Here is a 57,671-nt window from a genome sequence, read left to right as displayed (position 1 = left end):
CGTGTCGCGCCCCTTGTCGTAGGCAGCGAGATCGAGGCAGTTGGCGGTGACCGGGTTGTACAGGCGTGTGGTGCCGTGGGTGTCGTACTGCCACTGCTGCGCGGGGCTACCGTTGCACGTCCAGATCCTCAACGCGGTGCCGTTCGCGGAGTCGGCTCTGGGCACGTCCAGGCACTTGCCGGAGTTGTCGTGGACCAGGGCGTTGTCGCTGTCGCTGATCCGCCACTTCTGCCCGGCACTGCCGTTGCAGGTGTAGATCTGGACCGGCGTGCCGTTGTCCGTCTTGTTGTTCCCGACTTCGAGGCACATGTCGGCCGCGCCGTGGGCGTGGACGACCATGGGGCTGTTGCCGATCCAGCCGGGTCCGCCGGCCGACCAGTAGTCCTGCCAGCGGACCAGATGGTCGGCGCGCCAGGACAGCCCGAGCAGCTCGCCGAGCGCCTTGGAGCCGGCGGCGAGGGCCTTGGTGGCGGTCTTGTTGGCGGTCAGGATCTGGTTGCGCGGGGTGGCCTGCGCGGCGATCTCCTGCTGCCACTCGGCGGAGGCCGCGGCGACCTCCTTGCCGAGCACCTTGTTCGGGTCGACCGGGGTGCTCCAGGCGCAGGAGGCGAACCGGCTCTTCAGGTCCTCGACCGCGATGCGGTACTCGACGCTGCCCGGCTCGGGCGCGGAGCGCGGGAAACCGCCGTACGACAGGAAGAGCCGGGCGTTGTCGGCGGCCATCGGCTCCGGGGACCAGTTCAGCAGGCGGTCGTAGGCCTTGTGCTCCTCGTACTCCTGAGTCCAGTCGGGCGCGTTCGGGTCGGGGTCGCCGCCGTACAGCGGGTCGCCCAGGTCCTTGACCGCCTTGACGGTGGCCTCGTCGGCCTTCGGGGGCAGGTCGCGGTAGAAGTCGCCCTCGTCCTTCCAGAACTGCTCCCAGATCCACCTGTAGATGCCGGTTTGCTGAAAGAAGTTGAGGCCGTCGTCACCGCTCGTCCCGGGCGGCCACTCGAAGTCGGCGACCGACTTGAAGCCGCCGGGTGTGGGCAGACCGGAGATCTCGAAATCACGCATGTGCTCGAAGAGCGCCGAGCCCTCTTTGTCAGCGGCGTTCCTGTCCTGCTCGTACGCCGTCGACAGCGGAGTGTCGTTCCAGTACTCCCGGTTCGCCGCGGTGTGCAGTTTGTCCGGCGTCTGGTTCAGTCCGTCCTGGGCGACGCCGAACATGGCCGGGCCGCCCATCCGCAACACCTCGCCCAGCCGGCACTGGTCCTCCCGGAGCTGTTCGGCGGCCTTCGCGTCGAAGCCGTCGTAGCTGTCTCCGGCGTCGGCCACGGAAGCCATGTCCTCGGCCGCGTACCGGCTGATCAGTTCGGGCTGTACAGCGACTGAGCCGATGAGGCCCACGGCGACCGCGGACGTCAGCAGCGGTGTCAGGAGCTTGGATCGCGTGCGGGCACGCGTGAAGAGCCGATATCTCGGCATGGTGGTTGTCCTCCCCGTGGCGACGGTGTTCCCCCGGTCGCCGGTGTACGCGCCCCATGGCGGAGTGGTCGGCTCCGTCCGGCGCGGCGCTCACCTTAGACATACGTGTCGGGTGCAGGACAAGAGTTTTGTGGGTTACATGTGGGAAACATGTGAAGCTCGGGACGGTCCGGACAGCCCAGGACAGGGCATGACGAAGGCCCCGCAGCCGTGAAGCTGCGGGGCCTTCGCCCACATGGGGGTTGTCCCCGGAGGGACGAGTGGAGATGGCGGGAATCGAACCCGCGTCCAACGGTGCAGAACCAGGGCTTCTCCGTGTGCAGTTCGCTGCGATTTTCTCGGCCCCGGCGATCACGCGAACAAGTCGCCGACGGGCCCAGTCACTGTTTGGTTTCCCATCGAACCCCGTGACCGGGCTCGATGGTTTAGTCCCCTAAATTATGCCAGGATCCGGGTCGGGAACACTCCCGGGCTGACACCCGTTAGGGCCTTCGCTCACTGCTTATTAGGCAGCGAGGGCGAAGACGCGGGAATCGCTCTTGGAATTGGCGATTATTGGTTGCGACATATGGTTTACGAGATCATTGCCGCTTCCTCGACACGCTTCCCCTGCCTCAACAGCCGCTGTCGAAACCGATCATCCCCATGTTGTGTTGTCAATCAGCACACCGACCGCGGCCGGTGTTGACTCCATCGTACGTGACCAACGCACGTCGATGCCACCGTATTCCCGGCGCGTCCAGGGCCCCTGACCTACTGGCCCCGCTCCTTGCGCTTCACCGCCGCGATCGCTCGGTCCGACTCCCGCCGGTCCTGCTTCTCCCGCAGGGTCTGCCGCTTGTCGTACTCCTTCTTGCCTCGCGCGAGGGCGATCTCGGCCTTGGCCCGGCCATTGGTGAAGTACAGGGCGAGGGGCACGATCGTGTGACCCGTCTCCTGGGCCTTCGTCTCCAGCTTGTCGATCTCCTCGCGGTGCAGCAGCAGCTTGCGCTTGCGGCGCGCGGAGTGGTTGGTCCAGCTGCCCTGGCTGTACTCGGGGATGTGGGCGTTGTGCAGCCACGCCTCACCGCCGTCGATCTGGACGAACCCGTCGGCCAGCGAGGTCCGCCCCTGGCGCAGCGACTTCACCTCGGTGCCGGTGAGCACGATCCCGGCCTCGTAGGTGTCGATGATCGCGTAGTCGTGCCGGGCCTTCTTGTTCTGGGCGACCAGCTTGCGCTTGCCCCCCTTCTCCCCGTCCTGCGCCTTGCCGCCCCCGCCACCCTGCTTCGGCTGGGACTCCTTCGGTACGTACATTCCCTTGCTCATAGTGCTGACCATTTTCGCACTAGGGAGGGGGGCCGGGGCCAGCCCTTAATCGAGCGGTGCGCAGACCACCGACACCGGGGACGACCGTCTAGGCGCCGAGCCCCGCGATCACCGTCTCCGCCTGCTGAAGGGCCTGATCGTCCGCCTCCAGGTCAGGTGTGATCCCGCGCCCGTCGACGCCTCGCCCCGACGGAGTCCTGTAGTGCCCCACCGTCAGCTCGGCCACGGAGCCGCCCGGCAGCGCGCTGGGCATCTGCACCGAGCCCTTGCCGAACGTCCGCGACCCCACGACCACCGCCCGCCCCCGGTCCTGGAGGGCCCCGGTGAGAAGCTCGGCCGCGCTCATCGTCCCGCCGTCGACCAGCGCGACCAACGCCCTGCCGGTGTCCCCACCGGGCTCGGCGTGCAGGGCCTGCTGCGATCCGTCGACGTCGTAGGTCGCCACCAGTCCCCCGTCGAGGAAGGCGGACGCCGTGGTGACGGCCTCAGTGACCAGCCCGCCGGAGTTCCCGCGCAGGTCGAGAATGATCCCGCCGCCGGCCGGGGCCTGCCGTACGGCGTTCCGGACCTCGTCCCCGACGCCCTTGGTGAACGAGTCGATCCTGATGACGGTGATCCCGCCGGCGAGCTCTCGAACGGCGACCGAGTCCGTGGACAGACGGGCACGCCGGACGGTCTGCGTCCACGCGCGTGTGCCGCGCTCGAGGCCGAGCCGGACCGCCGTACCGGCGGCCGCGTCCGTGGCGTCGCCGCGCAGTAAGGAGACCACCTCGGTGACCGGATGCCCGTCCACCCGCTCCCCGTCGACACTGCGCAGCCGGTCGCCCTCGCGGATCCCGGCGGCGGCCGCGGGCGAGTGGGAGCTCACCCTGGTCACCTCGATACGGCCGTCCCGCTCGCGCCGCGCCCGCAGGCCGACGCCGGTGTACCGGCCGTCGAGGGCCTCCTCGAACTCCTCGTACTCGCCCCGGGAGTAGACGGCCCCCCAGCGGTCTCCGCTGCGGCTGACGGCACGCGCGGCGGCCTCCACGGGGGACGCGCCGTCGGCCATGGCCTCCTCGGCCGCCTCGGTCACGTCCTCGTGGTGACCCGCGGGGGCGACCGAACGGGCCGCGTCCGACGAGGACTTGGGGTCGCCGCCGTCGGCCTCGGGGAAGGAGCCGGTCGCCGCGCCGGCCACCAGCACGCTCGCGAACACCAATGTCAGGGCGGCCCCCCGGCGGATGCGGCGGGGCTGACAGAACAGATCTCGGCCCGACATGCCGGTGAGTCTAGGACAACGCAAGAGGGCCGCACGGCCGGTTGACCGTACGGCCCTCTTGGCATGCGTCACACCTTCAGGTACTTGCGCAACGCGAAGAACGCGGCCAACGCGGGCATCAGCACGCTCGCGGCGAGGATGAGTGGCAGCTTCGTCAGAACGGCGTCCCAGCCCACGAAGTTGATCAGGTTGAGCTTGGAGGCCAGGGCCATGCCGTGATCGACGGTGAAGTACCGGCCGACGACCAGGAAGACACAGGCGAGCCCGCCGCCGATCGCGCCGGCGACGGCGGCCTCCATGATGAACGGCGCCTGGATGTAGAAGCCGGACGCGCCCACGAGCCGCATGATCCCGGTCTCCCGCCGACGGCTGAACGCCGAGACACGCACCGTGTTGACGATCAGCAGCAGGGCGACGATCAGCATGAGCGCCATGACGCCCAGCGCGGCCCGGTTCATCAGGTTCAGCATCGTGAAGAGGTTGTCCAGGATGCCCTTCTGGTCCTGCACGGACTGCACGCCGTCCCGGCCGTTGAACGCGGTCGCGATGACCTGGTACTTCTCCGGGTCCTTCAGCTTGATCCGGTACGACTCCTGCATCTGGTCCGGGGTGAGGGACGCGGCCAGCGGGGAGTCGCCGAACTGCTCCTTGTAGTGCTTGTACGCCTCGTCCTGCGTCTCGTGGATGACCGTCTCGACGACCGACATCTTCTTCAGGTCGGCAAGGACGCCCTTCTTCTGGTCCTCGGTCACCGCGCCCTTGGCGCAGTTGGGGTCCGACTCGGCGTCGCTCTTGTTGCAGAGGAAGATCGAGACGTTGACCTTGTCGTACCAGTAGCCCTTCATGGCGCCGACCTGGTCGCTCATCAGGAGCGATCCGCCGAACAGGGCGAGCGACAGGGCGACGGAGACGATGACCGCGAACGTCATCGTCAGGTTGCGACGGAGACCGACACCGATCTCGGAGAGTACGAACTGGGCGCGCATGGCGTCTTCTTCAGGCCTTTCCGGGGACTCTTCGAACGGCGGTCAGTGCTGGTATCCGTAGACGCCGCGTGCCTGGTCGCGGACGAGACGGCCCTTCTCCAGCTCGATGACGCGCTTGCGCATCTGGTCCACGATGTTCTGGTCGTGGGTGGCCATCAGGACGGTCGTGCCGGTCCGGTTGATCCGGTCCAGCAGCTTCATGATGCCGACGGAGGTCTGCGGGTCGAGGTTGCCGGTGGGCTCGTCGGCGATCAGCAGCTTGGGCCGGTTCACGAAGGCCCGGGCGATCGCCACGCGCTGCTGCTCACCACCGGAGAGCTCACCGGGCATCCGCTCCTCCTTGCCGCCGAGCCCGACGAGGTCGAGCACCTGCGGCACGGACTTGCGGATCTCGCCCTTCGACTTGCCGATGACCTCCTGCGCGAAGGCCACGTTCTCGGCGACCGTCTTGTTGGGCAGGAGCCGGAAGTCCTGGAACACCGTCCCCAACTGGCGCCGCATCTGCGGCACCTTCCAGTTGGACAGACGGGCGAGGTCCTTGCCCAGCACGTGCACCTGTCCCTGGCTGCACCGCTCCTCGCGGAGGATCAGCCGCAGGAAGGTGGACTTTCCGGAGCCGGAGGACCCGACGAGGAACACGAACTCGCCCTTCTCCACTTCCAGGGAGACATCCCTGAGTGCGGGGCGGGTCTGCTTGGGGTAGACCTTGGATACGTTGTCGAATCGGATCACGGATGCACCACGGTAGGCCGGGGGTAGATGAGCGTGACCATACGCGAACCGGGTGCGCGAGCGCAGGCGCCGGTTCGGGTTGCGTATTGCTTGGGCGGTTTTGTGCCCACCTGGGAACCCCGGCTCCGGCAGCGCACAGGCGACCCCTGGTGGAACCTGGCACAGTAGGGAGGGGAACGTTCTGGGACCCGGAACCGTTCTCCCTGTGGAACACATTCGCAAGAAGGGTGACGCGCATGACGTACGACCGCCTGGTGTGCGCAAACTGCGCGGCACCCGTGAGCGAGGGCCGGTGCCCGGTGTGCCGCGCGAACCGCGACCGGCTGCAGCAGGACAATCCCTTCGCGGGTCTGAACCCGACGGCCCTGATCGCCCTGCTCGCGATCCTGATCGCGACGGTGGCACTGCTGGCGCACCAGACCGCGTAGGCGGCGGTCGAGGGCATACGGGCCGAGGACTACGGGCCGAGGACATACGAAGGGCCCGGAGCGGACTCGCTCCGGGCCCTTCGCCGTTCAGCATGCCCACGCTAGGCAGGCGTGCGACTACCTGGGGTCACCGTCAGGCGGCAGCGCCACCACGGCCGCCCGCCAGACGCGGCAGCAGGCGGAAGCCGACACCGCCGGCGATCATCGTGGCGGCACCGATGACCAGGAAGGCGGTCTGACCGGCACCGGTCTCGGCGAGCTCCTGCCCGTTGCCCTGGGCCGACGTGTTGGACGTGGTGTCCGCGCCGGTGTCGGTGAGGGCCGAGGAGCCCTCTTCCTGGACGGAGGTGTTGGAGCCGCCGTCGGGGTCGGTGTTGCTGTTGCCGCCCCCGGCGTTGCCGTTGCCGTTTCCGTTGCCGTTTCCGTTGCCATTCCCGTTACCGTTGCCGTTCCCGTTACCCGGGTCGGTCGGGTCCTCGGTGGGCTCGGTGGGCTCCTCGGTCGGGTCCGTGGGCTCCTCGGTGACCGGCGGCGTCACCGGGTCCGTCGGAAGATCGGTCGCCGGGTCCGTGGGGAGTTCGGTGACCGGGTCGGTCGGAATCTCCGTGACCGGGTCGGTCGGGTCGTCGCCGAGGCCGGAGTCGACGTTCACGCCGACCCCGCTGTCGCCCACGCCCACGTTGATCTCCAGCGCGGAAGCAGCGCCGGCAGCAGTCAGCGAGGCACCGGCCGCGATCACGGCACCGGCGGCTATGCGCGCGATCCGGATCCGCGTCTTCTTCGTCATGTGGTTGCTACCCCCAGTAGCTCATCGTCAATGAGGCGGCGCTCGGGGCCGTGATCGACGGGAGAAGGTAGCGGTTGCTCAAGTCCCCCGGTTCACATGCGCCCCAGAGATACGCATGCCACGCTTTACCCTTCCCATTTTTCAAAGCAACGTCAAGGCCGTTGCGGGCGCGATGTCCCGGTAAGGGCCCAATGCCGGGGAAAGCGGTCTGTGAGTGTGATGTAAAACCCAGACATAAAGCAAACTGCCGCCCGGCGGGCGGCAGTTGCAGAACGGTGGTCAAGTCGACAAAGTTACTTCTCCTGCTGCTTGCGCCAGCGAATTCCGGCTTCGAGGAAGCCGTCGATCTCGCCGTTGAACACAGCCTCGGGATTGCCGACCTCGAAGTCGGTGCGCAGGTCCTTGACCATCTGGTACGGGTGCAGGACGTACGAACGCATCTGGTTGCCCCAGGAGTTGCCGCCGTCGCCCTTGAGGGCGTCCATCGCGGCCTGCTCCTCCTGGCGGCGCCGCTCCAGCAGCTTGGCCTGGAGGACGTTCATCGCGCTCGCCTTGTTCTGGATCTGCGAGCGCTCGTTCTGGCAGGAGACGACGATGCCGGTGGGCAGGTGGGTCAACCGGACCGCGGAGTCGGTGGTGTTGACGCCCTGTCCGCCGGGACCGGACGACCGGTAGACGTCCACGCGCAGTTCGGACTCGTCGATCTCGATGTGGTCGGTCTGCTCGACCACGGGGAGGATCTCGACGCCCGCGAAGGAGGTCTGGCGGCGGCCCTGGTTGTCGAACGGCGAGATCCGCACGAGCCGGTGCGTGCCCTGCTCGACCGAGAGCGTCCCGTAGGCGTACGGCACCTGCACGGCGAAGGTGGTCGACTTGATGCCGGCCTCTTCGGCGTACGAGGTCTCGTAGATCTCGGTCTTGTAGCCCTTCTGTTCCGCCCAGCGCAGGTACATCCGCTGCAGTTTCTCGGCGAAGTCGGCGGCGTCGACGCCACCGGCCTCGGCGCGGATGTTGACGAGCGCCTCGCGGGAGTCGTACTCGCCGGACAGGAGGGTCCGGACCTCCATCTCGTCGAGCGCCTTCTTGACGGAGACGAGCTCGGTCTCGGCCTCGGCACGGGTGTCCGGGTCGTCCTCCTCCTCGGCCATCTGGAACAGCACGGAGAGGTCGTCGATGCGGCCGCGCAGCGCGTCCGCCTTCCTGACCTCCGCCTGGAGGTGGGACAACTTGCTGGTGATCTTCTGCGCCTCGTCCGGGTTGTCCCACAGGGACGGCGCGGCCGCCTGCTCCTCGAGCACGGCGATGTCTGCCCTCAGCTTGTCGAGGTCCAGAACGGCCTCGATCGACTCCATGGTCGAGGAGAGGGACTTGAGCTCTTCGGATACATCGACGACTGCCACGCCCTCCAGCCTAACGGCTGTGGCAACCGACCTCGCCCGTGCGCCCGCCGTCACCCAGGGCCACGCCCCTCAGGGGGAGGCGGGCGCCGAGTTCTTCGTGTCCTGCGGTGACGCTCCCGCGTCGTCGCCGGATGTGGCCGCCCATATCCCGGCGCCCGCCGCCGCGACCAGCACCAGTCCCGCGATCCCCACGACCAGCCTCCGCCGCCGTGTGGTCGCCCGGTGCCGCGCGGATCCCGGCCGCGGCGCCCCGGCGGGCCTCGGCACCCGGGCGGTCCCCCGCGCGCCGCCGGCCAGCTCGTCAGGGCCCGGCACCCTCATCGAGGTGTGCGTGTCCCGGTTGGAGTCGGCGGGCTTGGCGCCCGGCACCAGCGGCACGGCTCCCCGGCGCGCCGGCCGCCCGGAGGACACCGGTTCCCCGTCGGAGGCCGCCGTCGGCGCTTCCCCGTCCGGCTCCTCCTCCTGCTCCGTGTCCGGTTCGTCCACGTCCAGCGGGGGCATCCCGGCCAGCAACGGCAGCAGTTCCCGCAACCGCGTCCCCAGCTCGGACGCCCGCAGGCGGGAGGCCGGTGCCTTGGCCAGACACTGCACGATCAGCTGCCACAGCTCGTCGGGGATGCCCGGAAGCGGAACCACCGTCTCCGTCACATGCCGCCGCAGCACCGCCCCGGGATGCCCGCCCCCGAACGGTGTGAACCCGGCCAGCAGCTCGTACAGGACGGTCGCCAGGGCGTAGATGTCCACGGACGCCCGCGGCGGCAGGCCCTCGACGATCTCCGGTGCCAGATAGTCCGGCGTCCCGATGATCTTCGTGGCCCGGGTGCGCCGCGGCGAGTCGATGAGCTTGGCCACACCGAAGTCCGTCAGCAGGGCGGGATGCGCGCCCCCGGGGCCCAGCGGCCCCTGCATGTCCAGCAGGATGTTCTCCGGCTTCACGTCCCGGTGCACGACCCCCTTGGCGTGCGCGGCGGCCAGCCCGTCCGCGACATCCGCCACGATCGCCACCGCCGCCTCGGGGGCGAGCCGCTTCTCCCGGTCGAGCCGGGTGCGCAGATCGGTGCCCCGGACCAGGTCCATGACGAGCGCGAGGTCGTTGCCGTCGACCACGAGGTCGCGTACGGAGACCACGTGGGGGTGCTCCAGGCCCAGCAGAGCCGTGCGCTCCTGGACGAAGCGTCCGACGAGTTCCTGGTCGGACGCGAGATCCTCACGCAGCAGCTTGACGGCGACGGGACCCTCGGGGCCCTCGCCCAGCCACACCGTGCCGGCGCTGCCCCGCCCCAGGATCTGGTTGGCGGTGTACCGGCTGCCGATCTTCCGTGCCAAGGCTGCTCCTACAGACGCGTGTTGTCGCTAAAACTACGCGCCGGAAGAGCCAACCTTCACCGCGGAGACGGAAATCACCCGCTGGGTGTCGACAAATCCCCAGAGTTACTGCTGACCTGAGGAGTTTCCGCCCAGATCCCCGATCCACTTGCTGACGGTGTCGATGATGTCCCCGATCTGCTGCCAGTAGCCCTTGCCGGTGCCGATCCAGTCCTGCAGCGGGCTCAGCTCCCAGATCAGCCAGCTCGCGACGAAGAGGATGACGATCGTGAACAGACAGCCCTTGAGGCAGCCCAGACCGGGGATCCTCATCCGGTTGGCACTGCGCTGCCGCGGCTGCCGGGGCTCGCGCACGGGGCGCTCGGGCTGCGGCGGGGGCGCGTACCGCTGCGGCTGCTGCTGCGGGGCGTACTGCTGGGGCTGTTGGGGCTGTTGGGGCTGCTGCGGCTGACGGCCGTAACCGCCCTGCGGCGGCCGTTGCGGGGGCCGCTGCTGCCGCTGGGGCGGCTGCTGCTGCGGCCTGGCGACCTGCCGCTGGGGGCGGCGGCGCAGCGGGTCCTCGTTGGGGTCGAGGTACTGCACCTGGGTCTGTTCGTTGCGGTCACGGGCCGCGCGCAGCTGGTTCTGCCAGGGGTGCGGGTCCTCGGGCCCGCCGGGCTGCTGTCCCTGCTGCCCGTACTGGCCCTGTCCGGGCTGTCCGGGCGGCACCGGCGGCATGACGGCCGTCGGATCGGCCGCGCCGCGGTGCGGGAGTACGGCGGTGGGGTCGGCGGCGCCGACGGGGTTCCCCGGACCGGTGTGCGGCAGGAAGCTGGTCGCGGCGTTCGGGTCGTAGGCGCCCGCGCCGTGCGGCAGCACCTGCGTCGGGTCGGCGGCGCCCGGGGTGTCCGGCACGGCGGCCGGGTCGGGGTCGGGGAGCAGCAGCGCGCCGACGTTCTCCGCCGCGGCGATCTGCGCGGAGTTCGCGTGCACGCCGATGCCCTCGGCGACGACGCGCAGCCCGCGCGCGAGGTTCTCGGCGCTGGGGCGGCGCTCCGGGTTCTTGCTCAGACAGCGCTCTATGACCGTCCACAGCGGGTCGGGGACCGTGGAGGGGCGGCGCGGCTCGGCGCTCAGGTGCTGGTGCAGGACTTCGAGTGCGGAACCGCCGGCGAACGGCGGACGGCCGGTGACCAGCTCGTACAGCAGGATGCCGGCGCCGTAGATGTCGACGGCGGAGGTCTGCGGGCGGCCCTCGGCGGACTCGGGCGCGACGTACGCGGGCGTGCCGACGAATTCCTGGGTCCGGGTCAGGCCCGGGGAGTCCGCGAGACGCGCGATGCCGAAGTCGGTCAGGAGGGGGTGCATCTGGCCGCCGTGCTGCCTCAGCAGGACGTTGGCGGGCTTGAGGTCGCGGTGGACCACGCCGTCGGCGTGGCTGGCGGCGAGCGCGTCGGCGATCTGGGCGGTGATCAGGGCGGCGCCGACGGGGCTGAAGGGGCCGTTCTCGCGCAGATAGCGGTGCAGGTCGGGGCCCTCGACGAGGTCCATGACCAGGGCGAGCAGATCGCCTTCGACGACCAGGTCGCGCACCCGCACGATGTTGGGATGGGTCAGCCGCAGCAGGACGGAGCGCTCGCGCAGGAACCGCATCACGATGTCCGGGTCGCTCGCGAGCTCCTCCTTGAGGACCTTGATCGCGACGGTCTCGCCGGGCTGTCCCGGTACGGCGGCCTCGGCGCCCGCGGTCTCCCGCTGGCGGGCACGCCACACGGTCCCCGTGGCACCGCGTCCGAGCGGCTCCTCGAGGAAGTACTTGCTGCCTACCGGCCGCACGTCATGCACTCCCTGCTGCTGGCTGTCGTTCCGACCCACTGTAGTGCCGCTCCTCACGGCACTACGTAAGCGCTGCCAAGCACGTTCGAAGGAAAGACGCTCCGTCCGGGTCCCTGGTTGCCGGACGTGGACGTGACCGATCTCAAGTGATCACCGGCGCAGCAGTGGTCAGGCACTTTTGGGGGCAGAGCTGACCAATCAAGATCACTTGCCCTCGGGCGACGGGCGCGTTGTCAGTGTCAGGTGCGAGGATGCGTGCAGTACTGGCCGATGGTGCTCGTGCGGGGTGGGGATGTCCGCGTCCGAGCAGAAGGGACCGCTGACGGCGATGCAGATCCGGCTGACCGTCGTAGACCCGCTGGGCCCGCCCGACCGGACCCGGGGCCGCGCCGCGAGCCGCGACGTGCTGGTCACCGCTCCCGTCGGCACGGCACTGGCCGCGGTGGCCACGGCACTCGCCTCGGCGGTCCCGGGGGAGGGCGCCTCCCGCGCGGGCGAGGCCGAGCGCGGCGGCGGTCCGGTCGTGCTGTACGCGGACGGTGAGCGGCTGGACGCCCAGCGCGCCACCCTGGGCGAGCCCCCGCTGATCGACGGCGCCGTGCTGTCCCTGGGCGGCCCGGCGGCCCCCGAGCCCCACCCGGAGCTCGACGAGGCCCCCACCCAGCTCCATGTGGTCGCCGGCCCCGACGCCGGCGGCGTCCATCTGCTGCATGGCGGCCAGATCCACATCGGCCGCTCCGCCGACGCCGACGTGCCCCTGGACGACCCCGACGTCTCCCGCCTGCACTGCGCGGTCACGGTCGCGCCCGACGGCCGCGTCTCGGTAACCGATCTCGGCTCCACCAACGGCACGACCCTGGACGGCTCCCGCGTGGGCACCCGCCCGGTCCGGTTCACCCCGGGAGCACTCCTGAGGATCGGCGAGTCGGTGCTCCGGCTGTCGCCGAGCGGGGGGCGACGGCTCGGGACGGAACCGGACGGCGAGGGACATGTACGAGTGACCCCGGGCGAGGCCGGCCCGGTACCGGGCGGGAGCCGGGCACACGGAGCTTCGGGCGCGGCCGGTGAAGCGAACGGCAGTGGTCATGGACCGACCGTGAACGGGGCGCGCCCGCCGGGCCCTGCCCAGGGGCGCGGGACGGCAGGAGCTCGCGAGGACGGCACAAGTGCGTCCGGTTCGGTCCCCGCACAGGCGGAGCGGTCGCCCCGCGCGCGGGGCAGGGTGTCGGCAGGCCTGGAGGAGGGTCGCGCCGGCGGCGACTCCTCGCCCCGGCCGCCCACCGACCGGACCCGTCACGCCTACGGCTCCGCGAGCTGGGGCGCGTCCGGCGGCGGCCCCGAAACCCCGGGAGCGCAGGGGCACGGCCCCGCCGAGCCGCCGGTCGTCGTGCCGGGCCAGGGCGGCGCGCCTCGGATCGAGCACCGGGACGACACCGACACCAACCCCGGGGACACTCATGGCGGCCGCTCCGGGCTCGGCTCCTTCGAAGTGACGCGCACCACCGCCGTCCCCCCGCCTCCCCCAACCGAGCAGGCACTGCCCTCGGCTCCCGATCCGGCAGACGCCCCCGCGACGGGTCGCCGCAAGGGCACCCCCCTGCGCGGGACCGACGTACCGCAGGGTGTGCGGCGGCGCGGCGGGCTGTCCGCGTGGGCCCGGCGACTGGCCGGGGGACGGGGTGAGCAGGAGACATCCGAGCAGGACGAGGCGTACGGCGAGACGAGCCGGCCCGTCACCGCCGTGCCCTCGGCCACCGCGTCCCAGCTGCCCGAGGTCTGGCCCGACCCGGCCGCCCTGCTGCTGACCGCACTGGGTCCCGGCGCGCGCCTGTGGGAGCGCGGGCCCGGGCATGCGGAGGCCCTCACCGTGCGGCTCGGCACCGCCGACCGGGCGGCCCCCGACGGCTCGGGGCTGCTGCCGGCCGTTCCGGTCACCGCGGATCTGCGCGAGGTCGGTGCGCTGGGCCTGGCCGGTCCCCGCGCGCGGCTCGCCGGGCTGGCCCGCGCGGTGGTCGCCCAGCTCGCCGCCCTGCACGCCCCCGAGACCCTGGAGATCGTCCTGATCAGCGCGGACCGCTCCCGGCCCGCGCAGGAGCGCACCGCCGAGTGGTCCTGGCTCGGCTGGCTCCCCCATGTCCGCCCGGGACACGGCCAGGACTGCCGTCTCCTTCTCGCCCACGACCGCGAACAGGCCGCGGCCCGCACCGACGAACTTCTGCGGCGCCTCGACGACCACCTGGCCGACTCCGAGCTCGCCCCGGCCCGCGGAACCGTGCCGGCCGCCCGCTCCGCCACCCCGCAGGACCACCCCCGGAACACCACCCGACGGCCCTCCTGGGCCCGGGACGACACGGAGGACGGGACGAGCGGCGGCTTCCCCGGGCCGTACACCGTGGTGGTCGTGGACGGCGATCCCGGCGGCGCAGGCCTGCGCAAGGCGGTGGCGCGGCTGGCGGCGGAGGGTCCCCGCGCCGGCATCCACGTCGTGTGCCTGGCCGAGACGGCCCCGGCCTCGCCCGCCTCTCCGGTGACGGACACCTACGAGGCGGCGTGCGCGGCGGCCCCCACGTTCCGCGAGTGCGGGGCGGTCGGCCTGCTCAGCGGGGACGTGGCGACGGCACTGCGGCTGATGCGGGTGGCCCGAGCAGGGGTCCCCGCGGAGGCGGGCCGTGAGAGCGACGGCACCGGCGCCACTCCCGGCCGCTCCGAGAGCGACCGCACCCGCCCCGGTGCCGAGATCCCCTCCACCGGCCCAGGTCCGCGCACCGACGCCGACACCGTCCACCTCAGCGCAGTCGCCACGGCCACCCCCACCCCCGTCGGCCACGGCACGGTCGCCGCCGTGGACGCCGTCTCCGCGGCCTGGGCCGAGCGGTTCGCGCGGGCGCTGGCGCCGCTGCGGACGGACGGCACCGCCGGTGCGGGGCACACGCGCGTGTCCTCGCCGTTGCCCCAGTCGGCGCGCCTGCTGGACGAGTTGGGGCTGGCCCGGGCCACCCCGCCGTCGCTGATGACCCGCTGGGCGGACGCGGCCGACGACCCGGAGTCGCTCGGCGGCCGGGCGTGGGCGGTGCTGGGGGCCGGGCCGCGCGGCCCGGTCTGCGCCGACCTCGTGGCCGAGGGCCCGCACCTGCTGATCGAGGGCCCCGCGGGCAGCGGCCGTACGGAACTGCTGCGGGCGGCCGTCGCCTCGCTGGCCGCGGCCGAGCGCCCCGACCGTCTCAGCATCGTCCTGATGGACGGCCGGGACACCGTGGGCGCCGGTGGCCACGGCGAGGGCCTGCGCGTGTGCACCGACGTACCGCATGTGACCACCCACCTCATCGCCAACGACCCGGTCCGTATGCGGGAGTTCGCCCAGTCCCTGAGCGCCGAGCTGAAGCGGCGCGCGGAGTTGCTGGGCCGCTCCGACTTCGCAGAGTGGCACACCGGCCGGGAGCTGTCGGGCCGTATGGTCGCCCAGCGCACGGCGTCCCCCCGCAGCGCCACAGGCACCGCGGGTACGCCCGGCGACCCGGCGGCCGCCGACCTCGACTCGCCGCCCAGCTCCACGATCCGCCTGCGTCCGGCCGCGGCCCGGCGCCGGACGGAGACGGCACCCCCGCTGCCCCGTCTGGTCGTGATCGTGGACGACCTGGACGCCCTGGTCTCGCCGCCCCTCGGCTCCCCGGGCCGGCCGGCCGCCGGCTCGGTCATACGCGCGCTGGAGGCGGTGTCCCGTGAGGGCGAGCGCCTGGGCGTCCACCTGGTGGCCGCGACCGGCCCGGGCGGCCGTACGGCGGAGTCGGAAGCGGCCCGCCGGGCCACCCTCCGCGTCACGCTGGACACCCCGGCCACCGGCCCGGACGAACCGGCGCCCGGCCGCGGCCGGTTGACCCGGCCCGACGGCCGGGCCACGGCGTTCCAGGCCGGCCGGGTCACCGGCCGCATCCCCCGCACGGCGACCCTGCGCCCCACGGTCGTCCCTCTGGAGTGGGAACACATGGGTGACCCTCCGGCCCGCCGCCCGGTCCGGGAACTGGGCAACGGCCCGACGGATCTTGCCCTGCTGGCGAGTGCATTGGAACGCGCGGCGAGGGAAGTGGCAGCAGCAGAGGTCCCGTCACTGCTCTAGGCGTCAAGGGGTCCGGGGGCCCCGCCCCGGGTGACGCCTGCCCGGACGCACCGGCACTGGTCACGACGGCATCACGATCACCCGCTTGACAGTGGACGCCCACTTGCCGACCTCGGCGCCCCGGCGTAGACCAGTTCGCACGGGACAGCCCTCGACGTTCGACGAGGAACGAAGAACGGGGTCGTGATGCGCAGCACGAGCAGCACACAGCGGAAGCACAGGTCAGCGAACAGGGCTGCCAAGTCGGCGGCCGCCGCCCTCGCGGCGGCCCTCGCCCTCTCGCTCACCGCATGCAGCGGAGATGACGGCAAGAGCAGTGACACGGGCGCGACAGGCGGCAAGGAGACCGGCACGACGGTCACCCTGCCCAAATTGAACGGCCAGAGCCTGGAGGTCGCCGCCGTCTGGAGCGGCGCCGAACAGACGAACTTCAAAAAGGTTCTCTCGGAGTTCGAGAAGCGCACCGGCGCCAAGGTGACTTTCGTGCCCGCCCAGGACCCGATCGTCAACTTCCTGGGTTCGAAGGTCGCGGGCGGCCAGCCGCCGGACATCGCGATGCTCCCGCAGCCGGGTGCCATCAAGCAGGCCGTGGACAAGAAGTGGGCCAAGCCCCTGGGAGCGGAGGCCAAGGCGGAGCTCGCCAAGAACTACTCGCAGGGCTGGCAGGACATCGGCAAGGTGGGCGGCACCCAGTACGGCGTGTACTACAAGGCCGCCAACAAGTCGCTGATCTGGTACAACGCCAAGGTCTTCGAGAACGCGGGCGCCACCGAGCCGAAGACCTGGGCCGAGCTGCTCACCACCGCGCAGACGGTCTACGACTCGGGTGTGACCCCGTTCTCGGTGGGCGGCGCCGAGGGCTGGACCCTGACGGACTGGTTCGAGAACATCTACCTCTCCCAGGCGGGCCCGGAGAAGTACGACCAGTTGGCCAAGCACGAGATCAAGTGGACGGACCCGTCCGTGAAGGACGCGCTGACCACGCTGGCCCAGGTCTGGGGCAAGAAGGACTATGTCGCGGGCGGCGCCAAGGGCGCGCTGCAGACCGACTTCCCGGCCTCGGTGACCCAGACCTTCACCGGCGGCGACCAGCCCAAGGCGGCCATGGTCTACGAGGGCGACTTCGCACAGGTCAACATCCAGACGGCCAAGGCGAAGGTCGGCACGGACGCGAAGGTGTTCCCGTTCCCGAAGGTCGGTGGCACCGCCCCCGTGGTCTCCGGCGGCGACGCGGCCGTGATCCTGAAGGACTCCAAGGCGGCGCAGGCGCTGGCAACCTTCCTGGCCTCCCCGGACGCGGCGACGATCCAGGCCAAGCTGGGCGGCTATCTCTCGCCGAACAAGAGCGTGGACATCTCCTCGTATCCGAACCCGGTGCAGCAGAAGATCGCCAAGGCGCTGATCGACTCGGGCGACGACTTCCGCTTCGACATGTCCGACCAGGCGCCGCAGGCCTTCGGCGGAACGCCCGGCAAGGGTGAGTGGAAGGCGCTCCAGGACTTCCTGACGAACCCGAAGAACGTCGCGGGCACCCAGGCCAAGCTGGAGGCCGACGCGGCGGCCGCCTACGGGAACTGACGCGATGACGTCCGCCACCGAGGCAGGGGTCCCACCGGCCCCTGCCTCCCCCAAGTCGCGCAAGAGCGTGACCGGCACGCGCAGGTCCGTGGCAGTGCTGTTCCTGCTGCCCGCCCTGGTGCTGCTGGGCGCGCTCGTGGTCTACCCGATCGGGTACTCGATCGTCCGCAGCTTCTACAACCAGTCCGGTGACGGTTTCGCCGGAATCGACAACTACAAGGCCCTGTTCACCGACGACGGCATCCGCACGGCCCTGAAGAACAACATCATCTGGGTGGTGTTCGCACCGACGATCGCCACCGCGCTCGGTCTGGTCTTCGCGGTGCTGACCGAACGGGTGCGCTGGGGAACGGCGTTCAAGCTGGTCGTCTTCATGCCGATGGCGATCTCCATGCTGGCGGCGGGCATCATCTTCCGGCTCGTCTATGACCAGGACCCGGACAAGGGGTTCGCGAACGCGGTGTGGGTGGGCGTGCACGACACGTTCGCGCAGTCCTCGGCGTTCCCCAAGGCCCACCCGGGCCGCAACTCCCCCCTGGTGGCACAAGGGGGCGGCTTCCTCACAAAGACGACGGTCCACACCGGCGGAACGGTGACCCTGCCCCTGGTGGGTGTCGCCCCCGACCAGATGCCCGGTGACGCAAAGAAGGCCGTGGCGCCGCAGGCGGACCCGGGCCGGATCACCGGAACCACCTGGCAGGACTTCACGCGTGGCAAGGGCGTCGGCACGCTCGGCGGGGTCGACCCGACCGAACTCGGCTACCCCGGCATGAAGATCGAGGCGGTCAAGGACGGCAAGGTCGTCGAGACGGCGAAGGCCGGCGGCGACGGCACGTTCTCCTTCTCGGAGAAGGCCGACGGGGCCCGACTGCGGCTTCCGGCGAGCAACTTCAAGGAGGCCTACAACGGGCTCGACTGGCTCGGACCGTCGCTGGTGACACCGGCGATCATCGGGTCGTACATCTGGATGTGGGCCGGTTTCGCGATGGTGCTGATCGCGGCCGGGCTCGCGGGCATCCCCCGCGAACTCCTGGAGGCGGCCCGGGTCGACGGCGCGAGCGAGTGGCAGGTCTTCCGCAGGGTCACGATCCCCCTGCTGGCGCCCGTCCTCGCGGTCGTCACCGTGACCCTGATGATCAACGTCCTGAAGATCTTCGACCTGGTCTTCATCATCGCCCCGGGCTCCTCGCAGGACGACGCGAACGTCCTCGCCCTGGAGCTGTACCGCAAGGGCTTCGCCGAGGACCAGCCCGGCATCGCGAGCGCCATCTCGGTGTTCCTGCTGCTGCTGGTGATCCCGGTGATGTGGTTCAACATTCGTCGGCTCAGGCGGGAGGTACGGCGATGACCACTCAGGCCGAAAGGCTCCCCGAGACGTCGACGGCCGACGAGGCGAAGGCGAAACAGTCGCTCGGCTCACGGCTCGTCGAGCGCGTCAGCGGCGGCTTGATCAGCGTCTTCCTCGTCGTCGTCGGCCTGTTCTGGCTGGTGCCGACGATCGGGCTGCTGATCTCCTCGCTGCGCAGCCCGGCCGACCTGGCGGCGACCGGCTGGTGGAAGGTCTTCACCGAGCCCTCCCAACTCACCCTCGACAGCTATGACAAGCTCCTCCAGAACAGCGACATCACCGGTTCCATCGTCAACACCGTGCTGATCACGGTCCCGGCGACGCTGCTCGTGATCGTCATCGGCGCGCTCGCGGGCTACGCGTTCGCGTGGATGGAGTTCCCGGGCCGCGACTGGTGGTTCATGGGCGTGGTCGGCCTGCTGGTGGTGCCGGTCCAGGTGGCGCTGATCCCGATCGCCGAACTCTTCGGCAAGCTGGGCCTGTTCGGCAACATCTTCGGGGTGATCCTCTTCCACACGGGCTTCGGCCTGCCCTTCGCGGTGTTCCTGCTGCGGAACTTCTTCGCGGAGATCCCCCGCGAACTCCTGGAGGCGGCACGGCTGGACGGCGCGGGCGAACTGCGCCTGTTCCTGAGGGTGGTGATGCCGCTCGGCGGGCCCGCGATCGCGAGCCTGGGCATCTTCCAGTTCCTGTGGGTGTGGAACGACATGCTGATCGCCCTGGTGTTCACGAACGCCGACAGCCAGCCGATCACCGTCGCCCTCCAGACCCAGATGCGTGCCTTCGCCGACAACGTCGACGTCCTGGCACCGGGCGCGTTCATCTCGATGGTGATTCCGCTGATCGTGTTCTTCGCGTTCCAGCGGCAGTTCGTCTCCGGCGTGATGGCGGGCGCGGTCAAGTAACCCGTACGACGGCGGAGTTGGAGGGGCGGACCGGAACCGGTCCGCCCCTTCGCGTTCGCCCGAATGCCGTACGGACCGTAACCCCGTGCCGTCGTCGGGCGTTCCCGGGCAGAACTCCCGTGCCGACTCTTGGATGTGCCGTGCCCAGGTTCAGTGTCATCGTCCCCGCGTACAAGGTTCAGGCATATCTGCCCGCATGCCTGGAATCGGTGCTCTCACAGTCGTACGAGGATCTGGAGCTGATCGCGGTCGACGACCGCTCGCCGGACGCGTGCGGCGAGCTCATCGACGAGTACGCGGCCCGTGACCCCCGGGTCAAGGCGGTCCACCTGGCACGGAACTCGGGGCTCGGGCCCGCCCGCGACGCCGGGACGGCCGAGGCGAGCGGCGACTACCTGCTGTTCCTCGACGGCGACGACACCCTCACCCCGCACGCGCTGCGGGCGATCGCCGACCGGCTGAAGGAGACGGGCGAGCCGGACGTCCTGGTCCACGGCCACGCGCTCGCCCACTGGTCGGACGGGACGGTCCGCGACGCCTCCGCGGGCCGGCTCACCGAGCAGGGTCCGGCGCCCTTCCCTCTGGAGGACCGCCCGGGGCTGCTGCGGGTGCCGCCGGTGGCCTGGAACAAGGCGTACCGCAGGGAGTTCGTCGAGCGCGAGGGCTTCGTCTTCCCGCCCGGTCACCACACGGACCTGCCCTGGACCTACCCCGCCCTGATGGCCGCGGAGTCGATCGCCACCCTCGACCGGGTCTGCGTCCACCACCGCAAGCGCCGCGGGGGCGAACCCCGCGACGCCGCCGACCACTTCGACGTCTTCGAGCAGTACGACAGGGTCTTCGCGTACGTCGACTCGCGCCCCGAACTCGCTCAGTGGCGGCCGGTGTTGTTCCGCCGCATGGTGGACCACCTCTCGGCGGTGTTCACCGACCGGGAGAGCCTCCCGCGCTCCAGCCGCCGCGAGTTCCTGCGGCGGGCCCGCGACCACTACCGCGCCCACCGCACCCCGGGCCACCCGGCCCCGGCGCGCTCCCGGTTGCGCCACGCCGTGATCCGCCTGGGCCTGTACCGCACCCAGCGGCTCGCGGAACTGGCCCGCAGGTCCGGCCGAGGGACCACCCGCCCGCTCGTACGCCTCGCCACGTCCCTGCACGCGGCGGCCCTGCGGCTCCACTACCGCGTCCAGCTCCGCCTCCCGCTGCGCGCGGACCGCGCCGTCTTCGCCGCCTACGGGGGCCGCGGCCACGGCTGCAACCCGGGCGCCCTCGAGGAGGCGTTCCGCACCCTCGCCCCGCACATCCGTACCGCGTGGATCGCCCGCCCCGAGCACCACCACACGATCCCGACCGCGACCCGCAGGCTGCGCCCCGGCACAGCCGCCTACTGGACGGCGCTGGCCCGCTCCAAGTACCTGGTGAACAACACCGACTTCGACCGCCGTCTGGTCAAGCGCCCCGGCCAGGTCCTCATCCAGACCCAACACGGCACACCGCTCAAGCACATGGGCCTGGACCTGCGAGAACGCCCGGCGGCAGCAGGGGACTTGGACTTCGACGCGATGCTGCGCGGCGTCGACCAGTGGGACTACCTCCTGTCCCCCAACCGCCACACCACCCTGGCCTGGGAGCGCGTCTACCCCGGGGGCTACACCACGCTCCCGTACGGTTCTCCACGCAACGACGTGTTCCAGCGGGCGACTTCGGAGGACGTACGGCGGCTGCGCGAGTCCCTCGGCATCCCCGCGGGCTCGGTCGCGATCCTGTACGCGCCGACCTACCGCGACTACCGCCGCACCCAGCACACCACCCTCGACCTGGACCGCCTCCTGCGCCGCCTGGGCCCCCGCTTCGTCGTCCTGGCCCGCGCGCACCACCGCCACGGCGGCCCGCTCGTCTCCCCCGCGACCGGCCGGGTCGTCGACGTCACCGACCACCCGAGCGTGGAGTCCCTGTGCCTCGCCTCGGACGCCCTGGTCACCGACTACTCGTCCCTGATGTTCGACTACGCGGGCCTGGACCGCCCGATCGTGATCCACGCCGACGACCGGGAGGCGTACGAGGCGGCCCGCGGCACCTACTTCGACCTGCGGTCCTTCGCGCCGGGCGCGATCGCGCGCAGCGAGGACGAACTGATCGACATCTTCGCCACCGGCCACTGGCGCGGCTCCCGCTCCACCCAGCTGCGCTCGGCGTTCCGCGAGCGTTTCTGCCCGTACGACGACGGCCGCGCCGCCGAACGGGTCGTACGCCATGTCGTCCTGGGCGAGACCGAGTTGCCGCCGGTGATCCCGCCGGCCGAACGGCATCCGGTGCCGTCGGCGGCGGCCGCGCTCGACCGCTCCCCGCTGGCCACCGTGCCCGGCCCCGCGACGGACGCGTCCGTCGCCGAGACCCGCTAGGAGGGGCCCGTGCCGTCGAGTCCGTCCCGTCCCACCCCGACCCGCCCGTCCACCTGGCGACCGGCGGGGCGGCCGGGGCGCCGGGCGCCGCGTGGCCCGGGCGGGCCGCCGTCGCCCGCCGCTATCCCCGGGCCGCCTGCGGATGCAGCCGCACCCATCCCTCCCACGCCGATGTGATCATGTCCTGGACGTCGTGCTTGGCCTTCCAGCCGAGTTCCGTGGCCGCCAGGTCGGCGGAGGCGACGACCCGGGCAGGGTCTCCGGGGCGGCGGGGAGTGACCGTCGGGGGGCGGTCGTAGCCGGTGATGGCGTTGATGTGGTCGATCATCTCGCGCACGGAGACGCCCTCGCCACGGCCGATGTTGACGGTGAGGTCGCGCCCGGGGGCCGACTGCAGGGTGCGGGCCGCGGCCACGTGGGCCTCGGCCAGGTCGGCGACGTGGATGTAGTCGCGGACGCAGGTGCCGTCGGGGGTGTCGTAGTCGTCGCCGAAGATGCGCGGGGCCGCGTCCTCGGTGAGCCTCTCGAAGACCATCGGGACGATGTTGAAGACACCCGTGTCGGCCAGCTCGGGGCTCGCCGCGCCCGCCACGTTGAAGTAGCGCAGACACGCCGTGGACAGGCCGGTCGCGCGGCCCGTGGCACGGACCAGCCACTCCCCCGCCAGCTTGGTCTCGCCGTACGGGGACATCGGCGCGCACGGGGTCTCCTCGGTCACCAACGGGACGTCCGGCATGCCGTACACCGCCGCGGAGGACGAGAAGACGAAGGAGGGGACCTGGGCCGTCGTCACCGCCTCCAGGAGCACGCGCAGGCCCTCGACGTTCTGCCGGTAGTAGTGCAGCGGCAGGTCCACCGACTCGCCGACCTGCTTCTTCGCCGCGAGGTGGACCACACCGGTCACCTCGTGGTCCGCCAGGGTGTGCGCGACCCGCTCGGCGTCCAGCGTGGAACCCACCACCAGCGGCACGTCGGCCGGCACGCGCTCGGCGACACCGGTGGACAGGTCGTCGTACACGACCGCCTGCTCGCCCGCCTCGGTCATCGCCCTCACGACGTGCGCCCCGATGTAACCGGCGCCGCCGGTGATCAGCCAGGTCATGTACGGCCGTCCCCTCTTCGCTCGACCCGTGTCCGCGTATCAGTGAACCAGGCGGTCGGGGCCGACGGGGACCACTGCGGTGACCGTCAGTCCTCGTCGGGCAGCTCGGCGTGCACGGCCGCGTCCAGTGACGAGGTGAGCTGGTCGAGGCGGGCCCGCAGGTCGCGGATCTCGTCCACGTCGAAGCTGGTCGCCGCGACGATCCGGCGGGGCACCTGTACCGCGCGCTCGCGCAGGGCGACGCCCTCCTCGGTGAGCCGCACCTCCACGGAGCGCTCGTCACGGGTACTGCGCTCGCGGCGGACCAGGCCGGCCGCCTCAAGGCGCTTGAGGAGCGGGGAGAGGGTGCCCGAGTCGAGCCGCAGGTGCTCGCCGAGCTTCTTGACGGGCAGGTCGCCGTGCTCCCACAGCACGAGCATCACCAGGTACTGCGGGTAGGTGATCCCCAGATCCTTGAGGATCACGCGGTAGACGCTGCCGAAGGCGCGGGAGGCCGCGTTCAGGGAGAAGCAGATCTGCTGGTCGAGGCGGAGCCAGTCGGTGGCGGTCGGTGGCGTGGTCATGGCTCCAGGATAGCTCTTGTGAGCCATTTAGTTGTGCACAACTAAATTGTGTGCTCTACTAACGGTCGTGAGGGCGGCCGCAGAAGAGCCGCCGGAACAGACTTCGAGAGGGATGGTCTTTCATGGACGCGCTCTACACCGCTGTCGCCACCGCCACCCACGGCCGTGACGGCCGGGCCTACACGAACGACGGCAAGATCGACGTCGCGCTGGCCCCGCCGGTGGAGCTCGGCGGCAACGGACAGGGCACCAACCCGGAGCAGCTGTTCGCCGCCGGTTACGCCGCCTGCTTCGGCAGCGCCCTCGGTCTCGTCGGCCGCCAGGCCAAGGTGGACGTCAGCGACGCCGCCGTCACCGCCGAGGTCGGCATAGGCAAGCAGGGCGAGGGCTTCGGCCTCAAGGTCGCCCTCCGCGTCGAACTCCCCGACACCGTGGACGCGGAGACCGGCCGCAAGCTCGTCGAGCAGGCCCACCAGGTCTGCCCCTACTCCAACGCCACCCGCGGCAACATCGAGGTGGACCTCGTCATCGAGTAGGTCCGGAAGCGGACTTGCGGGGACGGGGGTGCGTGGCCGCGGGGGGCGGGGGCGGGGCGGATACGCCGGGTCAGAGCTTGCCTGGGCGGGCCGCCGACGGTTCGGGGTCGGCCCAGGGTGGGTGGCCCCATGACCCACGGAAGGCCGGCCCGGGCCTGCCCGGGCGAGTCGCCGGCAGCTCGGGGTCGGCCCCGCCGCGAGTGACCCATGAGGCCCGGTCTTGCCGGAGACGGACACCCCGGGCCTGGCCTGCCCTGACGGGCCGCCAACGGCTCGGGGTCGGCCCGCGTGGCTGACCGTAACCGCTCGGGGCCGGCCCGCGCGCGTAGTCCCATGACCCACGGAAGGCCGGCCCGGGCCTGCCCGGGCGAGTCGCCGGCAGCTCGGGGTCGGCCCCGCCGCGAGTGACCCATGAGGCCCGGTCTTGCCGGAGGCGGACACCCCGGGCCTGGCCTGCCCTGACGGGCCGCCGACGGCTCGGGGTCGGCCCGCGTGGCTGACCGTAACCGCTCATGGCTAGCCTGCGCTGATGGTCGTCAGCGTGGAGCGCGCCCTGGGCGCTGTCATCGGTTCCGCCGTGGGGGACGCGCTGGGCGCTCCCTTCGAGTTCGGGCCGGAGGGCGCTTTCTCGGACCGCTTTCCGGAGCCGGGGCACGGCGGCGAGATGTGCGGGGGCGGCGGCTGGGACCCGGGTGAGGCGACCGACGACACGCAGATGGCGGTCCTGGTCGCCGAGTCGCTGGTGGAGTGCGGCGGGCTCGAACTCCCGGACGTCTACCGGCGGTTCCAGCGGTGGGCGGCGGCGGAGCCGAAGGACATCGGCCTCCAGACCGAGGCCGTGCTCAGCAGCGACGACTCCTGGGACATCGCGGCCGCTCTCCACTTCCAGGTGAACCAACGGGCGGCGGGAAACGGCGCCCTGATGCGGGCGGCCCCGTCCGCCGTGCACTTCGCTCGCCACGGCCGCGAGGCCACCATGGCCGCCGCCCGCCGCCTGGCCGCCCTCACCCACGGCGACCGTGCGGCCTGGGAGGGCACGGCCGTCTTCCACGAGCTGATCCGAGTGGCCCTCGCCGGTGACGACCCGCTGGACGCCGTGGAAGCCACCCTCGACACGGTCCACCCGGACCACCGCCGGCGCTACGCCACCGTCCTGGCCCCCGACTGGCACCCGGACCAGGCCACCGAGTTCAACGGCGCCGTATGGCCCTGCCTGGGCTCGGCGGTCTGGGCGCTGCGCACGACGACCTCGTACGAGACTGCCGTACGCGCCGCGATCGACCTGGGCGGCGACACGGACACGGTGGCAGCGGTGACGGGCGGCCTGGCCGGAGCGGTGTACGGCGTCAAGGCCGTCCCGGAGCGCTGGACGGCCCCCCTGCACGTGCCGCTGCCGGGCTTCGCCGACCGGGTGCTGAGGACCCCCGACTTGGCGGACCTCACTCATCGGCTCATCCGGTGACAGGAGCGGCCTCCGGTACAGATGCGCCGCCAGACTCTCCTTGCGGCGGGCGGGCGAGCCGGGCGCCGCCACGACACAGCCCTCGAAGAACCGGCGGCCCCGCGGCCACCGCGGTCAGAGCGCCTTCAGCGCCTCCGTCGTCGCCCTGGCCAGCGCCGCGAGATACCCCTTCGGCAGCTTGGGGCTGCGGATCACCACAGAACGCCAGTACAGCGGACCCGAGATCAGATCGAGGGCCAGCTCGTCGTTGAAGCCCCTGCGGAGCTCCCCGCGCTGCTCCGCCGCCGCGACGATCTTGCTGGCGACGCCCTCCTGCCCCTTCTGCAACGCGTCCTGCAGGGCCTCGGCGATCTCCGGGTTACGGGCCGCCTCGGCCTGGAGGTCCGGGATGATCTGCGAGGCCACCGGATGCCGCAGCGCCCTGGACGTCACCTCGTACAGCACCCGCAGGTCGTCCTCCAGCGAGCCCGTGTCCGGCACCGGCAGGCCCATCACCGCGATCTCCGACACGACATCGAGGACCAGGTGCTGCTTGGAACGCCAGCGGCGGTAGACCGCGGTCTTGCCGACGCCCGCGCGGCGCGCGATGCCCTCGATCGACATCCGCGCGTATCCGGCCGCCGCGAGCTCCTCGAAGACGGCTGCCCGAATGGCTTCCGTCACATCCTCACGGAGGACGGCGGCCCCTGCCGGGGCACGGCGGCGCGTACGGGTCTGCGGCGCGTCGGCGTTGGTCGTCATGCGGAACAGCATAGGGCGTAGCGACGAAACGGTCCCGTTCCGACGCGATCCGTCACGACGAAACGGTTGCGTTCCGACGCTCACTCGTCTTACGCTCACGTTGCGACGATACGGTCCCGTCCCGACGAAAGAAAACGTGAAGAGTCACGTAAGGAAACGCCGAATGACGGGCGTGCAGGCCGCACGCGCACCACCCCCACCCCCCGAGCGAAAGCAGCGGATGTGAGCCAGGTCCTCGACACACCGCCCCCGACAGCGCCCCCGGCCGGCGACGACCTCTCGGCCCTGGCCGCCCGGTACGGCCTCACGGTCAGCGGCGCCCGTCCGTCCCTGCCCGACTACGTCCGTCAGCTGTGGGCACGGCGTCACTTCATCACCGCGTTCTCGACCGCCAAGCTCACCGCGCAGTACAGCCAGGCCAAGCTCGGCCAGGTCTGGCAGGTGATGACCCCGCTGCTGAACGCGGCGGTCTACTACTTCATCTTCGGCGTGCTGCTGGGCACCAAGAGGAACGTGCCGGACTATGTCCCGTTCCTGGTCACGGGCGTGTTCATCTGGACGTTCACCCAGAGTTCGATCATGGCGGGCACCCGCGCGATCTCCGGCAACCTCGGCCTCGTGCGCGCCCTGCACTTCCCGCGGGCCGCGCTGCCGATCTCGTTCGCCCTGCAGCAGCTGCAGCAGCTGCTCTTCTCGATGGCCGCCCTGGTCGTGATCCTGCTCTGCTTCGGTGTCCCGCTCGCCGCGTCCTGGCTGCTGGCGATCCCGGCGCTGCTCCTGCAGTCCACGTTCAACGCGGGCGTCTCGATGATCATGGCGCGGATGGGCGCCAAGACGCCGGACATCGCGCAGCTGATGCCGTTCGTCCTGCGCACCTGGATGTACGTCTCCGGCGTCATGTGGAGCATCGACAAGCTGGCGAAGGGCCACCACGACTGGCCGTCCTGGGTGGTCCCCGTCCTCCAGGCCAACCCGGCCGCCGTCTACATCGACCTGATGCGCTACGCCCTGATCGACAGCTTCCACGCGAGCCAGCTCCCGCACCACGTGTGGGCGCTCGCGGTGGGCTGGGCGCTGGTCGCCGGCGTCGGCGGCTTCATCTACTTCTGGAAGGCTGAGGAGACGTACGGCCGTGGCTGACATCGAGAACGACAAGATCCCCACCGTCGTCGTGGACGGCGTCGACATCGTCTACCGCGTCAACGGCACCGGCGCGGGCAAGGGCTCCGCCACCGCCGCCCTCAACCGCATGCTGCGCCGGGGCCAGGTCGAGAAGGCGTCGGGCGTGCGCAAGGTGCACGCCGTCAAGAACGTGTCCTTCGTCGCCTACAAGGGCGAGGCGATCGGGCTGATCGGCACCAACGGCTCCGGCAAGTCGACCCTGCTCAAGGCGGTCGCGGGCCTGCTCCCGGTGGAGAACGGCCGTATCCACACCGACGGCCAGCCCTCCCTCCTCGGCGTCAACGCGGCCCTGATGAACGACCTCACCGGCGAGCGCAACGTCCACCTCGGCGGGCTCGCCATGGGCATGTCCCGCGAGCAGGTCAGGCAGCGCTACCAGGAGATCGTCGACTTCTCCGGCATCAACGAGAAGGGCGACTTCATCACCCTCCCGATGCGCACCTACTCCTCCGGCATGGCGGCCCGTCTGCGCTTCTCCATCGCCGCCGCCAAGGACCACGACGTCCTCCTCATCGACGAGGCCCTCGCCACCGGCGACCGTTCCTTCCAGAAGCGCTCCGAGGCCCGCATCCGCGAGCTTCGCCAGACCGCGGGCACGGTGTTCCTGGTCAGCCACAGCAACAAGTCGATCCGCGACACCTGCGACCGGGTGCTGTGGCTGGAACGCGGCGAACTGCGCATGGACGGCCCCACCGACGAGGTCCTGGCGGCCTACGAGGACTTCACGGGCGGCCCGGACAAGGCGAAGCCGCAGCCGACGGTCGCGGCCTGACCCACGGCTCTCCCTCCACGACGACGAGGGCGCCCGGAACCGTGAAGTTCCGGGCGCCCTCGTCGTCGTATCGCTGTCCTATCGCCCGCGTGTCGCTGCCGGAGCGCTTACGAATGCTGCCGCAGCAGTGTCCGCATCGTGCGCATCGCCACCGACAGGTTGGCCAGGTCGAACGCGTCCGAGCTCTGGATCTCGTCCAGGGTGGTGCGCGCCCGGCTCAGGATCGGGGCGTTCTTCTCCTCCCAGGCCTTGAAGCGCTCCTCGGGAGTGGACGTGCCGTTGCCCACCGCCAGGACGTCGGCCGTCAGCGCCGAGTGGGCCGCGTAGAGGTCCTCGCGGATGGAGGCGCGGGCCATGGACTGCCAGCGGTCGGCGCGGGGCAGCTCGATGATGCGGTCCATGAGCTGGGTGATGTGGAGACGGTCGGCGAGGTCGTAGTACACCTCGGCGACGTCCATCGGGTCCCGGCCCATCCGGTCGGCCACCGAGACGATGTCCAGCGTCGGGAAGGCCGAGGAGAACCCGGCCACGCGCGTGGCGAGTTCGTCCGGGACTCCGGCGCCGCTCAGCTCGTCGTAGATCTTCTGGTACCACTCCAGGTCGGCGCCCCGCAGCAGCTTCGGCAGCTGCGACCACACCTGTTCGACGCGGTCGCCGAAGAACTCGACGGTCTCGGCGAGTTGGAGCGGCTGCGGCCGGTTGTTGAGCAGCCAGCGCGTGCCGCGCTCGACCAGCCGGCGCGAGTGCAGCCGGATCCGGGTCTGTACGGCCGCCTCGACCTGGTTGTCGAGCGCCTCGACCCCGTCCCACACCACGCCGGAGCGGAAGATCGCGCGGGCCACGGTCTGGGCCCGGACGATCTCCTCCAGCGAGGCGCCGGTCTCCTCGCGCAGGCGGTGCAGATACGTCGTACCGCCGGTGTTGACCGTGTCGTTGACCAGGACGGTCGTGGTGATCTCGCGGTGCAGCGGGTGGTGGTCGATGTGCTCGGCGAACTTCTCGCGCAGCGCGGCCGGGAAGTACGTGTGCAGCAGGCCGTGCAGATACGGGTCGTCAGGGAGCGAGGTGTGCAGCAGCTCCTCGGCGACCGTGATCTTCGTGTACGCCAGCAGGACGGCCGTCTCCGGGCTGGTCAGGCCCTGAGCGGCGCCGAGGCGTTCGCGAATCTGGCGGTCGGTGGGCAGGAACTCCAGGGCCCGGTCGAGGTGGCCCTCGCGCACCAGGTGGCGCATGAAGCGCTGCTGGGCATGGAGCATGTCCTTGGACTGGGCGAGCGCGTTGGCGATGGCGGTGTTCTGCGCGTAGTTGTTGCGCAGGACCAGGCGGCCGACCTCGTCGGTCATCTCGGCGAGCAGCTTGTTGCGCTGCTTGACCGTCATGTCGCCCTCGGCGACCAGGCCGTTGAGCAGGATCTTGATGTTCACCTCGTGGTCGGAGGTGTCCACGCCCGCGCTGTTGTCGATGGCGTCGGTGTTGATCTTGCCGCCGTGCAGCGCGAACTCGATCCGGCCGAGCTGGGTCAGCCCCAGGTTGCCGCCCTCGCCGACGACCCGCACGCGCAGGTCGGCGCCGTCGACGCGGATCGGGTCGTTGGCCTTGTCGCCGACGTCCGCGTGGGTCTCGGTCGAGGCCTTCACGTACGTGCCGATACCGCCGTTCCACAGCAGGTCCACCGGCGCCTTGAGGATCGCCTTCATCAGGTCGGCCGGGGTCATCTTGGTGACCTTGTCCTCGATGCCGAGGGCCTCGCGGACGTGGGCGTTGACAGGGATGGACTTGGCGGTGCGGGGGAAGATGCCGCCGCCCGCGGAGATCAGCTCGGTGTTGTAGTCGGCCCAGCTGGAGCGCGGGAGCTCGAAAATGCGACGGCGCTCGGCGTAGGAGGTGGCCGCGTCCGGCTTCGGGTCGATGAAGATGTGCCGGTGGTCGAAGGCGGCGACCAGGCGGATGTGCTCGGACAGCAGCATGCCGTTGCCGAACACGTCACCGGACATGTCGCCGATGCCGACCACCGTGAAGTCCTCGGACTGGGTGTCGACGCCGAGCTCCCGGAAGTGCCGCTTGACGGACTCCCAGGCGCCGCGGGCGGTGATGCCCATGCCCTTGTGGTCGTAGCCGGCCGAGCCGCCGGAGGCGAAGGCGTCACCGAGCCAGAAGTTGTACGACTCCGCGACCCCGTTGGCGATGTCGGAGAAGGTCGCTGTGCCCTTGTCGGCCGCGACCACCAGGTAGGTGTCGTCCTCGTCGTGCCTCACGACGTCCGCCGGGGGCACGACTTCGCCGGCCACCATGTTGTCGGTGATGTCGAGCAGCGCCGAGATGAACATCTTGTAGCTGGCGATGCCCTCGGCCAGCCACGCGTCCCGGTCGACGGACGGGTCGGGCAGCTGCTTGGCGACGAAGCCGCCCTTGGCGCCGACCGGCACGATGACGGTGTTCTTCACCATCTGCGCCTTGACCAGGCCGAGGATCTCGGTACGGAAGTCCTCGCGCCGGTCGGACCAGCGCAGACCGCCACGCGCGACCTTGCCGAAGCGGAGGTGCACGCCTTCGACGCGCGGCGAGTAGACCCAGATCTCGAACGCCGGGCGCGGTGCCGGGAGGTCGGGGATGGCCTGCGGGTCGAACTTCATGGAGACGTAGTCGTGCGGCTTGCCGCCCGCGGCCTCTTGGAAGAAGTTGGTGCGCAGGGTCGCCTTGATGACGGTCAGGAAGGAGCGCAGGATCCTGTCCTCGTCCAGCGAGGCCACCTGGTCGAGGGCCGCGTCGAGCTCCTCCAGGAGGGCGTCCACGAGTTCGTGGCCTGCGCGCTGGCGGTCCGGCGACATCCGCGCCTCGAACAGGGAGACGAGCAGCCGGGTGGTGTGCACGTTGTTGCGGAGGGTGTCCTCCATGTAGTCCTGGCTGAACGTCGAGCCCGCCTGGCGCAGGTACTTGGCGTACGCCCGCAGCACCATCGCCTGGCGCCAGCCCAGGCCGGCGCTCAGCACCAGGGCGTTGAAGCCGTCGTTCTCCGCCTTGCCGGTCCAGGTGGCGGCGAAGGCCTCCTGGAAGCGCTCGCGGCCGTCGTCGCCGAGGTAGTCGCCGGTGCCGTTCTGCGACTTGGGCATGCGCAGGCCGAAGTCGTAGATCCAGGCGATGCTGCGGTCGGAGCAGCGCAGTTCGTAGGGCCGCTCGTCCGTCACCTCGACGCCGAGCCGGCTGAGGACCGGCAGCACGGCGGACAGGGAGATGGCGTCGCCCTTGCGGTAGATCTTGAAGCGGCGCTCCTCGGGGGCGGCGCCCACCGGCTCGTACAGGCTGAGCGCGAAGTCGTTCTCCTCGCCGAGCCGCTCGATGTGGACGAGGTCGGCGACCGCCGAGCGCGGGGTGTGGTCGGCCTTGTAGCCCTCGGGGAAGGCGTTGCCGTAACGGCGCGTCAGCTCGGCGGCGCGCTCCTCGCCGAGTTCGGCGTTGAGCGCCTCGGCGAAACCGTCGGCCCAGGAGCGGGCGGCCTCGACCAGGCGGGCCTCGATGTGCTCCTTGTCGCTGTCGCTGAGCTGCGGCAGTTCGGTGCCCTGCGGAACGCGCACCACGAAGTGCAGCCGGGACAGGATCGACTCGGTGTTCCAGGCGGTGAAGTCGACGCTGATGCCGCCGAGCTCCTCCTTCAGGATGTCGATGATCCTGAGGCGGACGCCGGTGGTGTAGCGGTCGCGGGGCAGGTAGACGAGGGCCGAGTAGTAGCGGCCGTACTCGTCCTGGCGCAGGTACAGGCGCAGCCGCCGCCGCTCCTGGAGGTACAGGACGGAGGTGGCGATGGACTCCAGCTCGTCGGCCGGGGTCTGGAAGAGCTCGTCGCGCGGGTAGGTCTCCAGGATCTGGAGCAGGTCGCGGCCGTCGTGGCTGTTGGGCGAGAAACCGGCCCTTTCGAGCACCTCGTCCACCTTGCGCCGAATGACCGGAACCCGGCGCACCGACTCGGTGTAGGCGGCGGAGGAGAACAGCCCGAGGAATCGCCGCTCGCCGACGACGTTGCCGTCCGCGTCGAACTTCTTGACCCCGATGTAGTCGAGGTACGAGGGCCGGTGCACGGTCGCCCGGCTGTTGGCCTTGGTCAGGACCAGCAGCTTGTGCTCGCGGGCCTTGGCGCGGGCGTCGGCGGGCAGCCGCTCGAAGGACGGGCTGACCGGGTGGCCCTCTTCGCCCGCGTGGTGCGGGTCGGAGCGCAGGATGCCGAGACCGGTACCGGGCACGGCCGCGAGGGAGTCGTCCGACCTGAGCTGGTACTCGCGGTAGCCGAGGAAGGTGAAGTGGTCGTCGGCCAGCCAGCGCAGCAGCTCGCGGGCCTCGTCGATCTCCATGCCGCGCAGATCGGTGGCGACGGGCTCGGCGGGCAGTTCGTCGGCCATGCGCAGGGCCGTGTCCCGCATCTTCTCCCAGTCCTCGACGGCCTCCCGGACGTCGGACAGGACACGCAGCAGGTCGGCGGTGATCTGCTTCAGGTCGCCGCGGTCGGTCTCGCGGTCGATCTCGACGTGGATCCAGGACTCGGTGTGCGCGTCGTGCGGGAGGTCACCCCCGGAGGGCGGGACGGTGAGGATCTCGATCAGCTTGCCGGTGAGGTCACGGCGGACGACGACCTGGGGGTGGATCACGACATGGATGCCGCGCCCCTGCCGGGTGAGCTCATTGGTGACGGAGTCGACGAGGAAGGGCATGTCGTCGGTGACGACCTCGACGACCGAGTGGGTGCACGTCCAGCCGTTCTCCTCCACCGTGGGCGTGTGCACCCGCACGTTGGCCGTGCCCTGCGGGCGCGTCTCGCCCAGCCGGAAGTGGGAGAGAGCGGCTCCGTAGACGTCGATCGGGTCGCGGTCGGTGAGGTCTTCCGGTGCCGTGTGCAGGTAGTAGCGCTGGAGGAACGCGAGCACGGTCTCGCTGTCCGGGGTGTCCGGGGTGCGGGAGGTGTCGTCGTCCGTCGTCCCAGTCGGTAGGTGCCCCCCGGCCGGGCTGTTCTCAGCTACCCGTGCGGCCCTCTCGAGCAGCTCGGCCTTGGCTTCGTCCAGCTTGGTCTGCATTGTCCTCTGACTCCTGTCGCGCGCCGTTGCGTGACGTAGAAGGAAGTACGGTCTCTTCCCCTGCGGCTCGACGCCACGGCCCGGGGTCTCCGGTCTGCTCCGACGCTATGCCGCACGGTGAGATGAGCGGGGGTATATCGGCCATTGTCGACCCGCCCGCCAGGTGTGACGCTGCTCTCTGCCGCGCCGGTGACGAGGGTGTACTCGGCGTCATGAGGGCCCGTACGGCCCCGTCCCGCCCGCGAGGATCAGCGGCCGCCGCCCGGCCACGGAGGTGTTCCGTGCGCACCGGGCGCGGGGCGGGGGCCACAGCGCCCCCGCGAACTATCGCGCTGATCACGCCACCTAGGCTATCGCTCCCCACTGGGGGGCCGTCATGAGCCGTATGTGTACAAAACCGGGGGTGGAACTTTGACACTCTGCACAGTGCCCACGTCGCCTCCAGGCCATGATCTTCTCCCTTCCCCCTCGCGCGCCCTCTTGGCAAGGACGCCCTGGCGGTGCACTTTGCCGACATGACCGCAAAAATCCTCATCGTCACCGGTGACGCAGCAGAGTCACTGGAGGTCCTGTACCCCTACCAGCGCCTGCGCGAGGAGGGCTACGACGTCCATGTCGCGGCCCCCACCCGCAAGACGCTCCGCTTCGTCGTCCACGACTTCGAACCCGGCTTCGACACCTACACCGAGAAGCCCGGCTACACCTGGCCCGCCGACCTGTCCTTCGCGGAGGTCGACGCCGGTCAGTACGTCGCTCTCGTCATCCCCGGCGGCCGCGCCCCCGAGTACCTGCGCAACGACCCCGAGCTCCGCAAGATCCTCAAGTCCTTCTTCGACGCGGACAAGCCGGTCGCCCAGATCTGCCACGGTCCGCTGCTCACCGCCGCGATCGACAGCCTGCGCGGCCGTCGCGTCACGGCCTATCCGGCTCTGGAACCCGACATGCAGTCCGCCGGCGCGGCTTTCCAGGACGCCGAGGTGGTGGTCGACGGCACCCTCGTCTCCTCCCGCGCCTGGCCGGACCACCCGGCCTGGATGCGGGAGTTCTTGACGGTGCTCAGGGCGAAGGCGCCGGTGACCTGACCTACGGGGTGCCGCATGCCACCGTGGTCGCGGAACTGACGCGGACCGTCACGCCGCTATACGCTCAGCCTCCGCGACCGCCTCCGCCAGGGTGTCCACGACAGGCACCCCGACGCCCTCGAGACTGGCCCGGCTGTGCGACCCCCCGGTGTACAGCACAGCCCTCGCCCCCACCCGCATCGCGGCCACCGCGTCGTCCGCGGCGTCCCCGATCACCACGGTCCGAGCCGCCTCCACTCCCACCAGCGCGGCGAGATGCCGCTCCATGTGCTCCGCCTTGCTCCCCCCGGACGGCCCCGTCCGCCCGTCCACCCGTACGAAGTGCGCCTCGATCCCGAAGCCGCGCACCAACGGCACCAGCTCGTCATGCACGTACATGCTGAGAATCGACTGGCTTCGCCCGGCCGACCGCCACCCCGTCAGCAGCTCCACCGCGCCGTCGGTGAGCCCGCACCCCACCCGGTGCTCCGCGTAGTACCGATGGAAGGTCTCGTCCATGAGCTCCCACTCGGCGTCCGTGGGCAGCCGGCCGAGCAGCCGCTCGTAGAACTTCGGCACCGGCACGCAGTACAGCGCCCGGTACTGCTCCATCGTGATCGGCGCGAGCCCCAACTCGCCGAACGCCGCGTTCGTCGCCCCGATGATCGCGTCGTTGTCGTGGAACAGCGTGCCGTTCCAGTCCCAGACGATGTGCGCCCCTGTCAGCTTCCCCATGCCAAAAACGTACCCGCCCCCACTGACAATCAAGAGATCAGCAGGTCAAAACGGGTAAAGCCGCGACCCGGTAGGGCCGAGACCGGGCTCAGCCGCCCAGCCCGACCAGGTTCGGGATCTCCTGCGTCGCGTACCACAGCAGCTCGTGGTCCTCGGCCCCGTCCACGACGAACTGCGCGTCGTCGTCCCCGGCGTCCGCCGCCTCCAGCGCGTCCACCGCGGCGGTGACATCCTGCACCGCGTCGTCCGAGTCGACGTGCACCGCAGCCGCCTTGGCCAGCTTCACCGTCCCGGCGACCCGCACCTCACCGAGGGCCGCGGGATCCAGCGCCCGGTCGGGATCGGCGACCGCCGCCCCGTCGGCCACGTCGACGGCCACCACGACCCGGCGCCGCCCGGCCCCGGCGTCCGCGGCGAGCAGCCGCAGGGAGGCCAGCGCGGCCCGGTTCAGCGCCGCGTACTCCAGCTCCTCGATGTCGTCGGAGAGGTACCACTCGCGCAGGGCGGGGGTGACGGCGTAGGCGAGGAGCGGTCCGGCCCCCAGCTCACCCGTCTTGTACGCCTCGGCGAGACCGGAGAGGGTCAGGGGGACGTAGACGCGCATGGCTGGCCGCTTTCGTGGTCGGAGAACGTCATCGGAGGGGCTCCGCTAAGGCCTTCAGGATACGTGCGGGCGTCCCCTTTCGAGTCCCTGCCCAGACCTCGGCAGGCGTCCACCCCGGGCCCGGAATTCACCCGCCTCGCCCCCGAGTTCACGGGCTTTCCCCCTCTCCCGTCACCCTGATAGGTGAACATTCCGGCCGCGCGATCCGGCCCGCGGCTTCCTTGCGGCCACGGTCCACGGCCCCGTACAAGATCCCCACCAGAAGTTACTGCCCGGTACTTTCCGGGCCCGCTGAAACGGGGATCCCATGAACAAGGTCATGACCAGGGCCCAGCATCACCCCGGCAGCCGCCCGCCGGCCCGCCGCGACTCCCGCCGCCCGGGCGGCACGCCACCCCGCACACCTGGCGGAAGCACGCCCCGCACGGCCCCGGGCGACGGCCGCCCACCGAGGTCCCCCGGCAACGGCCCCCGCGCCCGCACGGGCCCCACGGACAGCCGCCCGCAGGGCACCCCGGTTCCGAACGAGACGCCGACCGGCACCGCACGACGCGGCGCTACGGCCGCCTCTACGACAGCCGGCGCCCGCGGCACCACCAGCGATCCGACGACCGCCGGCATGCGCGGCACCAGGGCCGACACGACGACCTCTGGCACCCGTAGCAGCGCCGCCGACCCGACGCCCCCGGGAACCGCGCGACGCGGCGCTACGGCCGGCTCAACGACCGCCGGCACGCGCAGCACCACCGCCGACACGACGACCCCAGGAGGGGTACGACGCAGGACCACGGCCGGCACGAGCAGCATCCCCACCGCAACGCACGCCACCGCCACCGCCAGGCTCCGCGCCCCCGCCTCACGCGCCTCAGCCAGCGCCTCAGTCCGCGGCACAGCCACCCGGTCGCAGCCCACGCCCGCAGCCAACCCGGCGACCGTCCCGGCCCAGACCCCGCGGCGTCCCGTGGTCCCCCAGCCCCGCCCCACCGACCTCTTCGCCGATCTCCTCCTCGCCGTTCTGAGCGGCCAGCGTCCCGTCCACTCGATGCTCCGGCACACCGCGGGCCGCGCCTACGACGAACTCGCCCGGCTCGCCGAGCGCGGCCCCCTGCGCGCCCGCGGCACCCGCCCCGTCGTCCGGGACATCGGCTACTACGTCCCCCGTGAGGGCGCGGTGGAGGCCTTCGCCCGTATCGGCGCCGGCGACCAGCTGCGCGCCATGGCCTTCCGTCTGGAACAGGGCCAGGACCTCCGCTGGCGCTGCACCGCGGTCGAACTGGGCGGCCCCAGGGCTCCCCGACCGGACGGCGACTGACAGGCCCGGGACAGCCCGCGAGTCCCTCGCACGCGGAAGGGCCGGCCACCCCCAGGTGACCGGCCCTTCCCACCAAAGGACGACTACTTCTTGCGCCGCCCCCGACCACGGGACTGCTTGCGCCGCTCCGCGCGCGTGAGGCCGTCGGCCTCGGAGCGCACGGGCTCGTCGTCGTCGGCGAACTCGCCCTCGATGACACCGCCCTCGCCGTCCACGGTCGGCGCGGAGAAGTGCAGGTCCCGGCGCTGCGGGGCGTCGAGTCCCTTCGCGCGGATCTCGGGACGCGAGCCGGCCTGCGCCGGAACGGAGTCCTGCTTGGTGAGGGACGGCGTCTCGTCCTCGACCGGAACCTCCTCGACCTGCTGCTCGACCTGGACCTCCAGGTTGAACAGGTAGCCGACGGACTCCTCCTTGATGCCGTCCATCATGGCGGTGAACATGTCGAAGCCCTCGCGCTGGTACTCGACCAGCGGGTCCTTCTGGGCCATCGCGCGCAGGCCGATGCCCTCCTGGAGGTAGTCCATCTCGTAGAGGTGCTCGCGCCACTTGCGGTCCAGGACCGACAGCACGACCCGGCGCTCCAGCTCACGCATGATCTCGGAGCCGAGCTGCGCCTCGCGCGCCTCGTACTGTTCGTGGATGTCGTCCTTGATGGACTCGGCGATGTACTCGGCGGTCAGACCCGCGCGGTCGCCGGCCGCCTCCTCCAGCTCCTCGACGGTGATCCTCACCGGGTAGAGCTGCTTGAACGCGCCCCACAGCCGGTCGAGGTCCCAGTCCTCCGCGAAGCCCTCGGCGGTCTCCGCCGCGACGTACGCGTCGATCGTGTCGTCCATGAAGTGCACGACCTGCTCCTGCAGGTCCTCGCCCTCCAGGACGCGGCGCCGCTCGCCGTAGATGACCTCGCGCTGGCGGTTGAGGACCTCGTCGTACTTCAGGACGTTCTTACGGGTCTCGAAGTTCTGCTGCTCGACCTGCGACTGCGCGGACGCGATCGCGCGCGTGACCATCTTGTTCTCGATCGGGACGTCGTCCGGGACGTTCGCCATCGACATCACGCGCTCGACCATCTGGGCCTTGAACAGCCGCATCAGGTCGTCGCCCAGGGAGAGGTAGAAGCGGGACTCACCGGGGTCGCCCTGACGGCCGGAACGACCGCGCAGCTGGTTGTCGATACGGCGCGACTCGTGCCGCTCGGTACCGAGGACGTAGAGGCCGCCGAGCTCCTTGACCTCCTCGAACTCCGCCTTGACCGCCTTCTCCGCCTTCTCCAGGGCGGCCGGCAGAGCGGCGGCCCACTCCTCGATGTGCTCCTCGGGGTCGAGGCCGCGCTGGCGCAGCTCCGCCTCGGCGAGGTCCTCGGGGTTGCCGCCGAGCTTGATGTCGGTACCACGGCCGGCCATGTTGGTGGCGACGGTGACGGCGCCCTTGCGGCCGGCCTGGGCGACGATCGTCGCCTCACGGTCGTGCTGCTTGGCGTTCAGCACCTCGTGCTGGACGCCGCGCTTGCTGAGCTGCTGCGAGAGGTACTCGGACTTCTCGACCGACGTCGTACCGACGAGGATCGGCTGGCCCTTCTCGTGCTTCTCGACGATGTCGTCGACGACCGCCTCGAACTTGGCGACCTCGGTGCGGTAGATCAGGTCCGACTGGTCCTTGCGGACCATGGGCCGGTTGGTCGGGATCGGGACGACACCGAGCTTGTAGATCTGGTGGAACTCGGCGGCCTCGGTCATCGCCGTACCGGTCATGCCGCAGAGGCCCGGCTGTTCCTTGCCGTTGTGGTCGTGGCGCTTGTAGAGGCGGAAGAAGTTCTGGAGGGTGATCGTGGCGAGGGTCTGGTTCTCGTCCTTGATGTCCACCCCTTCCTTCGCCTCGATCGCCTGGTGCATGCCCTCGTTGTAACGGCGGCCGGCGAGGATACGGCCGGTGTGCTCGTCGACGATCATGACTTCGCCGTCCATGACGACGTAGTCCTTGTCCTTCTTGAAGAGCTCCTTCGCCTTGATGGCGTTGTTCAGGTAGCCCACCAGAGGGGTGTTCACCGACTCGTAGAGGTTGTCGATGCCCAGCCAGTCCTCGACCTTGGCGACACCGGACTCGTGGATCGCCACGGTGCGCTTCTTCTCGTCTACCTCGTAGTCGCCGGTCTCCTCGATGCCCTTGAGCGGGTTGCCGGCCTCGCCCTTCTTCAGGCGGGTGACCAGCTTGGCGAAGTCGCCGTACCACTTGGTCGCCTGGTCGGCCGGACCGGAGATGATCAGCGGCGTACGGGCCTCGTCGACCAGGATGGAGTCGACCTCGTCGACGATGGCGAAGTTGTGGCCGCGCTGGACGAGTTCGTCCTGGGACCACGCCATGTTGTCGCGCAGGTAGTCGAAGCCGAACTCGTTGTTCGTGCCGTACGTGATGTCACACGCGTACTGCTCGCGGCGCTGGGCCGGTGTCATGTTGGCAAGGATGCAACCGACGCTCAGACCCAGGAACTTGTGGACGCGGCCCATCATCTCGGAGTCGCGCTCGGCCAGGTAGTCGTTGACCGTGATCAGGTGGACGCCCTTGCCGGACAGCGCGTTCAGGTACGCGGGCAGGGTGCCGACGAGCGTCTTGCCCTCACCGGTCTTCATCTCGGCCACATAGCCGAGGTGGAGGGCGGCGCCGCCCATGATCTGCACGTCGTAGTGGCGCTGGCCCAGCGCGCGCTTGGCGGCCTCGCGCACGGTGGCGAACGCCTCGGGGAGCAGGTCGTCCAGGCTCTCACCGTCGGCGTACCGCTGCTTGTACTCCTCGGTGAGGGCCCGCAGCTCGGCGTCGGAGAGGTCGATGAAGTCCTCTTCGATGGAGTTGACCTGGTCCGCGATGCGGTGCAGCTTGCGCAGGATCTTGCCTTCGCCTGCACGCATGATCTTCGAGAGGACGGACACGGGGGTTGGTCTCCTTGCCGGTCGGGCCTGGGACGGTCGGTTTCCATTTCACTTACTGAGCAACGGCCATCGTATGCGAGGACCCCGCCGCGTCGGGAGGCCTGCCGTGTAGGCCGACTGTCAGCTCTTTCAAATCTGCTTCAAAGGGGACAACGGACGGGGAACACCGATGGTGCCGCGCCCCGCTCACGAATTGCGCGAATTGTGATCACCCGCTCACGCACCGCAAAGCGGTGGCGCCCTCACCGAACACTTGAGCAGAATCGGCCGATGGAACCCGTCACGCTGACCACGGACCGTCTCGTGCTGCGCCCGCCCACCTCGCAGGACACCGAGGCCGTCCTCGCGGCCGCGCAGGACCCCGACATCCTGCGCTGGACCACGATCCCCTCGCCCTACCTGGTGGAGCACGCCCAGAGCTTCACGGAGCAGCTGGCCCCGACGGGCTGGTCGAACGACACCATGTTCACCTGGGGCCTCTTCCTCCCCGAAGGGGAGGACCTGGTGGGCATGCTGGGTCTGACCATGCGCTCGCCCGGCACGGCCGAGATCGGCTACTGGGCCACCAAGGAACACCGCGGCAACGGCTATGTCACCGAGGCCGTCCTCGCCGCCTCGCGTTGGGCCTTCACCGAGCTGGCGGTCGACCGCGTGGAGTGGCGCGCGGAAGTGGGCAACGAGCCCTCCCGCGCGGTGGCGGAGCGGGCCGGTTTCGTCATCGAGGGCGTACTGCGCTCGGCCTTGGCCCACCAGGGCGTGCGCCGGGACTGCTGGGTGGGCGCGCTGCTGCCCTCGGACCTGGGCCTGCCGTCGACGGTGCAGTACCTCCCCGCGCCCGGGTAGATCCGCAGATCACCTCCCATTGTCAGTGCCGGGCCCTATCTTCGGACCCATGACGACCCCGTCTCCCACCACCGACCTCTCGGCCGACGAGGCCCGCCGCATCGCCCTGCGGGCACAGGGTTTCCTCGGCACCCCCGACCGCCGGGCAGGAGTCCGCGGCGTCCTCCGTCACCTCGGCGCGGTCCAGCTCGACACCATCTCGGTCCTCGCCCGCTCCCACGAGCTGATCCCGTACGCCCGTCTCGGTGCGGTGGGCCGCAAGACGGTGGAGAGCGCCTACTGGACGACATCTCCCCTCGGCACGTCTCCGGCCCGGCCGCATGCTTTTGAGTACTGGTCGCACGCGGCGTGCATCCTCCCCATCGAGGAATGGCCCCACTTCGCCTTCCGCCGCCGCGCCTACCGCAGCCGCCCGCACTGGAACCACCAGCTCCCGGACGGCACCTACGACCAGGTCATCAAGCAGCTGCGCACCGAAGGCCCCCTCACCGCCACGGAGTTGGGCGGCGCGAAGAAGACCAGCGAGTGGTGGGACTGGTCCGGCACCAAGGTCGCCGTCGAGCGCGCCCTGATGTACGGCGAGGTGGTCTGCGTGGAGCGCCGCGGCTGGAAGCGTGTGTACGACCTCGCCGAGCGCGCCGTCCCCGCCGACCTGCTCCACGACGAGCTGGCCGACGCCGAGTGCCTGCGCCGCCTGGTCCGTCTCGCCGGCCAGTCGCTGGGCGTCGGCACCCGCGCGGACATCGCCGACTACCACCGCCTCAGGGGTGAACAGGTGGACGCGGTGATCGCCGACTCGGGCCTGGTGCCGGTCACAGTCGAGGGCTGGGGCAAGCCTGCCTGGGCCGATCCCGCGGCCCTGCAGACACCCCCGCGCGGCCGCCACCGCACCACTTTGCTGTCCCCGTTCGACTCCCTGATCTGGGAACGGGCGCGTACGGAGCGGATCTTCGGATTCACCCACCGCCTGGAGGCCTACGTCCCCAAACCCAAGCGGGTCTACGGCTATTTCGCGATGCCGGTGCTGGCCGGTGGCCGTCTCGTCGGCCGCGTGGACCCGGGCCGGGAGGGGAGCACGCTGGTGGCCAGGCAGGTCACGGTGGACGGCCCGAAGGCGGTCCCGGCGGTGGCCCAGGCCCTGGCCGAGGCGGCGAGCTGGGTGGACTGCACGGACATCCGCGTCGAGCGGGTGGATGCGCCGGATCTGCGCGAGCCGCTCGTAAGAGCACTAGCGGATCTCTAGGATCTTCTCCCGCATCGCGTAGACCACAGCCTCCATCCTGGAGTGCAGCTGCAGCTTCTCCAGGATGTTGCGCACATGGTTCTTCACGGTGTTCTCGGAGATGAACAACTCCTTCGCGATATCGCGGTTGTTCATCCCGGTGGCGACGAGCTTGAGGACTTCCAGCTCACGGTCGGTCAGTCGCGGGGCCGGCACGAGACGGCGCTCGTCCGTCCGCTGGATCATCGACTTGAACTCGGTGAGCAGCTTCGACGCCATGGAAGGACTGATCTGCGACTGCCCGTCGGCCACGGCGCGAATGGCGGTGGCCACCTCGTCCGTCGAGATCTCCTTGAGGAGATATCCGGTCGCGCCCGCCTTGATCGCGTCGTAGAGGTCGGCTTCCTCATCGCTGATCGTCAACATGATGATCTTGGCGCTGGGGGCCACTTCCTTGATGGAGGTGCAGGCCTCGATACCGCCCCGCTTGGGCATCCGCACGTCCATCAGAATGATGTCGGGCAGCAGGTCGGCGGCCTTGTCGACGGCCTCGGCGCCGTCACCCGCCTCGCCCACGACCTGGATGTCCTCCTCGGCCGCGAGCACGATCTCCAGTCCGCGCCGGAAGAGTGCGTGGTCGTCCACAACAAGGACCCTGATCGGCTCCTTGCGTGGAGAGCCCGTGTCCGCGCTCATGCCGACGGCGCCGTCGCCGGCGTCCTGGCCGTGCAGCGGTCCGAAGCTGTCCGCCATCGTTCCTCCCCCTGAAGGCTGTGGCTGGTCCTGTGCCATCGCCAACCCAAGGCAACGACCCACCGGTTGGGCCGATGGGCCCATGATTTCATGCCCAGACGTCAGTGGGATGACAGAGCGGGGCGCGAAGTGGTCGCACGCGGGTGCCCCTGGGGCGCACATGCGCTCCAGGGGCACCGGCTCAGCTGTCATCCGGGAAGGGTCAGCTGCCCGTCGTGTCGCCGGCCGCGGGAGAGTGCGCCCGCGCGACCATCGGGTCCGTGCTCAGGTGAATGACGCCGTAGTCGTAGGCGTGCCGCCGGTAGACGACACTCGGTTCCTTCGTCTCGGAGTCGACGAACAGATAGAAGTCGTGCCCGACCAACTCCATCTCGTAGAGCGCCTGGTCGAGGGTCATCGGGGAGGCGACATGGGTCTTCTCACGGACGACCAGGGGGCCTTCACCCTTGATCTCCAGCGAGCCGATCTTCTTGGTGGGCACACCGTCCGGCTCTTCCTCGTGAACGGGGTGGCCATCGCCGTCGAGCGTCGCCGCGTCCGGAACGTGGTCGGCGACCTCGGCCGCCGTGAGCCGCCGTGCGCCCCTGCGTGTGTGGCGCTTGTCGTGCTCCTTGCGCAGCCGGGCGTCCAGCTTCTCCGCCGCCAGGTCGAGTGCCGCGTACGGGTCGCTGGCTGCCGCTTCCGCCCGGATCACCGGACCGCGGGAGCGGAGCGTGATCTCCACTCGGTCACAACGGTCGGCCTGTCGGGGGTTCGGCTCCTTGGACACCTCGACGTCGAGGCTGATCACCTTGCCATCGAGCTTCTGGATCTTCTCCAGCTTCAGCTTCTCGGCCACGTGCTTGCGGAACCGCTCGGGCACCTCGGTCTTGCGGCCCTTGACGACGATGTCCACGCAGAACTCCGTTCCCGGATCGCTCCGCCGCGATGCGGAGCATCTCCCTTTTGCACCAGGCTCCGGTGAGCCCCGGAACCTCGGACTCGGTGACGTGCACCTCCTCCCCCGCGGGCAAGATCTCCATTCCACCGTCACGGGTGATGGTGGAAATCCCGCGGGCACGGCATTCGGATTTGCGAGGTGTGGCCTGCGCCTTTCTCACACAACCGAACATATCTCGCCTGGACGGATGTCGTCACCCTCTACTGCGGCGTACCTCCGTTCAGGTGAATTGACCTTCTCGTAACCAGCAACGATGCAACTACGCAGTCAGTTCCGGTTTATTTCGAAAGAACCCGGCGAGGCCGCGACCACAGCCGCGCAGACGACGTCACGGACGGTCCCCGCGTCCGCCGTTGCCGCCGAGCAGCGCTCCCGGCCCGAGTCCTCCTCCGTCACTGTGGCCATCCGTTCCCCCATGCCTTCCCGGGTTGTGGCGGTGTACACGAGGCCCGCCGGATCATCACCGCATCCGGCCACCACTCGGCCATGCTGCGCACGAGCCTCCAGCGGTCCAAGACCACTGCCCTCTCGTCCGCCCTGTTGCCGATGATCACGATGTCCGGCGGTCGTCCGTTCACCGCGGTGCGCGATGCGCTGCCGGGCGCTCGCCGCCCGGTTCTCCCGGTCCCTCGCCTCCCGGACGGCTCGCGCCGCCTCGGCCAGGGACGCGCCCGTCGTCATCACGTCGTCGACCAGCACGACCAGCCCCTCGGCCAGGAGCCGCCCACCACCAGGCACCACGGTCAGTGCGCCCGTGAGATTGTTCAGCCGCTCCCGGGAGTTGAGCCCCGACTGGTCGGCCACGCCTCGCCGCTGCCGCAGCACTGCCACCACCCGTGCCGGCATGCCCGCCCGTCGCAATTCACCGGCCGCCGCAAACGCGATCCGCCGAGCCGGATCATGCCCCCGAGCCCGAACCGCCCGCCGCGCGGACGGCACGGGAACGAGCAGCACGGGTGGCACACGGAGCCTTTCCTCCACCCACCCACCACCGACGAACACATCGGCATGGGGACTCCCGGCCCCTGTCAAAGCCTGACCACCTGCGGCCAGAGCCTCACCACCCGGCACACCAGTGCCGCCGCCGTTGCCGCCGTTCAAGGTGTCTACACCTGCCGCGCGACCACCCCTTCCCCAGACCTCCTCACCCAACGCTCCACCGCCCCTGGTCAGGAGCTCCGCACCTGAGAAGTCTCGCCCCCGGCGCAGAGCCTCCACCCCTGAAGCGCCCCCGCCCCTGCCCTGCACGTCCGCACCCGACGCTCCACCGCCCCTGGCCAAGAGCCCCGCACCCGGCACATCCCCACCCCAGGCCAAGGCTGCCTCACCCGTCCCGCCGACCTCCCACGACCATCCGGCCTCACCGGCAGAGCCCCCAGACGCCCCCGCCCCACCAGCAGAGGCAAAAGGCGCCCGAGCCCCACCAGCCCGCCCCTCAGACGCCGCCGCCCCACCAGCCAGCACCCCGCCAAAGCCCCCCGCCACCCGCCCGGAAGGCCCACCACTCTCCAACTCCCCACCGGGCCGCCCCAAAGCCCCGTAACCCCGCTCCCAGGCCCCCCGAGGCCACCCCGACGCCAACCCCTCACCCCCCGGCTCACACGCCTCCCGCACAGCCGCCCACACAGCCCCCGCCAGGGCCGTACCGAGTGGCCCCGCGAGGCCGAGCACCCCCCTCTCCTTGTGAGCCAGCAATACCGCTCGTACCGAGTCCGCATACCGAGCCGCCGCATGCACGACCGGCAGTCCGGACGGCTCCGGAACCGGTCGCACCCGGCTCGGCGCGGCCCCGTTCAGGGCGGCGCGGCACTCCGGGCAGAGCACCGTGCGCGGCTTCCCGCAGCCTCCGCACTCGGCCGGCAGCACCAGATCGGTGAGGTCCTGCCACCACCCCCGCATGCCCACCACTGTGCCAACGCCGAAGCAGCCCGGCCACCCCTGTGGATAACTCCCTGTGGAAAACCGCGCCCCGCACGAGCAACAGGCACGAACAACAGTTCCCCTTATAAATTCCGGCCCCATACAACTAACCGGCCGGCCGAACACGGCCCTCGATTCGGTCCCCCACGACGTTTACGCCCCGCCCCACCCAGCGAATCCGGCCCGCCCGCCCAACCACGAATCCCACCCGCATCAGAACAAAGAGCGGCCACCCTCACCAGGGCATCACCCCGGCAAAAGCGGCCGCTCCCGACAGCTCGGTCCCGTCACCTCACCCCGGATAGACCGGCGCCGTACCGTCCACGTCCACCTTCTGCCACTGCGCCCCGGCCGGCAGCCGTACGATCCCGTCCTCCGAGTAGGCCACCAAGGGCATCTCGTCGTCCTCGGACGCCGCGATCTCCTTCACACCGGTGAGCGCGGCCGGCGGCGGCCCCTCCGGAGTAGAGCCGTCGACCTGGACGTACCGCGTCTGCTGCACGCCGCCCTGTTCGCGTCCGACCACCACGAGCCTGCTGTCGCCGGCCCAGGACATGGTCGTGACCTCCTCCAGATCCGGTGTCGCGGAGCGCAGTTCCCGCACCGAGACGCTCCGCGGGTCCCCGGTCCTGCCCTCCCGCTCGATCCGCCCGATGAACAGCGACTGCTTGCCGCCCTTCTCCACGACGAGCGCGATCCTCACCCCGTCGGCGGCCACCCGCAGGTCCTTGATTCGCCCGTCCAGCCCGGGAGTCTCCACCTCCAGCGGCTTGCCCGCGCCCTCCTTGAAGAGCAGCAGTCGCGGATCGGCGGGGTTCCGGTCGGCCACCCAAAGGTCGCCCTCGGTGTCCCAGCTCGGCGTGGTCAGCCGGTCGTCGGCCGTCTTGCCGTTGCTGAGCAGCACCGCTTCCCCGAGCGACCCGCCCGACACCAGCGACCCGACGTACAGCGCCTTGCCGTCGATCCCGACACCGGCCGCGGTGTGCTCGTCACGCGAAACCGCCACCGACCGCAGATCCTTGTCGCCGTCGCCCAGCGCTCCGGGCACCGCAACCGGCTCGGCCTTCGTACTGCTGCCGCCCGGCTCGGCCGAAACCCGCACCAGCCGGTGCTCACCGTTGACGAAGTACAGGAACTCGGGATGTTCGACCGAGCCGCGCGTGGCGTCCCCATCGGCGTCGCTCTGTGCGGCGGAGCACAACTGCTTGCCGCCCGCCCGCAGTTCGACGTCGTCCACGGCAGGGGTGAGATTCTGCAGGGTGAACAGCAGCTGGGCCGCCATCGCCTTGCACTGGTCCGAGCCGACGTTCCTGGCCTTGTCGTTGAGCGGCACCGTCAAGGTGCTCTGGTCGTCGGGAGTCAGCGAGGAGACGCCGCTCCTGAGGGCCGTACCGGTGGGAAAACTCGTCCTGACGACGGGGTCGAGCCAACTGGTCGGCCCCTTGAGCAGGGATCGCACCAACTGTGTCATGGGGTCCACGCGCTCACGCACATACACGGGGTCGGCCACCGCCACGGTCTGTGGAGCCGTCGCCGACCTGGTATGCGAAGCGAAGTAGTACTTATTGACGGACACGTAGTTCCGCTGGAAGTCCGACCTGCCCATGACGACTCCGCGCGGAGGGCTGTCGATCCGCCACTGCTTGGTCTTCTTGTCCTGCACGAGATGCACGGTCTCCCGGTACTCGCCCGAGGCCGGCGCGTACGACTGCTGCGCGTCCACCACCGCCACCTTCGTGCCGACCAGCGTGAACGACTTGTCCTCGGACTGCTCCCGGTCCACGGGCGGCACGACGTCGGCACCGGGCCCGTCGTCGAGCACCGTGGTGGACAGCCCCGGCTGCCACTGCTTCGCCGCGCTCCTGGTCAAGTACTGGCGGGCCGTCTCGTAATTCGGATCGTCGCTGGTCAGCGCCTCGAGGAAGCCCTGCACTATGTCCGTGGGCTCGGCGTCCTCCTGCGGCGGCATCGCGAAGACCCGCACCTGCGTGTCCTGGCGCGGCGTGGAGTCCACGCCGCGCAGATCCCCGCTGTCCGGCATGGAGGCGCACCCCGCCAGCAGTACGACTCCGCAGGCGGCGTACACCGTCGCGCGCCCCGGCGTGCGCCGGCCGCCCCCCTCGCGGTCAGCGCCCACGGAATGCCTCCCCCTGCTGTTCGTACGACTCCTGCGCCCCGGCCTCCGGGCGGCCGGCGGTGTCACCGCCGGGCGCGTCCCCTGCGGACGCACCGTCCGGCCGTCGCGCACTCGATGTCGGCCGGGACACCACGCGCGCGCCGTTGCCGGGCAACGCCGTCGGATCGGCCGTGGGGGCCACCGCGCCCGCCCGGGGCGCTATCGGGTCCCGCGCGGTCACCTGGTCGCTCTTGGGCTGGACCGGCACGGTGGCCGCCTTGTCGCCGCCTCCGCGCGGCAGGCCGGCGTCATCGAGTCCACGGTTGCGCCGTGAATCCTTGGGCTCCAGCGGTATCGGCGAGCCCCTCAGCGGCTCGTCGGCCGTCCTGGGCAGCGTCAGCCGGAACTGCGAGCCGCCGCCCGGCTCACCCCACGCCTGGAGCCAGCCGCCGTGCAGCCGCGCGTCCTCCAGGGCGATGGACAGGCCGAGACCCGTACCGCCGGTGGTACGCGCGCGTGCCGGGTCGGCCCGCCAGAAGCGGCTGAACACACGCGTGGCCTCACCCGGCTTGAGCCCGACCCCGTAGTCGCGCACCGCGACCGCGACAGCCCCGCCCGCCGAGGCCAGCTTGACCACGACGTCCTTGCCTTCACCGTGCTCCACGGCGTTGACGAGGAGATTGCGCAGCACGCGCTCCACCCGGCGGGCGTCGGCCTCGGCGACGACGGGCTGCTGGTCCCCCACGATCCGGACCGTCGTGCCCTTGCGCTCGGCGAGCGGCTCGGCCCCGCTGACGACCCGCCGCACGACCTCCCTGAGGTCGATCGGCTCGGCCTCCAGCGCCGCCGCACCCGCGTCGAACCGGCTGATCTCCAGCAGGTCCGCGAGCAAGGTCTCGAACCGGTCCAGCTGGTCGGCGAGCAGTTCGGCCGACCGCGCGGTCATCGGATCGAAGTCCTCGCGCGCGTCATGGATGACGTCCGCGGCCATCCGTACGGTCGTCAGCGGCGTCCGCAACTCGTGCGACACGTCCGACACGAACCGCCGCTGCATCCGCGAGAGGTCCTCCAGCTGCTGAATCTTCAGCTGGAGATTCTGCGCCATCTTGTTGAAGGCCTCGCCGAGCCGCGCGATGTCGTCCTCGCCGGTGACCTTCATCCGCTCCTGCAGCCGCCCGGCGGACAGCCGCTCGGCGATCCCGGCCGCCATCCGCACCGGCGTGACGACCTGCCGCACCACGAGCCAGGCGATGGCTCCGAGGAGTACGACGACGAAGAGCCCGGCGGTCGCCAGGGTGCCCTTGACCAGGCTGAGCGACTTCTCCTCCTGGGTGAGCGGGAAGAGGTAGTACAGCTGGTACGGGTCGCCGTTGGGGTCGTTGACCTGCTTGCCGATGACGAGGGCAGGCTGCGACTCCTCGTCGGCGTCGTAGACGATGCGGGTGTAGCTCTGCGCGGCGGCCGTACTGTCGTCGACCTTCTCGCGCAGCGCCTCGGGAACGCTGGCCGTCGGATCCACGTCGCCGGAGGCGCGCGGTCCGCGCCCGCTCCCGCTGTCGCCGCCCACGGGCAGGGTCACCACGTCGAAGGCGCCCTGACCGCCGCTGGAGAGCGAGTAGACGAGGTTGCTCATCCACTCGATGACGAACTGGTCGGACTGACCGTCCGCCGCAGCCGTGTCGTCGGTCCCGGCGTCGGCCGCCTCCGCCTTCTGCTTGGCCACCGCGAATCCGCCGGTGGCCTGGCTCTGCGATGCCTTCACCTTGGCGTCGAGGAGCCCGTTGCGCACCTGCCCGATGACGACGAAGCCCAGCAGAAGAACCACGCCGAGCGACATCAGCAGGGTCGTGACGACGACCTTGAGCTGGATGTTGCGCCGCCACAGCCGCATCACGGGAAGCAGCGGCCGGCGCACCCAGCGCATGAAGAGCCGCACGACCGGGCTTCCCTGGACTCCGCCCTGGAGCAGCCCGTCCTCGATGAACCGCCCCCAGCGGGAGCGGGCTTTCGTCCGCCCGACAGGCCGTCCCGCGCTCACCCCGGCCCGCCCGGGCGACGAAGCGGCACTGTCCCCGGACATGTCAGCTGGGCCCTGCCTTGTAACCCACACCACGGACGGTCACCACGATCTCGGGCCGCTCCGGGTCCTTCTCGACCTTGGAACGCAGCCTCTGCACATGCACGTTGACGAGCCGGGTGTCGGCGGCGTGGCGGTAACCCCACACCTGCTCGAGCAGCACCTCACGCGTGAACACCTGCCACGGCTTTCGCGCGAGCGCGACCAGCAGGTCGAACTCCAGCGGCGTCAGCGCGATCGACTGCCCTTCCCGCTTCACGGAGTGGCCGGCCACGTCGATCACCAGGTCACCGATGGCGAGCTGCTCGGGAGCCGGCTCCTCCGACCTCCGAAGCCGCGCCCGGATCCGGGCCACGAGCTCCTTCGGCTTGAACGGCTTCACGATGTAGTCGTCGGCACCGGACTCCAGGCCCACAACGACATCCACCGTGTCGCTCTTGGCCGTCAGCATCACGATCGGCACGCCGGACTCCGCCCTGATCAGACGGCACACCTCGATGCCGTCCCGCCCGGGCAACATCAGATCCAGCAGCACCAGATCCGGCTTGGCCTCACGGAACGCGGCCAGCGCCTTGTCGCCGTCGGCTACGAAAGACGGCTCAAAACCTTCACCACGCAGCACAATGCCCAGCATCTCGGCAAGTGCGGTGTCGTCGTCGACGACAAGGACTCGTCCCTTCATAAACGACATCATCCCATTCTCATAACAGTGGTGAAGGCAGTGGTGAGACAGCTCACCGACCAGTGACCTTAGTCGTACCCGACCGTCACTGTCTGCCTCGACCGCCGCCGTGGGTACGAGCCGCAGATGTCGGGCGGATGCGTGGTCATTGCATCCGGATCAGCTGATCGACACCTCCCGGGACCTCGCACACAGCTCGGCAAGGGCCTCAGCCGTCACCGGCGACACCACGCCCTCCTCCGTCACAATCGCCGTCACCAGCTCCGGCGGCGTCACATCGAAGGCCGGGTTGTACGCCTGCGTCCCCAGCGGCGCCACCGGAATCCCGCCGCCCGCCTCGGCCCTCGCCACCGGCACCTGGGGCGCCGCGATCTCGGTCACCTCGTGGCCGGCACGCTGCTCCACCTCGATCGACGCCCCGTCCGGCGTATCCAGATCCACGGTGGTCACCGGCGCCACCACGATGAACGGCACATGGTGATACCGCGCGAGCACCGCCAGCGGATAGCTCCCCACCTTGTTCGCCACCGAGCCGTCGGCCGCGATCCGGTCGGCCCCGATCAGCACCGCGTCCACCTCCCCCGCCGCGAACAGCGAGCCCGCCGCGTTGTCGGTCAGCAAGGTGTACGCCATCCCGCTGCGCGCCGCCTCGTACGCCGTCAGCCGGGCGCCCTGGAACAAGGGACGCGTCTCGTCCACCCACAGCCGCCGCAGCTGCCCCGCGCGGTGAGCCGCGAGGGCCACCGCGAACGCCGTCCCCTCACCGCCCGACACCAGCGAACCGGTGTTGCAGTGGGTCAGGATCCGGTGCCCGCCGCCCGGCAGCAATTCGTCCAGCAGCGCCAGCCCACGCTCGGCCATGGCGGCACTGGCCGCCGCGTCCTCCTGGTGCAGCCTGCGCGCCGCCGCCAGCGCCGCCGCGGCGGCCAGTTCCTGGTCACCGCTCTTGCCGAACTCGGCCCGGTAGGCGGCCTCGGCTCTGCGTACCCCGACAGCGAGGTTCACCGCGGTCGGACGCGCGGCCGCCAGCACGGCCGCCGCCTCGTCCACGTCGAACCCGCGCGCGGCGGCGAGCGCGACCCCGTACGCCCCCGCGATGCCGAGCAACGGCGCCCCACGCACGGCGAGCGAACGGATCGCCTCCACCAGCGCGGACGCATCCGTACAGACCAGTTCGACCTCCTCGGCCGGCAGCCTCGTCTGGTCGAGAAGCACCAGCACGGGGCCTTCGGGTGGCTCCTCCCAGCGGATCGCCGGGATGTCGGTGGGCTTGCTGTGCTCGCCGGATTGCACGTACTGATCAGCCATGCGATCAGTCTGCCCCTTGTCCGCCGGAGTATTGAAGGTGTGCAGCGCATACCGCGGCTGGTCCTTCGCCGACCACCCCATGGCACGATGGCTGCCAACCTGCCGCCGCGACCGCGGACGGGCACCGTGAAGGAGCGACGATGAACGACACTCCGGGCTGGGCCTCGCCCGGATCCGCCCCGTCCGACGGGCACGAGCCCGGCGCGTCCGGTCCCGCCGAGCCCGCCGCCCGGCCCGACACCGCGAAGCCCGCGCAGCAGCCGGAGGACAACCCGCAGGACGCCGGCTCGAAGTGGTCCCAGGAGCAGCCGCCACCAGGTCAGTGGTCCGCCCCCACCGGCCCCGCCGCTCCCGGCCAGAGCCCTCCGCCCCCGCCGCCCGGCCCGGGCTGGGGCACGCAGCCCCCCGCCGGGCCGCCCGGAGGCTACAGCCCTCCCCCGGGCTGGGGCGGCGGCTACAACGGCTGGGGCGGCCCCCCGCCCGCGGCCAAGCCCGGCGTGATCCCCCTGCGCCCGCTCGGCGTGGGCGAGATCCTCGACGGCGCGGTCTCCACCATGCGCACCTACTGGCGCACGGTCCTCGGCATCTCGCTGACCGTCGCCGTCGTGACCGAGGTCCTCGTCATCCTGCTCCAGGGCTTGGTCCTGAACGACAGCGCGGGGACCGAGGCCCTCAACGACCCCAGCGCCAGCGCCGACGAGCTGACCCGCGCCCTGGGCGAGACCATGCTCGGCTCCACCGTCGTCTTCCTGATCTCCCTGATCGGCACGGTCGCCGCGACCGCACTGCTGACGACCGTCACCAGCCGGGCCGTGCTCGGCAGGCCGGTCACCACAGGCGAGGCCTGGCGCGACGCCCGCCCGCAGGTACCCAGGCTGTTCGGCCTGATCTTCCTGCTGCTGCTCATCACCTTCGGCTTGCTGGCCGTCGGAGCGCTGCCCGGCATCCTCGTGGCCGCAGCGGGCTCCAACGGCGGCGGTATCGCCCTCGCGATCCTGGGCCTCCTCGGCGCCGGCGTCGTCGCCCTGTGGCTGATGATCCGCTTCTCCCTGGCCTCGCCCGCGCTGATGCTGGAGAAGCAGAGCATCGTGAGGTCGATGAACCGCTCCACGAGACTGGTCCGCGGCTCCTGGTGGCGGGTCCTCGGCATCCAGCTGCTGGCCGGAATCATCGCGAACATCGTGGCGGCGATCGTCGTCATCCCCTTCACCTTCCTCGCCGCGGCGCTCAGCGGTGAAGGTGTCGGCGGCTTCGTGAACGGCACCAGCGACCTCGGCTGGACGTTCCTCATCATCAGCGGCATCGGCTCGGTGATCGGCTCCATGATCACCTTCCCGATCTCGGCCGGCGTCACCGTGCTCCTCTACATCGACCAGCGCATCCGCCGCGAGGCCCTCGACCTCGAACTGGCCCGCGCGGCCGGCGTCCAGGACTACGGCACCGGCCCCACTCCCGGGAGCTGATGCGGTGAACCTGCCGGGGGGAGTGCTCACCACGCTGCGCGCCGTCGACACCTCCGTGCTGTCACCGGCACGGTCCGCCGACGAACCGCCGCTGACGATCCCGCGCGACCCCGCGCGGGAGGCGGCCCGCCGCGAGCTGTCCAAGCGCATGTACCACGAGAACGACCCCAGTTGGTTCCAGCGCGCCCTCAACGCGTTCTGGGAATGGGTCGACAAGCTGTTCAACGCCGCCTCGTCAGCGACACCGGGCGGACCACTCGGCCTGGTCGTCGTCATCGCCGTGATAGCCCTGGTCGTCGGCGCACTGTGGTGGCGCCTGGGCACCCCGCGCCGAGGACCCGCCTCCGCCACCGCCCTGTTCGACGACCGCCCCCGCAGCGCCGCCGACCACCGCGCGGCCGCCGAGGCACAGGCAGCCCAGGGCCACTGGAACCAGGCGGTACAGGAGCGCATGCGCGCGATCGTCCGCGCGTTGGAGGAGCGTGCCCTGCTCGATCTCCGTCCCGGCCGCACCGCGGACGAGGCCGCCGCGGAAGCGGGCCGCGCCCTGCCCTCCCACACGGACCGGCTGCGTTCCGCCGCCCGGGACTTCGACGACGTCACGTACGGCGGCCGGGCGGCGACCGAGCAGTCGTACCACCGCATCGCCGAACTCGACCGCGACCTGGAACGCACCAAGCCGGTACTGGCCAACAGCACGAGCAGCAGCCACAGCGCGGACCACAACGCCCGCCAGGGAGCCGCCGAATGACCACCGAGGCCACGCTCCCGTCCACTTCGGCCTCGCCCACCGCCCGCCAGGTGTGGACCCGCGCGCGAGGAGTCGTGCTCGCCCTCGTGCTGCTCCTCGTCGCGGCCGTGGCGATCGCGGCGATCCGCTCGACCGAGCGGCACGGCAGCCTCGACCCGCGCTCCGCAGACCCCTACGGCAGCCGCGCCGTCGCCGAACTCCTCGCCGACCGGGGCGTCGACACCCGCGTGGTCACCACCCTGGACCAGGCACGCGCCGCGGCCGGTCCCGACACCACGCTCCTGGTCGCCGTCCCCGACCTCCTGACGCACCGCCAGCAGAGCCGACTGCGCTCCGCGACCGCCGACTCCGACGGCCGCACCGTCCTCGTCGCCCCCGGCGGCTGGTCCGTCGAACGGCTGGTCCCCGGCGTCGTCGCGGACCCCGCCACCAGCCTGGACTCGACGCTCTCCCCCGACTGCGGCCTGCCCGCGGCCCGGCGCGCGGGGACCGCCGACACCGGTGGCATCCGCTACACCGTCACCGACCCCGGCAACGACGAGTGCTACCCCAGCGAGCGCCTGCCCACTCTGGTGCGCGTCCCGGCGGCCTCCGGGGACGGCGACACCGTCGTACTCGGCGCGCCCGACATCCTCTACAACGACACCCTCGACGAGCAGGGCAACGCCTCGCTCACCCTCCAACTGCTCGGCTCCCGCCCCCATCTGGTCTGGTACCTCCCCTCGCTCTCCGACTCCTCCACCACCGACCCCGGCGAGGAGAAGGACTTCCTCGACCTGCTCCCCTCGGGCTGGCTCTGGGGCACACTTCAGCTCTTCTTCGCGGCAGCACTCGCCGCTCTCTGGAGGGCACGCCGACTGGGCCCGCTCGTGCCCGAGAAACTTCCCGTGGCGATCCGCGCCTCCGAGACCGTCGAAGGCCGCGCCCGCCTCTACCGCAAGGCCAACGCCCGTGACCGCGCGGCCACCGCTCTTCGCTCCACCACCCGCACCCGCCTCGCCCCCCTCGTAGGCGTCCCCGTCACCCAGGCGCACGCGCCCGAAGCCCTGCTCCCCGCCCTGTCCGGCCATCTCCACCGCGACGGAGACGGACAGTCCCTGCACTCCCTGCTCTTCGGCCCGCCGCCCGGCGACGACGCAGCCCTCATCTCCCTTGCCGACCAACTCGACGCCCTCGAAAGAGAGGTACGCCGTTCATGATGGACCCGACCACTGACAACGCCGGGACCACCGGGGACCCGGACACCGCCCGGGCCTCCCTGGAAGCCCTGCGCGCCGAGATCGCCAAAGCCGTGGTCGGCCAGGACCCCGCCGTGACCGGTCTTGTCGTCGCCCTCCTCTGCCGCGGACACGTACTACTGGAAGGAGTCCCTGGGGTCGCCAAAACGTTGCTCGTCCGCGCCCTCGCATCCGCGCTGGAACTCGACACCAAGCGCGTCCAGTTCACCCCCGACCTCATGCCCAGCGATGTGACGGGCTCTCTGGTCTACGACACCCGCAGTGCCGAGTTCTCCTTCCAGCCCGGCCCGGTCTTCACCAACCTCCTCCTCGCGGACGAGATCAACCGCACCCCACCCAAGACCCAGTCCTCCCTCCTGGAGGCCATGGAGGAGCGGCAGGTCACGGTCGACGCCACCCCGCGCCTCCTCCCCGACCCGTTCCTGGTCGCCGCGACCCAGAACCCGGTCGAGTACGAGGGCACCTATCCCCTCCCCGAAGCCCAGCTGGACCGTTTCCTCCTCAAGCTGACGATCCCGCTCCCCTCCCGCCAGGACGAGATCGATGTCCTCACCCGCCACGCCGAGGGTTTCAACCCCCGCGACCTCAAGGCCGCAGGCCTACGCCCCGTAGCAGGCCCGGCCGATCTCGAAGCCGCGCGCGCGGCCGTCGCCAAGACAACGGTCTCCCCCGAGATCACCGCCTACGTCGTCGACGTGTGCCGCGCCACCCGCGAGTCGCCGTCCCTCACCCTCGGCGTCTCCCCGCGCGGCGCCACCGCCCTCCTGGCCACCTCGCGCGCGTGGGCGTGGCTCACCGGCCGCGACTACGTCATCCCCGACGACGTCAAGGCCCTGGCCCTCCCCACCCTGCGCCACCGCATACAACTGCGCCCGGAGGCCGAGATGGAGGGCGTGACGGCCGACTCCGTCATCAACGCGATCCTCGCCCACGTCCCGGTCCCCCGCTGATGGCCCTCACCGGACGCGCCGCACTCCTCGCAGCCCTGGGTTCCCTTCCCGTCGGCATCTGGGAACCCAGCTGGACTGGCATCCTCGCGGTCAACGCCCCCCTGGCAGTGGCCTGCGCGTGCGACTTCGCCCTGGCGGCACCCGTGCGACGGCTCGGCCTGACCCGGTCCGGCGACACCTCCGCCCGCCTCGGCGAGACGGCCGACGTCACCCTCACGGTCACCAACGCGTCCGGCCGCCCGCTCCGCGCCCACCTCCGCGACGCCTGGCCCCCGAGCAGCTGGCAGCCCGGCACGGAGGTGGAAGCCTCCCGCCACCAACTGACGGTCCCGGCCGGCGAACGCCGACGCCTCACCACCCGCCTACGCCCCACCCGCCGCGGCGACCGCCAGGCCGACCGAGTGACGATTCGCTCCTACGGCCCCCTCCGGCTCTTCTCCCGCCAGGGCACCCACAAGGTCCCCTGGACCGTCCGGGTGCTGCCCCCGTTCACCAGCCGCAAGCACCTGCCCTCCAAGCTGGCCCGCCTGCGTGAACTCGACGGCCGTACCAGCGTCCTCACCCGCGGCGAAGGCACGGAATTCGACAGCCTGCGCGAGTACGTTCCCGGCGACGACACCCGCTCCATCGACTGGCGAGCCACCGCCCGCCAGACGTCCGTCGCCGTACGCACCTGGCGCCCCGAACGCGACCGCCACATCCTCGTGGTCCTCGACACCGGCCGCACCTCAGCGGGACGCGTGGGTCACGCCCCACGCCTCGACGCCTCCATGGACGCGGCCCTGCTCCTGGCCGCCCTCGCCTCCCGCGCCGGCGACCGCGTAGACCTTTTGGCATACGACCGCGGAGTACGCGCCCTGGTCCAAGGCCGAACGGCCAAAGACTTGCTCCCCTCGCTGGTCAACGCAATGGCCGCCCTCGAGCCCGAACTCGTCGAAACGAACGCTCGTGGTCTCACCGCCACGGCCCTGCGTACGGCCCCTCGCCGCTCCCTGATCGTGCTGCTCACCAGCCTCGACGCCGCGCCCATCGAGGAAGGGCTGCTGCCCGTACTTCCTCAGCTCACCCAACGACACACGGTCCTTCTGGCCTCGGTGGCGGATCCCCATATCGCCCGCATGGCCACTGCCCGCGGCAACACCGACGCCATCTACGAGGCCGCAGCCGCCGCTCAATCGCAAACGGAACGACATCGCACGGCGGAACAACTCCGCCGGCACGGAGTGACTGTCGTCGATGCGACGCCGGACGACCTGGCTCCCGCCCTGGCCGACGCATACCTCGCACTGAAAGCAGCCGGACGTCTGTAAATAAAAGAGGGGGGCGCAAGGCGCCCCCTTGAGAAAAAGAACCTGAAACGCAGAAAACCCCCGTGCCGAATGGCACGGGGGTTTTCCCAAAAATTGTTCGGCGGTGTCCTACTCTCCCACAGGGTCCCCCCTGCAGTACCATCGGCGCTGTAAGGCTTAGCTTCCGGGTTCGGAATGTAACCGGGCGTTT

At 70.7% G+C, this 57,671-nt stretch carries 42 protein-coding genes, 1 rRNA gene and 1 other RNA gene (1 of these 44 running past the window's edge); 19 read left to right on the top strand and 25 right to left on the bottom strand.

Translation table 11 applies throughout. The features are described from left to right. The 6 genes from ACIRP7_RS40665 to ftsE form a co-directional block, all read right to left on the bottom strand. On the bottom strand, positions 1-1,467 hold the beginning of the coding sequence (locus ACIRP7_RS40665) for a ricin-type beta-trefoil lectin domain protein (protein WP_403670521.1). It extends 3,444 nt beyond the left edge of the window; 1,467 of the gene's 4,911 nt are visible here — the first part of the coding sequence; it begins with the start codon at positions 1,465-1,467; its stop codon lies beyond the left edge, outside the window. 258 nt (positions 1,468-1,725) lie between these two features. Beyond that, positions 1,726-2,112, bottom strand: a transfer-messenger RNA (tmRNA) gene (ssrA, locus tag ACIRP7_RS40660). 108 nt (positions 2,113-2,220) lie between these two features. Then, on the bottom strand, positions 2,221-2,763 hold the full coding sequence (gene smpB, locus ACIRP7_RS40655) for an SsrA-binding protein SmpB (RefSeq protein ID WP_352391203.1): 543 nt from the start codon (positions 2,761-2,763) through the stop codon (positions 2,221-2,223). Positions 2,764-2,863: 100 nt separating this feature from the next. Next, positions 2,864-4,036, bottom strand: coding sequence for a S41 family peptidase (locus ACIRP7_RS40650; RefSeq protein WP_403670518.1), 1,173 nt, complete (start codon positions 4,034-4,036; stop codon positions 2,864-2,866). Positions 4,037-4,104: 68 nt separating this feature from the next. Then, positions 4,105-5,022, bottom strand: coding sequence for a permease-like cell division protein FtsX (ftsX, locus tag ACIRP7_RS40645; protein ID WP_403670515.1), 918 nt, complete (start codon positions 5,020-5,022; stop codon positions 4,105-4,107). 42 nt (positions 5,023-5,064) lie between these two features. Further along, entirely contained in the window at positions 5,065-5,754 is a 690-nt protein-coding gene (ftsE, locus tag ACIRP7_RS40640; RefSeq protein WP_352391116.1) for a cell division ATP-binding protein FtsE, read from the bottom strand. 236 nt (positions 5,755-5,990) lie between these two features. On the opposite strand from ftsE, the gene ACIRP7_RS40635 reads away from it, so the two are divergent. After that, on the top strand, positions 5,991-6,182 hold the full coding sequence (locus ACIRP7_RS40635) for a hypothetical protein (protein WP_403670512.1): 192 nt from the start codon (positions 5,991-5,993) through the stop codon (positions 6,180-6,182). A 133-nt stretch (positions 6,183-6,315) separates the two neighbouring features. Here ACIRP7_RS40635 and ACIRP7_RS40630 read toward each other — a convergent pair whose 3' ends face one another. The 4 genes from ACIRP7_RS40630 to ACIRP7_RS40615 all read right to left on the bottom strand — a co-directional run bounded on the left by ACIRP7_RS40630 (position 6,316) and on the right by ACIRP7_RS40615 (position 11,510). After that, positions 6,316-6,969, bottom strand: coding sequence for a hypothetical protein (locus ACIRP7_RS40630; protein ID WP_403670509.1), 654 nt, complete (start codon positions 6,967-6,969; stop codon positions 6,316-6,318). 293 nt (positions 6,970-7,262) lie between these two features. Further along, a complete protein-coding gene (prfB, locus tag ACIRP7_RS40625) occupies positions 7,263-8,369 on the bottom strand; it encodes a peptide chain release factor 2 (RefSeq protein WP_403670506.1) in 1,107 nt (368 codons plus the stop codon). A 69-nt stretch (positions 8,370-8,438) separates the two neighbouring features. Then, positions 8,439-9,695 carry a serine/threonine-protein kinase gene (locus ACIRP7_RS40620; protein ID WP_403670503.1) on the bottom strand — a complete coding sequence of 419 codons (1,257 nt, stop codon included), beginning with the start codon at positions 9,693-9,695 and terminating at the stop codon, positions 8,439-8,441. Positions 9,696-9,800: 105 nt separating this feature from the next. Further along, positions 9,801-11,510 carry a serine/threonine-protein kinase gene (locus ACIRP7_RS40615; RefSeq protein WP_403670591.1) on the bottom strand — a complete coding sequence of 570 codons (1,710 nt, stop codon included), beginning with the start codon at positions 11,508-11,510 and terminating at the stop codon, positions 9,801-9,803. Between the two features lie 328 nt (positions 11,511-11,838). Here ACIRP7_RS40615 and ACIRP7_RS40610 point away from each other — a divergent pair, with 328 nt between their 5' ends. From ACIRP7_RS40610 to ACIRP7_RS40590, 5 genes are all read left to right on the top strand, one after another. Next, on the top strand, positions 11,839-15,624 hold the full coding sequence (locus ACIRP7_RS40610) for an FHA domain-containing protein (RefSeq protein WP_403670588.1): 3,786 nt from the start codon (positions 11,839-11,841) through the stop codon (positions 15,622-15,624). A 186-nt stretch (positions 15,625-15,810) separates the two neighbouring features. Beyond that, entirely contained in the window at positions 15,811-17,202 is a 1,392-nt protein-coding gene (locus ACIRP7_RS40605; RefSeq protein ID WP_403670586.1) for an ABC transporter substrate-binding protein, read from the top strand. Between the two features lie 4 nt (positions 17,203-17,206). Continuing rightward, on the top strand, positions 17,207-18,550 hold the full coding sequence (locus ACIRP7_RS40600) for a carbohydrate ABC transporter permease (RefSeq protein ID WP_403670500.1): 1,344 nt from the start codon (positions 17,207-17,209) through the stop codon (positions 18,548-18,550). Beyond that, positions 18,547-19,455 (top strand): carbohydrate ABC transporter permease, encoded by a 909-nt coding sequence (locus ACIRP7_RS40595; protein WP_403670497.1) that lies wholly within the window; start codon positions 18,547-18,549, stop codon positions 19,453-19,455. Before ACIRP7_RS40600 ends, ACIRP7_RS40595 begins: the two co-directional genes overlap by 4 nt. Positions 19,456-19,595: 140 nt before the next feature. Next, positions 19,596-21,854, top strand: a complete 2,259-nt coding sequence (locus tag ACIRP7_RS40590; protein ID WP_403670494.1) for a CDP-glycerol glycerophosphotransferase family protein — start codon at positions 19,596-19,598, stop codon at positions 21,852-21,854. 121 nt (positions 21,855-21,975) lie between these two features. Here the strand turns inward: ACIRP7_RS40590 and galE are convergent, their stop codons facing one another. Both galE and ACIRP7_RS40580 read right to left on the bottom strand, forming a co-directional pair. Continuing rightward, positions 21,976-22,956, bottom strand: coding sequence for a UDP-glucose 4-epimerase GalE (gene galE, locus ACIRP7_RS40585; RefSeq protein WP_403670492.1), 981 nt, complete (start codon positions 22,954-22,956; stop codon positions 21,976-21,978). Positions 22,957-23,042: 86 nt separating this feature from the next. Next, the gene (locus ACIRP7_RS40580) at positions 23,043-23,519 is read right to left on the bottom strand and encodes a MarR family transcriptional regulator (protein WP_352391107.1); all 477 of its coding nucleotides are present in this window, start codon (positions 23,517-23,519) and stop codon (positions 23,043-23,045) included. Between the two features lie 122 nt (positions 23,520-23,641). Here ACIRP7_RS40580 and ACIRP7_RS40575 point away from each other — a divergent pair, with 122 nt between their 5' ends. Together ACIRP7_RS40575 and ACIRP7_RS40570 are read left to right on the top strand one after the other, a co-directional pair. Continuing rightward, a complete protein-coding gene (locus ACIRP7_RS40575; RefSeq protein WP_125192855.1) occupies positions 23,642-24,055 on the top strand; it encodes an organic hydroperoxide resistance protein in 414 nt (137 codons plus the stop codon). A gap of 529 nt (positions 24,056-24,584) precedes the next feature. Continuing rightward, a complete protein-coding gene (locus ACIRP7_RS40570) occupies positions 24,585-25,517 on the top strand; it encodes an ADP-ribosylglycohydrolase family protein (RefSeq protein ID WP_403670489.1) in 933 nt (310 codons plus the stop codon). A 114-nt stretch (positions 25,518-25,631) separates the two neighbouring features. On the opposite strand, the gene ACIRP7_RS40565 is transcribed toward ACIRP7_RS40570, so the two are convergent. Then, positions 25,632-26,258, bottom strand: coding sequence for a TetR/AcrR family transcriptional regulator (locus ACIRP7_RS40565; protein ID WP_403670486.1), 627 nt, complete (start codon positions 26,256-26,258; stop codon positions 25,632-25,634). A gap of 222 nt (positions 26,259-26,480) precedes the next feature. Here ACIRP7_RS40565 and ACIRP7_RS40560 point away from each other — a divergent pair, with 222 nt between their 5' ends. Then, positions 26,481-27,398: an ABC transporter permease gene (locus ACIRP7_RS40560; RefSeq protein WP_352391104.1), complete on the top strand. Its 918-nt coding sequence runs from the start codon at positions 26,481-26,483 to the stop codon at positions 27,396-27,398. Further along, the gene (locus tag ACIRP7_RS40555) at positions 27,391-28,212 is read left to right on the top strand and encodes an ABC transporter ATP-binding protein (RefSeq protein ID WP_403670483.1); all 822 of its coding nucleotides are present in this window, start codon (positions 27,391-27,393) and stop codon (positions 28,210-28,212) included. Before ACIRP7_RS40560 ends, ACIRP7_RS40555 begins: the two co-directional genes overlap by 8 nt. Before the next feature lie 107 nt (positions 28,213-28,319). Here the strand turns inward: ACIRP7_RS40555 and ACIRP7_RS40550 are convergent, their stop codons facing one another. Further along, a complete protein-coding gene (locus ACIRP7_RS40550; RefSeq protein WP_403670481.1) occupies positions 28,320-33,272 on the bottom strand; it encodes an NAD-glutamate dehydrogenase in 4,953 nt (1,650 codons plus the stop codon). A 515-nt stretch (positions 33,273-33,787) separates the two neighbouring features. Here ACIRP7_RS40550 and ACIRP7_RS40545 point away from each other — a divergent pair. Beyond that, positions 33,788-34,354 carry a DJ-1/PfpI family protein gene (locus ACIRP7_RS40545; protein ID WP_403670479.1) on the top strand — a complete coding sequence of 189 codons (567 nt, stop codon included), beginning with the start codon at positions 33,788-33,790 and terminating at the stop codon, positions 34,352-34,354. Positions 34,355-34,402: 48 nt separating this feature from the next. Here ACIRP7_RS40545 and ACIRP7_RS40540 read toward each other — a convergent pair whose 3' ends face one another. Further along, positions 34,403-35,068: an HAD family hydrolase gene (locus ACIRP7_RS40540; protein ID WP_403670476.1), complete on the bottom strand. Its 666-nt coding sequence runs from the start codon at positions 35,066-35,068 to the stop codon at positions 34,403-34,405. Between the two features lie 88 nt (positions 35,069-35,156). Next, positions 35,157-35,672: a DUF6912 family protein gene (locus ACIRP7_RS40535; RefSeq protein WP_403670473.1), complete on the bottom strand. Its 516-nt coding sequence runs from the start codon at positions 35,670-35,672 to the stop codon at positions 35,157-35,159. A 307-nt stretch (positions 35,673-35,979) separates the two neighbouring features. On the opposite strand from ACIRP7_RS40535, the gene ACIRP7_RS40530 reads away from it, so the two are divergent. Then, the gene (locus ACIRP7_RS40530) at positions 35,980-36,984 is read left to right on the top strand and encodes an Rv3235 family protein (protein ID WP_403670470.1); all 1,005 of its coding nucleotides are present in this window, start codon (positions 35,980-35,982) and stop codon (positions 36,982-36,984) included. 83 nt (positions 36,985-37,067) lie between these two features. On the opposite strand, the gene secA is transcribed toward ACIRP7_RS40530, so the two are convergent. Continuing rightward, positions 37,068-39,908 (bottom strand): preprotein translocase subunit SecA, encoded by a 2,841-nt coding sequence (secA, locus tag ACIRP7_RS40525; RefSeq protein WP_403670467.1) that lies wholly within the window; start codon positions 39,906-39,908, stop codon positions 37,068-37,070. A gap of 270 nt (positions 39,909-40,178) precedes the next feature. Here secA and ACIRP7_RS40520 point away from each other — a divergent pair, with 270 nt between their 5' ends. Then, positions 40,179-40,751, top strand: a complete 573-nt coding sequence (locus ACIRP7_RS40520; protein WP_403670465.1) for a GNAT family N-acetyltransferase — start codon at positions 40,179-40,181, stop codon at positions 40,749-40,751. Positions 40,752-40,800: 49 nt separating this feature from the next. After that, a complete protein-coding gene (locus ACIRP7_RS40515; RefSeq protein WP_403670462.1) occupies positions 40,801-41,994 on the top strand; it encodes a winged helix-turn-helix domain-containing protein in 1,194 nt (397 codons plus the stop codon). Here the strand turns inward: ACIRP7_RS40515 and ACIRP7_RS40510 are convergent. From ACIRP7_RS40510 to mtnA, 7 genes are all read right to left on the bottom strand, one after another. Continuing rightward, a complete protein-coding gene (locus ACIRP7_RS40510) occupies positions 41,980-42,726 on the bottom strand; it encodes a response regulator transcription factor (protein ID WP_352391095.1) in 747 nt (248 codons plus the stop codon). The genes ACIRP7_RS40515 and ACIRP7_RS40510 overlap by 15 nt on opposite strands. Before the next feature lie 202 nt (positions 42,727-42,928). Next, positions 42,929-43,621: a ribosome hibernation-promoting factor, HPF/YfiA family gene (hpf, locus tag ACIRP7_RS40505; protein WP_390007258.1), complete on the bottom strand. Its 693-nt coding sequence runs from the start codon at positions 43,619-43,621 to the stop codon at positions 42,929-42,931. Positions 43,622-43,933: 312 nt separating this feature from the next. After that, entirely contained in the window at positions 43,934-44,767 is an 834-nt protein-coding gene (locus ACIRP7_RS40500) for a ComF family protein (protein WP_403670458.1), read from the bottom strand. 1,111 nt (positions 44,768-45,878) lie between these two features. Further along, the gene (locus ACIRP7_RS40495) at positions 45,879-47,723 is read right to left on the bottom strand and encodes an LpqB family beta-propeller domain-containing protein (RefSeq protein ID WP_403670455.1); all 1,845 of its coding nucleotides are present in this window, start codon (positions 47,721-47,723) and stop codon (positions 45,879-45,881) included. Beyond that, positions 47,713-49,782 carry an MtrAB system histidine kinase MtrB gene (gene mtrB / locus ACIRP7_RS40490; RefSeq protein WP_403670452.1) on the bottom strand — a complete coding sequence of 690 codons (2,070 nt, stop codon included), beginning with the start codon at positions 49,780-49,782 and terminating at the stop codon, positions 47,713-47,715. Before mtrB ends, ACIRP7_RS40495 begins: the two co-directional genes overlap by 11 nt. Position 49,783: 1 nt before the next feature. Further along, positions 49,784-50,473, bottom strand: a complete 690-nt coding sequence (gene mtrA, locus ACIRP7_RS40485) for a two-component system response regulator MtrA (protein WP_187281934.1) — start codon at positions 50,471-50,473, stop codon at positions 49,784-49,786. A 147-nt stretch (positions 50,474-50,620) separates the two neighbouring features. Continuing rightward, positions 50,621-51,769 (bottom strand): S-methyl-5-thioribose-1-phosphate isomerase, encoded by a 1,149-nt coding sequence (mtnA, locus tag ACIRP7_RS40480; RefSeq protein WP_403670448.1) that lies wholly within the window; start codon positions 51,767-51,769, stop codon positions 50,621-50,623. Positions 51,770-51,909: 140 nt separating this feature from the next. Here mtnA and ACIRP7_RS40475 point away from each other — a divergent pair, with 140 nt between their 5' ends. From ACIRP7_RS40475 to ACIRP7_RS40455, 5 genes are read left to right on the top strand one after another with little or no spacing between them, the layout of a single operon-like run. Beyond that, positions 51,910-53,232: a glycerophosphoryl diester phosphodiesterase membrane domain-containing protein gene (locus ACIRP7_RS40475; protein ID WP_403670445.1), complete on the top strand. Its 1,323-nt coding sequence runs from the start codon at positions 51,910-51,912 to the stop codon at positions 53,230-53,232. A 4-nt stretch (positions 53,233-53,236) separates the two neighbouring features. After that, a complete protein-coding gene (locus ACIRP7_RS40470; RefSeq protein ID WP_403670442.1) occupies positions 53,237-53,983 on the top strand; it encodes a DUF4129 domain-containing protein in 747 nt (248 codons plus the stop codon). Continuing rightward, positions 53,980-55,182, top strand: coding sequence for a DUF4350 domain-containing protein (locus ACIRP7_RS40465; protein ID WP_403670439.1), 1,203 nt, complete (start codon positions 53,980-53,982; stop codon positions 55,180-55,182). The genes ACIRP7_RS40470 and ACIRP7_RS40465 overlap by 4 nt, the downstream gene beginning before the upstream one ends. After that, positions 55,182-56,171, top strand: a complete 990-nt coding sequence (locus tag ACIRP7_RS40460; protein ID WP_403670583.1) for an AAA family ATPase — start codon at positions 55,182-55,184, stop codon at positions 56,169-56,171. The genes ACIRP7_RS40465 and ACIRP7_RS40460 overlap by 1 nt, the downstream gene beginning before the upstream one ends. After that, positions 56,171-57,481 (top strand): DUF58 domain-containing protein, encoded by a 1,311-nt coding sequence (locus ACIRP7_RS40455; protein WP_403670436.1) that lies wholly within the window; start codon positions 56,171-56,173, stop codon positions 57,479-57,481. The genes ACIRP7_RS40460 and ACIRP7_RS40455 overlap by 1 nt, the downstream gene beginning before the upstream one ends. 95 nt (positions 57,482-57,576) lie before the next feature. Here ACIRP7_RS40455 and rrf read toward each other — a convergent pair. Next, positions 57,577-57,671: ribosomal RNA gene (gene rrf, locus ACIRP7_RS40450) — 5S ribosomal RNA — on the bottom strand; the annotation flags it as partial.

It is taken from the genome of Streptomyces sp. NPDC102270 (assembly GCF_044766405.1).
Classification (GTDB): domain Bacteria; phylum Actinomycetota; class Actinomycetes; order Streptomycetales; family Streptomycetaceae; genus Streptomyces.
Note: the sequence above shows the minus strand (reverse complement) of the source record. Positions and strands in the feature narration are given on the sequence as shown.

Excerpts from the sequence above, each read along its gene's own strand:
- ACIRP7_RS40550 (WP_403670481.1), bottom strand. The coding sequence starts at position 33,272 with ATGCAGACCAAGCTGGACGAAGCCAAGGCCGAGCTGCTCGAGAGGGCC.
- galE (WP_403670492.1), bottom strand. The coding sequence starts at position 22,956 with ATGACCTGGCTGATCACCGGCGGCGCCGGTTACATCGGGGCGCACGTC.
- ACIRP7_RS40575 (WP_125192855.1), top strand. The coding sequence starts at position 23,642 with ATGGACGCGCTCTACACCGCTGTCGCCACCGCCACCCACGGCCGTGAC.
- mtnA (WP_403670448.1), bottom strand. The coding sequence starts at position 51,769 with ATGGCTGATCAGTACGTGCAATCCGGCGAGCACAGCAAGCCCACCGAC.
- ACIRP7_RS40460 (WP_403670583.1), top strand. The coding sequence starts at position 55,182 with ATGGACCCGACCACTGACAACGCCGGGACCACCGGGGACCCGGACACC.
- ACIRP7_RS40580 (WP_352391107.1), bottom strand. The coding sequence starts at position 23,519 with ATGACCACGCCACCGACCGCCACCGACTGGCTCCGCCTCGACCAGCAG.
- ACIRP7_RS40635 (WP_403670512.1), top strand. The coding sequence starts at position 5,991 with ATGACGTACGACCGCCTGGTGTGCGCAAACTGCGCGGCACCCGTGAGC.
- ACIRP7_RS40465 (WP_403670439.1), top strand. The coding sequence starts at position 53,980 with ATGACCACCGAGGCCACGCTCCCGTCCACTTCGGCCTCGCCCACCGCC.
- ACIRP7_RS40475 (WP_403670445.1), top strand. The coding sequence starts at position 51,910 with ATGAACGACACTCCGGGCTGGGCCTCGCCCGGATCCGCCCCGTCCGAC.
- ACIRP7_RS40630 (WP_403670509.1), bottom strand. The coding sequence starts at position 6,969 with ATGACGAAGAAGACGCGGATCCGGATCGCGCGCATAGCCGCCGGTGCC.
- ACIRP7_RS40455 (WP_403670436.1), top strand. The coding sequence starts at position 56,171 with ATGGCCCTCACCGGACGCGCCGCACTCCTCGCAGCCCTGGGTTCCCTT.
- ACIRP7_RS40600 (WP_403670500.1), top strand. The coding sequence starts at position 17,207 with ATGACGTCCGCCACCGAGGCAGGGGTCCCACCGGCCCCTGCCTCCCCC.
- ACIRP7_RS40510 (WP_352391095.1), bottom strand. The coding sequence starts at position 42,726 with ATGGCGGACAGCTTCGGACCGCTGCACGGCCAGGACGCCGGCGACGGC.
- ACIRP7_RS40545 (WP_403670479.1), top strand. The coding sequence starts at position 33,788 with ATGACCGCAAAAATCCTCATCGTCACCGGTGACGCAGCAGAGTCACTG.
- mtrB (WP_403670452.1), bottom strand. The coding sequence starts at position 49,782 with ATGTCCGGGGACAGTGCCGCTTCGTCGCCCGGGCGGGCCGGGGTGAGC.
- ACIRP7_RS40595 (WP_403670497.1), top strand. The coding sequence starts at position 18,547 with ATGACCACTCAGGCCGAAAGGCTCCCCGAGACGTCGACGGCCGACGAG.
- ACIRP7_RS40650 (WP_403670518.1), bottom strand. The coding sequence starts at position 4,036 with ATGTCGGGCCGAGATCTGTTCTGTCAGCCCCGCCGCATCCGCCGGGGG.
- ACIRP7_RS40520 (WP_403670465.1), top strand. The coding sequence starts at position 40,179 with ATGGAACCCGTCACGCTGACCACGGACCGTCTCGTGCTGCGCCCGCCC.
- ACIRP7_RS40605 (WP_403670586.1), top strand. The coding sequence starts at position 15,811 with ATGCGCAGCACGAGCAGCACACAGCGGAAGCACAGGTCAGCGAACAGG.
- ACIRP7_RS40570 (WP_403670489.1), top strand. The coding sequence starts at position 24,585 with ATGGTCGTCAGCGTGGAGCGCGCCCTGGGCGCTGTCATCGGTTCCGCC.
- ACIRP7_RS40515 (WP_403670462.1), top strand. The coding sequence starts at position 40,801 with ATGACGACCCCGTCTCCCACCACCGACCTCTCGGCCGACGAGGCCCGC.
- ACIRP7_RS40540 (WP_403670476.1), bottom strand. The coding sequence starts at position 35,068 with ATGGGGAAGCTGACAGGGGCGCACATCGTCTGGGACTGGAACGGCACG.
- smpB (WP_352391203.1), bottom strand. The coding sequence starts at position 2,763 with ATGTACGTACCGAAGGAGTCCCAGCCGAAGCAGGGTGGCGGGGGCGGC.
- ACIRP7_RS40610 (WP_403670588.1), top strand. The coding sequence starts at position 11,839 with ATGCAGATCCGGCTGACCGTCGTAGACCCGCTGGGCCCGCCCGACCGG.
- ftsX (WP_403670515.1), bottom strand. The coding sequence starts at position 5,022 with ATGCGCGCCCAGTTCGTACTCTCCGAGATCGGTGTCGGTCTCCGTCGC.
- ACIRP7_RS40535 (WP_403670473.1), bottom strand. The coding sequence starts at position 35,672 with ATGCGCGTCTACGTCCCCCTGACCCTCTCCGGTCTCGCCGAGGCGTAC.
- ACIRP7_RS40565 (WP_403670486.1), bottom strand. The coding sequence starts at position 26,258 with ATGACGACCAACGCCGACGCGCCGCAGACCCGTACGCGCCGCCGTGCC.
- mtrA (WP_187281934.1), bottom strand. The coding sequence starts at position 50,473 with ATGATGTCGTTTATGAAGGGACGAGTCCTTGTCGTCGACGACGACACC.
- ACIRP7_RS40530 (WP_403670470.1), top strand. The coding sequence starts at position 35,980 with ATGAACAAGGTCATGACCAGGGCCCAGCATCACCCCGGCAGCCGCCCG.